This is a genomic window from Rothia sp. HMSC062H08 (genome assembly GCF_001810775.1).
In the GTDB taxonomy this organism is placed as follows: Bacteria; Actinomycetota; Actinomycetes; order Actinomycetales; family Micrococcaceae; genus Rothia.
The window spans coordinates 1-52,085 of sequence record NZ_KV802657.1; the positions used below are offsets into that span (position 1 = coordinate 1).

Here is a 52,085-nt window from a genome sequence, read left to right on the forward strand (position 1 = left end):
GGTGTCGGTGGAGGACTTTGAGAAGTATCGTGAGCAGAAAGCGTCTTCTGGTATTACCGGTTGGGTCAAGAGGACGGCAACAAATGTTGCTAGTGGCGCAGTAACTTTGTGGAATCAAGGTAAGAAGTTGTATCAGGCTGCTACTAACTCTGCAAAGGACCTATGGAACAAAGCAACCACAATTGTTAAGATCGGTTGGGACAAGACTAAGAAGTGGGTCGGGGAAAACTGGGAGTACGTGGTTGGCGGTGCGATGGTCATTGCTGGCGCTGTGATTGGTGCTGTTGGTGCTGGTACTGGTCCCCTTGGTGGTGCTTTACTTGGTGGCGTGTCCGGTGCGCTAATGGGTGCCGGTATGTCGGTAATTGAACAGAAAGCTTCCGGCGGAAAGGTTGATTGGTCAAAAGCTGGTAAGGAAGCTCTGAAGGGAGCTGTCACTGGTGCTGTAACTGGTTTGGTAACCGGCGGTTTGAGCAACTTGAAAAATCTGGCAAACGGAGTCACGAAGATCTCAAATGTGGCTACTAAATATCCAAAGTTAGCAAAGATAGAGCAGGCTACTTCTGCTATGGTTTCGAAGGTAACTGCTCCGGTTACCCCGTATGCGCGTGGGTTCGGAGAAATGATGAATAAGAGCAAGCTCGTCGATGATGTAGCGAAGGAAACCATCACTGGTGGAATTAACAATGTGGCGTCATATTATATGGACGATACCGTTAAGGATAAGAATCCTATGACTGCTCTGGGAATGTTTGCTACCGGCTCTATGGCTTCTATGGCAGGTGCTAAGCTTGGCTGGTCTGCAAAATCTCGTCTTGGCGTTAAGGGCTATGAGACAAAAGTTGACCCCTCTGTTGTCTCCAAACCGTTGCAGAAGGTACAGGAAAATGCACAAAAGACCACCCGTGAGAAGCTAAATAATGGGTTGCGAAAGACGGGTGGAATCATTCGTGATTCTGCAATTGACGCCACTATTGGAGCCCTAAAGACAGATTTTCAGTATGTTACTGAATCAGTTATTAAGGGAGAGCAGCTTTCAGGTGTCACTCTTGAAAATAAGATGGAGACTGGATTTGTTAAAGACTTTGCCAAATCCACAGTAAAGGGTGCAGTAAAGATGGAACCCGAGAAAGCAGCAGCTTATCGCGCGCCTTTAACCAATGCATCACGACGTGCCGCCGAGTCAACACTTCAGGGTGCTTCTAAGGCAAGGGATAAAATCTCAGATGGTCTTGATCGCTATGCCGAATTTTACGAAAAAGTAAAAGATTTGAACAATATAGATGTTGGACGATGGGATAGACTAAAATGACAAATAATCTTAATATTTAAACTCTATAATCCAGAGTGAGGCAGTTAATGGAAATTAATTACAAGCGCCGCCAGAGAATAGCACTCATTATTTCGTTCATCATTCTTTGGTACATGTTCTTTGTTTTCCCTAAATACTCACGTGATGACAGTGACGGTATCACCGCCACCTGCACCGTAACTAAGGCATATACAAAAGAGATTGGCGGAACAGTAAGCGGCATGAATGATATTAGACCCAAAGGTGTTTTTGAGACAGAAGAATGCGGCACTCTCACGATGATTGTGCCGCCGGAAGGTCGCAAGATTCCCGAGTACGTTGAGACCGTCAAACCTGGCAAAAAATACCTATTCCACGTCGCAAACTCATCTCTTAAAAAGGAACGAGATTTTGATACGACCCGCTTTGAAGAAATCAAAGAATAACAACCTCATAAATTAAAAACAAAGCCCCCGCGGCCTAGAGTCATCCTCTCAGCCGCGGGGGCTTCATCGTATCAGCGTGTCCTCACGCGGCGAGCGCTACGAAGCGCGGCGGCGGGAACGCAGCACCATCACAGTGCCCGCACCAAGCACCAGTGCGCCACCCACAGCCACAGACACCGCACCAAAACCAGTACGTGCCAGGCCGCCCTGCTGGGAGCTAGCACCGCCAGAAGAAGCAGACACACCGGACTGACCCAAAGAGCCGCCACCGGTACCGCCACCGGAAATACCACCCGGGTACACGCCGCCAGCAGAACCATCAGCCGAACCGTCAGAGGAGCCCTGCGCGTTCACATCACCGGCAGCACCAGAAGCGCCAGCCTGACCGGACTGACCACCCTGCGCGGCACCAGACTGCGCGGAGCCGGGCTGGTTGGCACCAGCGGTACCGCCCGGGGTTGCCGAATCCACACGGCGCACACCGCTAAAGTCGTCCGCAGCCGCGTTCGGGTCCTTCGGCACGGCAGTCTCAAACGAGCACGCATCCGACGCCTTCTTACCCACAGCAACCGCAAGCTGCTGCACCGGGCTGTTCACCTCAGTACCATCAGCCAGAGTCGCAGAATAGTGCACGTCAAACATGTACTGGCCGGGCTCAGAGAACACCCAGTTCGCGTGTGCGTGCGTCGCGTAATCAATGTCGATCGTGGTCTTGCCGGTCGTCGAATCCAGCAGCACATCCGCACCGTTCAGCGACTCGGTGAACATGCCGAAGCGCGCACCCTCAGGCATGACCTTCGGCACCACGTGCAGGCGCACCGGGCCGCGCAGCTGCGAGTAGTCAATGTCCTGCGTGTTGTAGCCGGGCCAGGGCAGGCCGCTCTGCTGGGTCTGCGGCAGGCCGTAGAAGGCGGTGCCGACCGGGCCCATGAAGTTCAGCTTCTCATCAGCCATACGTTCGGTGCGTACACGGCGGGCGTTCTCGCTGACCGTCCACACGACCGAATCGAGCGGGCGCACGGTCGAATCAGCGTCAATGATGCCGCTGTCGTCACGCAGACCCACGGACAGCTGGCGGTCCTTCAGGGTCGCCTGAATGTCCAGGTGACCGTGCGAAATCTTGGTGCGGCCGTCAATCTGGCCGGGCACGCACTGGTTACCCGGGGTTCCGGGGGTGGACGGCTGCGCAGACGGTGCCGGGCTAGTCGGAGCAGGGGCGCTCGGGGTCGGGTTCGCGGGCGCCGGAGTCGTCGGAGCCGGAGTGGAGGGCGCCGGAGCAGGTACGCTCGGTTCTGCGGAGGCGGTCGGCACCGCAGGCACGGTCGGAACCTCGCTGGGGGACACCGACGGAACGGTGCTGGGCTCAGCGGAAGGAGCCTCGGAAGGAGCCTCGCTCGGCTCAGCGCTAGGAGCTTCAGTCGGCTCGACGGTGGGCTCAGCACTCGGCGACGGATCCACCGGAGCAGGCTTCGGCGCATCGCTAATGGGTGCGCTATCGGGAGCCAACGCACCGTGCGCAGTGTACTTCGTGCCCGGCTCGTAGTTCGCCGCAACCTCAGTGGTGGAGGCGGAAGCGTTCATATCCGGGTGGGTCAGCATCTTCACGCGCAGAGCCGTGCCCTTGTAGAACGACTCGTCACGGAAGGTAAAGCGCGCCACGCCATCCTCAACGGAGCCTTCCAGGTCGAGGTACGGGTACACCGGGTCATCCTGGGCGTAGAAGCCGCCGCGCATGAAGCCGCGCACCTTCGGGTCCTTGAAGCGGACCTCAACGGTGCTGAAGCCGTTACCGTTCGGGGTGACGGTCACGTCGTAGTCCATGCTGGTCGGCGTGTACTGCTCGGTGCTGAGCACGGTGTTCGCCTGATCCGGGATCTCTTCGGGCCAGGAGCCGTTACCGTCGTCGCTGTACACGCTCTCAGCCTTACCGGGCTCGTAAGTGAGCTTGTGCGAGATCCAGCGGGACGCCTCCGCGCTGTTCTCGTCGGAGGTGTCCGGGGTGAAGACCGCCTGCAGCTGGGAGCCCTCGCTACCGAGCATTTCAGACCAGGTGGCGGTACCGTTCACGACCGGCAGGTCAGTCAGGAAGTAGCCGTTGTTGTACAGGGTCAGGGTGCCCTTGAGGTTCTTATTCGCGGCGGTGAAGGTGATGTCGCTGAGCTTGTCGTCAGCGTCCTTGTTCTTAGCCGGGTCGGCGTCCAGGCGGTGCGGTGCTACGGACAGCACGTACTTTGCGGCGTCCAGGTCACCGACGGGTGCCGCATTGTAGCGGTCGACCGTGGGCACGGCGGTGGGGGTACCGTCACCGAGCACAGGCTGCATGCCGCCCACCTGCCAGACCAGCTTCGACGGCTTGGAGCTGATGATGCGGCCGTCGGTGGAGCGCGCCACGGTGCGGTAGGTGACCACGTAGCGGCCGGGGCGGGTGAAGGTCGTGGTGTTGTGCGTGTGGCTACCCTTATCGAGCAGCCAGGAGTGCCAACCGTTCGAGCTGCTGGAGAGCATGCGGTACACGTCAGCGGGGGCATCATCCGGGTTGTAGCGGAAGAGCTCCATGCGGCCGGGACCCTCAACGGAGAGAATGTCAGTGGCGAACACACCATCACGGAAACGCTCAGTGGGGACCTTCGTGGATGCGCCCAGGCCAGCCCAGATGGGGTCCTGGTTGCCGTAGGTCAGGTGCGGTGCCATGTAGAGGGTCTGGCCGGGTTCGCCGAGGAACGCCAGGGAGGGCGAGTCGCCCAGGGTCATGGTGTACTGCGACTTGCCGTCCCTGGTGCTGTAGCCCTTGCCGACCCAGTTGACGGTCTTGTCCAGTTCGTAGGTGTCTGCGCCGGTCTTGTAGGGGTTCGCCTCGTTCATGAGGACGAAGGTGCCGTTCTGCTCGTCCCAGTATGCCTTGGGGGCGTCAACGTGGCCCTTGGTGGTGACGATTTTGCCGTCGTCGGGGCCTGCTGCGGCGGGCAGGGAGGGGGCAGCGCCGGCGAGCGCGAGCAGTGCTGCGGCGGAAAGGAATGCGGCTGCGCGGCGGAGGGCGGGCTTGCCGCCGGGGATGAAGAGTGCGGGGGTGTGTGTGGTGACCCGTCGTTGGGTCTGCTTCTGAGAGCTCATGACAACCTTTCTCATTTTTCTATTTCCTAGGGTAGCTCTTTTGCAAATAATTGTCATTTAGAACCTAAGTGAGTATAGTGATTCTCAGAAACACGTGTGCGCCGAGGCGCGCCCAAAAACGCACACCACGTACATCCACAAAGAGAAAAACACGGCAGAGCGCACCCCGGACGCAGGGGAGAAACCGGCAACAGGCCGCCGGACCCAGCATCGGGCAAACCCCGAAAACACCGGGTAGCGCGCCAGCCAACGAGCAGTCATCCAAGGAGCCACCATGCAAGGACGCACCAAACCCCTGAGCCTACTCAGCGCAACCACCCTCGGATGCACCCTCGCACTCGGGGCACCCCTCGCCCTCCCCCAGGTCGGCACCTTCACCGCCGCACAGGCACAGGAAAACCAGACCGGCACCCAGGCAGGTACCGAGTCGCGCGCCTACGTCAACTACGAAGGTGACTACGTCATCGCGGGCGTACACACCGAAATGCTCAACGCATTCCTCGACGGCAACCAGTTCACCCTCGCCACCCTCGCAGACACCGCCCCCGGCCAGCAGGGACGATTCAACCCCGCCCGCACCGTCTTCCACCTGCCCGACGTCGAGGATGCACACACCAAGGTCGTAGCAGGCTACGACTACATTGCCCCCGAAGGCAAGGACATCTTCTACATTCCCTCCACCCGCACCCGCGGCCTGCTCTACCCCGGCCTCGGTGCGGAAGGAATCCGCCCCGGCGCACTCAAGGACAACACCATCAACCTTGAACTCGTGCGCAGCAGCGTACCCGAAGGCGGCCGCGCCGAAGTCTTCACCGAATCCGGTCGCGACAACCCGCGTGTCTTCAGCACCAACGACCAGCTCGCACCGCACACCATCACCTCTGGCGGCCACGAGCACCTCAGCTGGGCATTCACCCGCGCCGGCATCTACCAGCTGACGTTCCGCGCCACCGCAACCCTTGCCGACGGCACCCCGGTCAGCTCCGAGGCGACCTACACCATCGCCGTGGGCACTAACGCTGAGGACGGCTTCAAGCTCCTGAACGGGCAGAACGCCGCAAAGGAAGCGACCAAGGAAGCCACGAGCGAGGCAACCACTACCCCCGAGGCGACCTCCACCGCTACCGAGAGCGCCACCAGCAGCCCCAGCGCATCTACCTCCGCAAGTGCTGAGGCGAGCGCTTCTGCTGAGGCGAGCGCATCCACCGGTATTCGCCGCGTGGATGGATCCGTGAACGGTCAGAACGCCGCGCAGGTGACCGACCCGAACGGCGCAAAGGCGGCGGCGAATGGTGAGCAGGCATCCCAGAGTGGATCCGGTGTAACCGCCATCAGCGGCACCGACAACACCAATAACGGCTCTGACAAGGGTAAAAACAAGGACGGCGGCAATAACGGCAGCTCCCGTAGCGTGAAGGGCTCCAACGCCCAGAACGTCACCGCACCCGGCAACGGCGGCGGCATTACCGGCAACGGTGTGCTGTCCTCCGGTCTGCCCGGTAGCCTGAACCAGCAGTGCATCGCCACCGAGGTTCCCGCGGAAGATGCCAAGGACTCTAAGGACGCTCAGAAGGACAACAAGCAGAGCAATCAGGCAGCCCAGGCACCGACCAGCATCCCCACCCTCGCCGTGGTCAATACCGCTGAGCACAGCGGCCGTGAAGAAGTCACCCACGGCCACTTCGACGTGGGCCCGATCCTCAACGGCGGCAACCTCACCAGCAGTGTGAAGGACGACCGTACCAGCCCCGCCCGCCACGTCTCCCCCGGCGCCCTCGAGTTCGTACTCAATGACGCCGCGAAGATTAACCTGCCCGCAGGCATGGAGAACATCGCCCCGGCGGGTACCCCCGTGCACATGATCGGTGCAACCCAGCAGCAGGGCGTGCCCTGGCTCGGCTGGAGCACTCAGGACCCCGAACTGCTCAAGCAGCTCGACGGCCCCGTCACCATGAGCCTCAACGGTTTTGAGGGCCCCGGCACCATGTCCACCTTCCTCTCCGGCAACTTCGGTTCCGCCGGTCAGAAGGTCTTCGATTCGCGGAGCGGCGGCTCCTTCCAGGTGCCTGCAAACACCCACCAGCACAGCAACTGGGTGTTCACCGCCGAGGGTCGCTACACCGTGACCATCGGCTGGACTGCACGCCTGAAGAACGGTCAGCAGGTCAGCAGCGAATCGGTTCTGCACTTCACCGTCGGCAACCCCGATAACGCCCCGGCAAGCAACAACGCGCAGGGTGCGGCAGACACCAAGCAGGACGGTGGCAACGCTAACAGCGCTAACGGCGCCAACAACGGCGGCGAGAAGAGCACCGCAAAGAACCCCGTCAACGGCACCGTCGACGAAGCCACCGGCATCGTCACCAAGCCCGACGGATCCAAGGTGCGCATCGTCGGTAAGACCGCCTCCGGTGAGGATTGTGCCCTGACCAGCCAGGAACTCGCCAACGCACAGAAGGCAGCTGCGGCGGGTAAGCTGCCGAACACCGGTGTGGTCATCGACCCGTTCATGGTCAGCACCTCCATTCTGGCGCTGGCACTCGGTGCCATGATTCTGCGTTCGGCACGCCGAAAGGGCCGCAGCGGTGACACCGCATAGCGGGCATACCGGCGCGCACACCTATAGTCGGCGTACCGCCCTCACCCTCGCCTCCCGTATTGCGGTGGGTGCGGGGGTGGGGGCTGGTGCCTTCGCATTGAGCGGATGCGCCAGCACCGTGAACGCTTCCTCCGACCGGATGCGCGTGGTTGCCACGACCCCGATCCTGGCGGACTTGGCGCAGCAGATTGCAGGAGAGCGCGCCAGCGTGCACTCCCTGGTGCCTGCCGGTGCCGACCCGCACTCGTATGAGCCGAGCCTGCGCGATATCCGCGATGTCGCCTACGCCCGCTGCGCTCTGACGAACGGTCTGCTGCTGGAGCAGCGTAAGCTCAGCAAAATGGTTGAGGCGAACCTGCCCGCAGGCGTTGTGTCCGTGGCAGTTGCGGAGAAGATTGAGCAGTACGGCGGCAAGCTGGAAGCCATTGTTGAGGATGCCTCCCTGGACTCCATCTGGCTGGGTTTGCGTGTTGAAGAGGGCGGGCAGAACGAGTCCGCCCCCGCCGATTCTTCGGATGCGGGCATGCGCTTTGAGGTGCACAGCGTGCGGGCACGAACCTCTACCGATTCGTCGAATGCGCAGTTGGCGGCGTTCATTACGCAGACCTTCGGCGCGGTGGAGATGCTGTGCGATTCGCATGCGCGCGGCGTGAACCTCACCCGTGAGGGGGACACCGCAATCCGTACCGGCGATATGGGTTCGCTGGAGCTTCCGTTGCAGGCGCATACGCACCTGTCGTGGGCGTTTAGTGATGCCGGCGAGTACGCCATCGAGCTGAGCGCCACCGCGGTCAATGCGCCGGAGTCGGTGCGTTCTTCGCGCGGCACCCTGTACTGCGCGGTCGGTCGTGACCCGCAGGAGCTGGTGGACCGTCTGGCGAAGGAACAGAACATTTCTGCCGCCGAGATCAAGGTTCTTTCTGCAGGTCACGCCGATATTACGGCACGTACCGGCGACGGCAGGCTCGTGCTTCGCGCGGATTCCTCCCAGGGTGCCGTAGAGTACGAACTGAACCGCACCGTGGTCGCGGTCCCCTCCCGCACCCTGCAGGAGGTGCCCGCCGGCGGTAGCTACCGTTTCCTGCGTTCGGGTGCTTCGGAGCATCGCGGTCAGGTGTATCTGCTGGCGCAGGCCGTTCTGGGCAAGCACGTGCACGGCGAAATCGACCCGCACATTTGGCATTCGGTGCCGAACGCGAAGGCGAGCGTGCAGGTCATTCGTGACGCGCTCATCTCCGCCGACCCGGAGGGTGCGAGCGAGTACGCGACCCGCACCGAGCAGGTCATGAAGGAGCTTGACGCCCTGGACGCTCAGCTGCGTCAGGTGTACGGGGGTCTGCCGGAGTCGGCACGCAACCTGGTCACCACGCACGACGGCTACCGCTACCTGGCGAGCACCTACGGGTTGCACATTGCCGGTTTTGTGAGTGCCAGCGCCAGCGGCGAGCCGAGCATTCAGCAGCGTCAGCGCCTGCGTCGCACGGTCGAGGATTTGAAGGTTCCAGCGATTTATCTGGACAAGTCCACGGCGATGCGTTCGCCAGTTCTGACGGAGTTGGCTCGGGAGGCTCAGGTGCGTACCGGGGTGCTCTATTCGGACACCCTGGATGCGCAGGCTCCTCACTACGCGCAGATGATGTTGGCGAATGCTCACACGATTGCGCTGTGCTCGGGGGCTAGTTCTGGCAGCGATTCTTCGGGTGCTAGCTGCTCGGAGGCAAGCACCTCGTAACCCGGTTTTAAGCTCCCCACAAGCTTATATAGTCGTATCAGCATATAGATAATCTTTCACACACCGTTTCGGTCATGATCCAAGGAAGTCCTCATGATGAACTCAACCACCACCTCCCGCTCCTCACGTAGCCGCGCCCTGCCCGCCCTGGCTCTGGGCGCCAGCCTCATGCTCGCACCCCTGGGCGTGGCACACGCGGAGACCACCCCGGCAACCGCTGAGGCAACCACCGAGAGCGCCTCGGCTCAGCCGAGCGACAGCAACCTCAGCCGCGGCGAGCGCGCCCTCACCCAGACCCTGTCTGCGGAGCAACCGGTCGCATCCGGCCGCACCGAAATTTCTGCCGGTCACGTGGATATGGGTCCTCGTTTCAACAACGGCAAGTTTGAGCTCATGCTCCACGACGACCACGGCGAAACCCCCGTCTGGCGCAGCCTGGACGAGGTCATCTACCGCGGTAGCGACCAGGCGATCCTTGAGGTGCCGAACGACCCGCGCTACTCCTTCGTGGGTGCGCCCGCCGGCTCTAAGGTGTACGTGATTCCGCAGACCGAAACTAAGGGCGTGATTTGGCCGGGTTGGAACACTCAGGATCCGCAGCTGGTGTCCAAGCTGAACCGCGGCGTGAACCTGACCCTGGAGCAGGTGAGTGGCCCCGGCACGTTCAGCCTGTACCTGGAGAACGGCAACTTCTCGGCACCGCAGGTGCTGTGGTCCTCGACCAAGAGCGAGCCGCAGAAGCTGTGGGTTGAGAAGAACACTCACACCCACGCGAACTGGGTGTTCACCGCCCCCGGCGAGTACCTGCTGAAGGTTACCGCGAGCGCTGAGCTGTCTGACGGTTCGACCGTGTCCGATACCCGCTACCTGAAGTTTGCGGTGGGTGATTCTGCGAGCGCTGATGCCCTGTACGCGATGGAGGCGCAGGCTCGCGGTTCTGCATCCTCCGGCACTTCGTCTAACTCTGCTTCCCAGTCTGCCGGTACTCAGGCATCCGGCACTCAGGCTTCCGGTTCTTCGTCTGCCGCCGCGGCGAGCGACCAGAGCAGTTACAAGGCAGAGTTCACTATCCCCTGGGGTGCTATTGCCGCAGGCGTGGCAGCTGTGATCGCCGTAGGCGCGTTCCTTTCGTTCCGTCGCCGTTCCTCCGCGCAGCGTGAGGCACTGGATGAAGTGCGCGGTGACCGTTCGTGAGCGCGTCGGTAACAGCGGGTACTGAACCCGTTCTAGAGATTTCGAACCTGTACGCGGGTTACGCGCGCCGTTCCATCCTCAAGGATCTGTCCCTGACCCTGGAGCGCGGCGAGTTTGCGGGTTTGATTGGCGCTAATGGTGCCGGTAAGACCACGCTGCTGCGCACCATTTTGGGTCTGATTCGCCCGGCATCCGGGCAGGTTCGGGTGTTGGGTGAGTCGCCGCGTGTGGCGCGTGCGCATATTGGTTATGTGCCGCAGAAGCACCAGTTCCAGTGGGATTTTCCGCTGACCGTCAAGGACACGGTGATGACCGGTCGCGTGCGTGAGATTGGGTTCTTCCGCCGCCCGGCGAAGAAGGATTGGGTGCAGGTTTTTTCGGCGATGGAACGCACCGATGTTCTGCACCTGCAGGACGCTTCCATTGCGGAGCTTTCGGGTGGCCAGCGTCAGCGAGTGCTACTTGCACGCGCCCTGGCGGCGAACCCCTCCCTGCTACTGCTGGATGAGCCGTTTACGGGCGTGGATGCCCCCACCCAGACCACGCTGACCCGCCTGTACCGCGAACTGGCGGATGAGGGCATCACGATTCTGATGTCTACGCACGACATGCTGGCGGCGCGCGAGTCCTGCTCACGCCTGTGCGGTGTGCGCGGCAATATTCACCTGGACGGTCCGGCGGACTCCTTTAGCCTGGAGCAGCTGCATACGTGGTTGCACGGTCACGATATTGAGGAGGCGCAGGGCCACGCCCGCACGGGCTTCACCTGTGCCGGTGGTGCGTTGGATGAGTACGGCCACGAGCTGCCTGATTCCTGCGCTTCTGACTCTTCTCTCTCCCCCGCCCATACTGCTTCTACCGGGGGTGCCCGTTGATTACTCCTATCGATTTTCTTGCCGACCTGTTCAACCCGTCTCTGGCGTTCCTTCCGCGCGCCCTGGCGGCGGTGCTGCTCGCGTCGGTGGTTACCGGTGTGGTGGGCTGCCACGTGATGATGCGCGGCATGGTCTTCATTGGCGATGCGGTGGCACACTCAGTGTTCCCGGGTCTTGCGGTGGCGTTCGTGTTGGGCGGCAACCTGATGGTGGGTGGCCTGACGGCGGGCGTGGTGACGGCTATTCTGGTGGCTATTTTTAGCCAGAATCAGCGGCTGCGCGAGGATTCGGTCATCGGCATTTTCTTTGCCGCGTCCTTTGCGTTGGGTATTGTGATTATTTCTTTGGCGCCGGGCTATTCGGGGTCGGTGCAGGATTTCTTGTTCGGCTCGATTGTGGGTGTCTCGAATGAGGACATTACCAACGCCGCGATTATGGGTGCCGTTATCCTGCTGGTACTGTGGCTGTTCCACCGCCAGATTGTGACGGTCAGCCTGGACCGCGAGAGTGCCCGCGCAATGGGCCTGCCGGTGCTTGCCCTGGATATTGTGCTGTACGTTCTGGTGACCATTTCTGTGGTGCTGGGCCTGCAGACGCTCGGTAATGTGCTGGTGTTGGCGCTTCTGGTGATTCCGGCGTCGGCTGCCCGCCTGGCGTGCCGCCGTCTGGGGTCGATGATGGTGTTCTCGCCGGTGTTTGGCGGTATCTGCTCGATTGTTGGCCTGTACCTGTCGTGGGCGTTTAACTTGCCGACCGGTGGCACGATTGTGCTGTCGATGGTGGCGGCTTTTGTGCTGGTGTGGGCGGTGACGGCGGTTCGTTCGCGAGCGCGTGCCCAGCTGAAGAGCTAAATCCAGTTGAAGAGCTAGGCACAGCTCAACCCAACTTTTCTCGATTAAACGCACGAGGCGCATCCCTATTTTCAGGGGTGCGCCTCGTGCGTTTTTTACAGGTCTTAAATACCCAAAGTGAATCATGTTCATGTTTAAAGAACCAAAAGATACACTCCGCGTAATAAAAGCGCATAATTCAACACGTCGGGTTTAATGAAAATACAACCTATCAAATATTTCTTATGGGTTGATACATGTAGTGATAAAGCAGTCACTGCACCCTCATTAGAGCTTCAAAGAAGGAGTCATCATGAAGGCATATGTATACCACGGCCCCGACCAGAAGGGCGCCTGGGAGGAAGTCCCGAACCCCACCATTCTTGAGCCCACGGACGTTATCGCCCGTGTCGACACCACCACCATTTGCGGTACTGACCTGCACATCCTGAAGGGCGACTGCCCCGAGGTGGACCACGGACGCATCCTGGGCCACGAGGCTGTCGGTACCATTACCGAGGTTGGCTCCGCGGTGACTGACCTGAAGGTCGGCGACCGCATCATCATCCCCGCCGTGACCAGCTGCGGTAAGTGCTCCTACTGTAAGGCGAACCAGCCTTCGCACTGCCAGACCGTTGGTGGTGTCGGCTGGATTTTCGGTTACATGATTGACGGCACCCAGGCAGAGTACGTGCGTGTTCCCTACGCAGAGACCTCGGTCCACCTGGTTCCGGAGGGTCTGACCGATGAGGACGTCCTCTTCCTCACCGACGCACTGCCCACCGGCTTCGAGATCGGTATTCTGAACGGCAACACCAAGCCCGGCGACACCGTCGCTGTCGTGGGTGCAGGCCCCGTGGGTCTGGGTGCAATCATGACCGCTAACCTCTGCGGTGCCGGCCGCGTCATCACCGTCGACTTCGACGAGAACCGCATGAACAAGGCACTGGAGCTGGGTGCAACCGATAAGGTCAACGCGGGAGACCCGGACTTCATCGAGAAGATTAAGGCTCTCTCCCCCGACGGCCTGGGCGTGGACGTGGCAATTGAGGCTGTGGGCGTTCCGCAGACCTTCGAGACCTGCACCAAGATTGTTCGCCCCTACGGCAACATCGCTAACGCTGGCGTGCACGGCAAGCCCGTTGAGCTGCCCCTGAACACCATGTGGATTTCTAACGTTCGCATCAACATGGGCCTGGTCAACTGCAATACCGTCGGCAACCTGCTGAACATGGTCCGCTCCGGTCGCCTGAACGCTAAGGCAATGGCAACCCACCGCTTCACTTTCGACCAGTTCGAGGAGGCATACGACCTGTTCAGCCACGCTGCCGAGCACAACGTGGTGAAGGTTGTTATCTCCCGTAACCCCGAGGTTGCGGCATAGACAGCGGTAAGCTCATATACCGCTCATACTGAAACCCCAAACTTTCGTTAGGGATTTCAGTGGGATGTATTCATGACACTGCGAACATCCCCACGATTCGCCTCCGGGTGGGAGAGGGTAGGTCCCACCCGGAGCGCGAATCGCCCTCCCCTACCCCGAGATGTAGTTATTTTCTGAAGAGACAAGATTGTCTGAAGATACAGGATTTTCTGAAGATTCAAGAGATACGCCAGCTCGGGGTTTTCTGTTCCCTCAACCCATTCTTTGGGCAACCCGTTCTTTGGCGGGCTCAACCTGTTCTTTTGTGGGTTGAGGGGCGGTTCCTCACGCGTGATGCCTCCTCTGCCGGGCGCTCTGCCGACCCGCTCTTGCGGGTTCTTCTGCCAGGCAACCTCTACTGGTGGAGGGGCGCATCATTTGGCTCTTCTTGGTCGGGCGGTACCTCCGATTCTGCTCCTCCTTGAAGGGAAAGGAAAAGGGTCGCACGCTTACGATTCAATGGCGATTCGTAGGCTGCGACCCTTTTCTCATGCCCGGATTCCGGCACTGCGGGGATTTTCTGTGCTCCGGGGTTTTTCTGTGTTCCGGGCGGCTATTTAGTTTTTAGGCTTCTCAGTACTGGGTTTCTCACCGGCGTTCTTTTCACCGGCGCTCTCATGGTCGACGGCATCTTCTGGGATGCGGGTGAACGCCTCCGTGGGGTCGTCTGCCCCAGCTGCGGCAGAAGAGTCGGTAGCACCTCCGGTGACGGGTTCGGTGGGTGCATCAGCCGGATCCTCGGCAGGCGCGCCAACGGGCACCTCCGCAACGATGGGCTCCTCCGAGGCGGGTGCCTCCGGAGCCTTCTGCGCATCCTCCTGCTGATCCTGAGCCGGAGTCTCTACGGGCTGCCCAGAAACACCCTGCTCAGTAGCTACCGGCTCACCGTGCGCAGAATCCTTCTGTGCATCCTTCTGCTCATCCTTGTGCGCGTCCTTATGTTCGAGCGTGTAGATGATGCGAGGTTCCAGACGCTCAAAACCGATCTTGGAACGCACCCAGTTCACCGCCCGGTCAATGCGGTCCTCACCCTCGGTAGTTTCAACAACCCGGTAGTTACGCGGTAGCATCACGCTATCACTGAGCACACGCGGGTACTCGTCAATCTCCTGAATACCCGCCATGTACATATTTTCGCGGAACTGCTGGGCGAACTCCTGCTGACCCAAGAACAGCTGGTCGGCGTAGGTTTTAGCCGACAGGCGCTCGCTGTAGGCATGCTTCGAATCGCGGGTGCCCTTCTTAGAGCCGTAAATATCCCAGAAGTAGAAGTACACGTTGTTCGCGATAATCGCGTAGATAATGCGGTTCTGCAGGTACACGAGGGCACCGACGGCGACCGCACCAACAATCAGGAGCACCACGGCGAGCGGGGAGAGTGCAAAGTCAGACAGATTGCCGCGGTGGTTCGTGAACAGGCCAATCAGGTAGGCGATGGTGACCACGATGATGGGCACGCCGATGAAAATCACGGCCAGCGGAACCCAAATGTACAGCAGAGCACGTAGAATCAGGCGGTAGTAGCTAATCGAGTCGCCAATGGGGATGGGCGTGGGCTTCACGGAGGAGTGCGCACGCTTCATGAGCAGGCTGAACACGCGGTTGCTGTCGATGCCGACTTTACGCAGCTTCGATTCGAGGGAGGCACGTTTGAGGAAGACCCGGTAGTTTTCGAGGACGACGCGCTGGTCGGAGGTGAGGCTCTCCGGGTCAGGTAGCGCGCTGATATCCATGCCAGCTTCGGTCAGTAGCTTGCTCCACAGCTCTAGGCGTGCCAGTTCGGAGGGTTTTGCCGCCGCCTGCGCCTGGTAGTTCTTGTAGGAAATGAAGATGGTGCTGGCACCAATCAGCAGTGTAATGAAGGGTGCTATCCAGTCTTTGAGTCCCATGGTGGCGTTCCTCCTTGAGTTGTGTGGAGCCGCTGGTTCCTCGGTCTTGTCAGCGCGTCTTTTCAGGACGTCTTTTTGGGGCGTCCTTTGCGGGCGCGAGCCCGCTGTTTTTACCGTACCACCGGCACCTGTGCTGAACCTTTAAATGCGCAGGTGGAAGGGTTTCAAAAAAGCCCCGCCTCCCGATGTTGCGGTAGCGTCAGGAGGCGGGGCTTATGTGTTCCGAATTAGTGCGCTCGCTGGGTTAGCGCGCAGAGTTAGTGCGCGGAATTAGTGGTCAGCGGGCTTCATTTCGCGCGGTGCCTTGCGGATCATGAAGTAGCTAATGACGGCCATAACACCCATGAGCACGGCGCTGAATGCGGAGCTCAGCACCACGCCGGAGTCGAAGGCAGCGAATGCGGAGGAGAGCAGCTGGTTCGCCTGCTCGCCACCCACCTGGCTTGCGACCGTCACGGCACCGCCGAGGGTTTCGTGGGCGTGGTCGGCGAGAGTCTCATCCAGGCCGTCGGGTACAACCACATTTGCGCGGTAGACGGCGGTGAGCATGCCACCAATGATGACGGTGCCGAGCACCGTACCTGTCTCGTAGGAGGTCTCCGAGATCGCGGATGCCGCACCAGCCTTACGCGGCGGCACGCTGGAGAGCATCAGGTCGTTCGAAATGGTCTGCGCAATACCGATGCCGGTACCGAGCACAATGAAGATCAGGATAATCACCAAGTCGTTGTGCGCACCCAGGAAGGCGAGCACCGCGAACGCGGCAGCGTGGAGCGCCAGACCGAAAGACACCACCTGCGCCGGGTGGAAGTGCACCGCCACGCGCGCAATCACCAGACCGGCGATAATGATCGCCAGGGTACCGGGAATCAGCAGCATACCGGCGTACATGGGCGGCAGACCGGAGACCAACTGCAGGTGCTGGGAGGCGAAGTAGATGAAGCCAACGTCCACCATCATGGAGATGAGGTTTGCGGTAATCGCGCCGGTGAACACGGTGTTGCGGAAGAGGCGCACATCCAGCATGGGCTGAATATCGTTCTTCTCGCGGTTGAGCTGACGCAGCACGAACAGGACAATGAAGCACAGGCCGGCAAGGATGGTGCTGATAGCCACCGCATCGAACCCGGTTTCGGAGGTGTGAGTCAGACCGAAGGTAATGCCGGTCATGCCGGTCATAATCAGCAGGATGCTCAGCGGATCCACCGGGCTGGGGTTCGGGTCCTTCGACTCGGGAACCATAATCGGGGCGAGAATCAGCAGAGGAATCAGAATCGGCACAGCGAGCAGGAACACCGAACCCCAGTCGAAGTGCTCCAGCAGGAAACCACCCACAATCGGGCCCAGCGCCGCACCCGCCGAGAAGCCCGAAGCCCACACGGCAATAGCGATGCGGCGCTCGGTCGCATCCACAAAGATATTGCGAATAATCGACAGGGTTGCCGGCATGAGCATGGCGCCAAAAATGCCAAGCAGGGCGCGGGCAACCACGAGCATCAGCGCGGAGGGCGCGAATGCCGCGAGCGCAGAGATTGCCGCGAAGCCGGTCGAGCCGATGAGCAGCAGCTTGCGGCGACCGATGCGGTCACCGATAGCGCCCATGGGCACGAGCAGGGCGGAGAGCACCAGGGAGTAGGAGTCAACGATCCACAGCTGCTCCGCGGAGGAGGGGCTCAGCGCCTTAGCGATTGCGGGCACCGCGAAGGCAAGCACTGTGTTGTCGATGGAGACCAGGAGCACCGGGAGCATGAGCACACCGAGTGCCGCCCAGCGCTTGGTCTTCTGGTCGGGGGCGTGAATGGGCAGAGCCGTGGTGTGCGGATTGTGATTCGTCATGGGTTGTTTTCGTGCGTCTATAAGGTGTCGGCTGATGCGGCGGACGCGGCGGCATCAGCTCGGCCTGTCTTTTGGGCTAGGTCTTTTAGTGAGGTTTTAGGGGTCCGGACGGGGCCATAAACGAAGATTAACTATACCAACTGGACGGTATAGTTTCAAGCGGTTAGACTGGTACACATGACCACCCCCAACCACCGAAAACAACGCGCCACCAACCCCCGCGAACACATCCTCGACACCTACGTCGACCTGCTGATTCGCTCGGGAGAACGCGCCGCAACCCTCGACGCCGTCGCCACCGCCGCCAAGGTTTCCAAGGGCGGGCTACTCTACCACTTCGCCTCCAAGAAGGCGCTACTTGAGGCGCTCGCAGAACGCACCCTCACCCTGGCTGAAGAGGACTTCGCGGCAATGGAGCAGGCACCCGAGGGGGCAAGCGCCTACTACATCAATTCCTCCACGCCAGATAACTCCCCCTTCGACCGCGCCCTCATTGCTCTCAGCCGCCTGGCACAGAGCAATAACGAGCTTGCCCAGCAGACCATGAGCCGCGTACAGGATGGCTGGCATGCGCTCGTCCTCGCCGAGCTGGGTGATGAGCAGATTGCCCGCACCGTGCTGCTTCTGGGTGACGGCATGTACTACAACGCAGCATTTGGAGGCGACTCCGCCAGCCCGCAGAGGGCAGCCGCCATCGCGGCAGACCGTGCGGCGCTGGAACGCGCCCTGCAGGTACTCAAGGCGGCGACTCGTTAAACCACAAAAGCCACTCGACACAGCGGTTAAAGCCACAAGCTAAAACCGCTGCCTCAAACCCTGTTCTTCAGCGCCAGCGAGCACCCGGGGCTTAAACTGGAAGGGTACGTATCTACTCTTCAACCAAGGAGTTCTGATGATTTTCATTGCTGTAAAGTTCCCCGTCAAGCCCGAATACGCTGACCAGTGGATCGAGAAGACCCGCGCTTTCACCGAGGCAACCCGCGCCGAGGAAGGCAATAAGTTCTTCGAGTGGTCCCGCAGTGTTGAGAACCCGAACGAGTTCGTTCTGCTCGAGGCTTTCAACGACGACGCAGCTGGCCCGCACGTGAACTCTGACCACTTCCAGCAGGCCATGAAGGACATGCGCCCCATGCTGACCGCAACCCCGAAGATTATTTCTCGCCTGATCGACGGCGACGACTGGGAAGCAATGGGCGAGCTGCAGATCGACTAATCTGCACCCCTGATATGCACCTAAAACTGCATAGTTAGATGTTGCATAAGTAGACGCTGGAGCGCCTCTCCTGTCTGTCCTATTGGACAGACAGGAGAGGCGCTTTGGTGTGTCCGGTACCTGAACTTTTCCCCTTGACACGACGCGGATGGTACCGGTTTTCGGGTCAGCGGGTGCCTTGCGTGCATTTTTACCCTATTAACCCCTTAAAATGGGTAGAGTATGCACACCTATCGATACCCATTCGCACAGGAGGCTTGAATGAGCATCGCATCCCAGCCTCTTCCCGGCGCAGTCGCCGCTGAAGAGCACAACGACGTGGACCACACCTCTGTATCTCTCGCTGTCTCAACCGTGATTCTAGCTTTGCGTCCCAAGGAAAACGAGACCCACCCGACCCTGTGGCTGCCGCTGGTTCGCCGCCTCCGCGAGCCCTATAAGGGCCAGTGGGCGCTTCCAGGCGGCCCGCTCAACCCGAACCTCTCCCTCGAAGAGGCAGCGGCTTCAACCCTGAAGCGTGCAACCAACCTGCAGCCCGGCTACCTGGAGCAGCTCTACGCATTCGGTGACGTTCTGCGCACCCCCGAGGCGCGCGCCGCCCGCGTTGTGGGCGAGCCCGACCCGGCACCCGACACTGATCACGAGCGCGTGGTTTCTGTGGTGTACTGGGCATCGATTCCCGCCACCGAGGTTGCGAACACTCGCGTGCACGAGAACATCCGCTGGTTCCCGGTGGATGAACTGCCCGAGCTGGCATTCGACCACAACGAAATCATTGAGTACGCGCTCTACCGTCTGCAGAACAAGGTCGAGTACTCGCGTATTGCGCACTCTTTCTTGGGCGAGGAGTTCACCCTGGCGCAGCTGCGTGAGGTGTACGAGGCGATTCTGGGTCGCACCCTGGATCCGGCGAACTTCCGCCGCCAGATTGCGGCATCGAAGTCGATTATTGACACCGGCCGCCGCGTGGAGGGCACCCGTCACCGCCCGCCGCGCCTGTACCGTTACAACGACGCTCAGGCGTACGCGGATGCGGGCCCGCTGGGCATGTACCGCGAGCGCCACGAGGCGTAATAGCCTTTCGCGCGTTGTACGCGCGCAGATTTAATGCCTAAAAGGAGGGGCGGCACCGTGCGGTGTCGCCCCTCTTTTTGCGTTCTCTAGGGGGTATCGGCACTTGTCAGGCGGTTTTTCGGGAGGGTGTTTGACTCAGCACCCACACAGTTTCTATGCTTGAGCCATCAGCTCTCTATCCGCGCTACCCCACCGTGGGGGGGTAGCCTAAGGGACTGAACATATCGATTGACCGAAGCCACCCAAGGCACGACCGGGGTGCCCTTCGGAATCTAGGAGGCATCAAAGAAATGACCCACCGAGCATAAGCCCGGACCTCACAGAATTTTTCGCGCGCTCACGTAGCAGCTCTACGGACACGTTTCCTACGTGTTCCAATCAGTGCGCACGCACCCGGGCACAGGTACATCCACCGTTACGCTCGGGTTTTTTCATGCCTTCACGCCTTCATGTGCGCTGGCAGGAATCCGAGCACCTACTCGAAGGAACTCGGCCCATGTCACGTCACATTACACTCGACCATATTTCGTACGCACATCCGGGTGAGCCCCCGCTTTTCACCGACCTTTCCGCGGTATTTTCTGCGCCACTCACCGGGCTTATCGGCGATAACGGCGCCGGAAAAACTACCCTCTTCAGACTTATTCTTGGCGACATAAACCCTAGTCAAGGGATAATCAGCACCCCACCGCGCATAGCGTACCTACCGCAAGATTTAGGGTTGAGTGGGCATCAGCATCTTGCTGATATTTTTGGAATTACAAAAATACTGCAGGCGCTTGATGCACTGGAATCGGGCGACTATTCCCCCTGCCTTTACGACACCATAGGCGACGCCTGGGATATTGAAGAACGTACCCTCGCAGCCCTTGCCGAACATGGTTTTGGTCCTGCCCTCACTACGACCGATACACAGGCCCGTCGCAACCTTCTGATGCGTCCTCTTAGCACCTTTTCAGGTGGTCAGACGGTCACAGCCGCACTCACCGCGCTTCTATATTCAAACCCCGAGTTCATTCTGCTGGATGAGCCCACAAATAATCTGGATTCTTCGGCGAAGAATCGGCTTTATACGGCTCTTGAAACCCTCACCTGCCCGGCACTCATCATTAGCCACGACCGCGATCTGCTGGAGCACGTGAACGTGATTGCCGAGCTTCACGCCGACCGCCAGGGGCTGGCGCATCTGCGCCTCTTCGAGGGTAACTACAGCACATACCGGCAGGCGCTGGAGACCGAGCAGCAGGCGGCTCAGCGTCGCGTGACCGAGGCGAAGAATGAGGCGCGTAAGGCTGTGCGTGAGCGCACCGAGAACCAGATTAAGCTCGATCGCAACGCCCGCCGAGGCCGCGAATTTGAACGGTCAAAGCGGAAACCTGGCATGGCTATGGGCCTGGATAAAAACAGTTCAGAGCGCTCTGCCGGGAAACTTCACACAGCCCACGAAAGCATGGTGGCGGATGCACGTGCAGCAGTTGGAGAAGCCCAAGAGAACCTGCGCGTGCAGGAGCGTATCTATCTGGAACTTGTTCAGGATGCACTCCCATTGGGGCGGAAAGTACTGGAATTACATCGGGTGAAGAACGACTCTTGCGCATCTACACTGCAGAGCGCCGACCTTAAGAATGCATACACCCAAAACACCGTTTCACGTGAAACACAACCATATAAAGTTGATTATCTGCTTCAAATCCAAGATTTTCCCGAGGTTCTTATCCTGACCGGACCCGAACACCTGCGCATCACGGGAGCAAACGGCAGTGGCAAGACTGTGCTTCTCAATGCGATAGCGCACGCAAATGACCCTGATTACCGTTCCCCAGTGCCGCCTGCATACCGAGTGCTCTACCGCCTGGACAACACCGCATACCTGCCGCAGCGCATCATCCTCGACCCGGAGCTCACCCTCCTGCAGAGCGTGCAGCGGGCTAACCCCGGGGTGAGCGAACAGCATCTTCGGGATCAGCTGGCGCGACTGCTTTTCCGTCGCGAAAGCGTACATCAGCGCATTGGGGATTTATCCGGAGGTGAGCGCTTCCGTGCCGCGGTGGCACAGGTACTTCTGGCAGATCCGGTGCCGCAGCTACTCATATTGGATGAGCCGACGAATAACCTCGACATTTCCTCGGTGGATTGGCTGGTGCAGGCGCTCGAAGCCTACACCGGCGCGCTCATCGTGGTGAGCCATGATGAGGACTTCTGCCGCCGCATCCGCATTGACCGCACACTCAACCTTTCAACAAAAACTCTCGGGAAGGAACCATTCAGGGAATCAGCACGCTGAATCTTCTCCTACATAGGAAGGTGTTTGACTCAGCGCCCAGTTAGTTCCTATGCTGGAGTCCTCAGCTCTCTTCCGACGCCGCCCCATCGTGGGGGTAGTTACGGAGCTGAACGTATCGTTTGACCGAAGCCACCCAAGGCGCGACCGGGGCGGTATTCGGAATCTAGGAGGCATCAAAGAAATGACCCACCGAGCATAAGCCCGGACCTCACAGAATTTTTCGCGCGCTCACGTAGCAGCTCTACGGACACGTTTCCTACGTGTTCCAATCAGTGCGCACGCACCCGGGCACAGGTACATCCACCGTTACGCTCGGGTTTTTTCGCGCTCTTTTTGGGGCGATCCTCTTACCGCCACGCGCTCAGCATAGGCACCCCCAAACCGCCGGCACACTACTGCAACGCACCACCGTCGGAGTTTGAGAGCACCCGAGCATCCATACCTCAAGGAGCTCGTATGACACACGTACTTCAGCCGCAGGCGACCTTTCCCCGTTCCGCTTCTTCCCGCGATGCCCGCTCGCACGCCACTTCCCACGCGGCGGCGCACATTAGTATCGCTCATCTGCACTTTGCGCACCCGAGCCAGCCTCCGCTTTTTGCGAACCTTTCGGCGGTATTTTCGGCGTCTCTAACCGGCCTTATTGGCGATAATGGTTGCGGAAAAACAACCCTCATGAGGTTGATTTTGGGTGATTTGACCCCGGATTCCGGTTCTTTGGCGGCGCCGGAACACATGGCGTATCTACCTCAAGATTTGGGCCTGGACCGGGAGCAGACCCTCGCCGAGCTCTGCGGAATCTCCGAGATTCTGCGGGCGCTACAGGCGGTGGAATCCGGCGAGTACTCCCCCGAACTCTATGAGACCATCGGGGATAACTGGGACGTTGAGGAGCGCACCCTGGCGGCTCTTGCGACCTACGGTTTCACCCCGGCGGCCCTGGTTAACCGTGACGACCCGCAGGCGGTTCGCGCACTCTTTGCCCGCAGCATGCGCAGTTTCTCCGGTGGTGAGGCGGTCATTGCCGCGCTTGCCTCGCTGATGATTTCTGACCCCGAGTTCATTCTGCTCGATGAGCCGACGAACAACCTTGATTCCGCGGCGAAGGCTCAGCTCTTCGCCGCACTGGAGGCGCTGCCCTGCCCGGCGCTCATTATCAGCCACGACCGCGACCTACTGGAGCGCGTGAACGTGATTGCCGAGCTTCACGCCGACCGCCAGGGGCTGGCTCACCTGCGCCTCTTCGAGGGTAACTACAGCACCTACCGGCAGGCGCTGGACACCGAACAGCAGGCGGCTCAGCGTCGCGTGAGCGAGGCGAAGAACCGGGTGCGTTCGGCGCATCGTGAGTGGGTGCAGGCACAGGAGATTATCTCGAAGAACATGGCGCAGGTCTGGAAGGACGACCAGCCGGACACGATTCTTGATCTAGCGAAAGATGCCTCCCGGCAGGCGGCGGCGAAGCTTCGCGGCCTGCGCGTCGGCAAGCAGGAGCAGGCTCAGGAGGAATACCAGAACGCCCAGGATGAGGTGCGCGTGCAGGAGAAAATCTATGCCGAGCTGAGCCAGCAGCCCCTACCCGCGGGGCGCAAGGTACTGGAGCTGCACAGGGTTGATTCTCGTGGGACTAACCCTCAGCAGGTTTCACGTGAAACATTTACCACTCAGCAACCCACTAAGGTTGATTCTCTGCATTTTTCACCCGTTGAGGCAGATGGCGAGAGCCGGCAGGGAACCCCTGTGGAGCACCCCGAACACCTGATTCTCAGCGGCCCCGAGCATCTGCGCATCACCGGTGCGAACGGCAGCGGCAAGACCACCCTCCTTGAGGCAATTGCCCACGCAAAAGACCCGGAGTACCGCTCCCCCGTGCAGCCCGCCTACCGGGTCGACTATTGCCTCGAGGGGGCGTACATTCCGCAGCGCATCACCCTCGACCCGCAGCTCACCCTCTTGCAGAGCGTGCAGCGTGCTAACCCCGGGGTGAGCGAGCAGCATCTGCGCGACCAGTTGGCGCGCCTGCTTTTCCGCCGCGAGAGCGTGCACCATAAGACCGGTGACCTCTCCGGCGGTGAGCGGTTCCGCGCCGCGGTGGCGCAGGTGCTTCTGGCAGATCCGGTGCCGCAACTGCTCATGCTGGATGAGCCGACGAACAACCTCGATATTTCTTCGGTGGATTGGTTGGTGCAGGCGCTCGAAGCCTATACGGGTGCGCTCATCGTGGTGAGCCATGATGAGGATTTTTGCCGCCGCATCCGCATTGACCGCACGCTGGCGCTCTAGAGTTCCGCACCCAACCCCGCGGGGCTAATAGCCGCACCATAAAACGAACGGGTGCCCGGCACCTCCGAATATGGAGGCGCCGGGCACCCGTTTCAGTTACCTCACCGCGGCCACTTCACCGCGCTGACGAAAATCTAGATTAGAGGACCAGGCCCTTGGTCTGGGACACTGCGCGCTCGAAGCGAGCCTGAACGTCAGCCCAGTTCACAATGTTCCAGAATGCCTTGACGTACTCGCCCTTGACGTTCTGGTAGTCCAGGTAGAATGCGTGCTCCCACATGTCCAGCTGCAGAACGGGGATCAGCGCAACGGAGATGTTGCCCTGCTGGTCGTAAAGCTGCTCGATGATGAGGCGCTTGCCAACGGTGTCCCATGCGAGGATTGCCCAGCCGGAGCCCTGAATGGTCAGTGCAACATTGGTGAAGTGCTCACGGAACTTGTCGAAGGAGCCGAAGAACTCGTCGATTGCCGCTGCCAGCTCGCCGGTGGGCTTGTCGCCGCCCTCGGGGGACAGGTTGTTCCAGAAGATGGAGTGGTTGGTGTGGCCACCCAGGTTGAACGCCAGGTCCTTGGAGAGCTTGGAGACGTTGCCGTATGCACCGTTCTCGCGTGCCTCTTCAAGCTGCTCGAGAGCTGCGTTAGCGCCTGCAACGTATGCTGCGTGGTGCTTGTCGTGGTGCAGCTCCATGATCTTTGCGGAGATGTGGGGCTCGAGCGCCGCGTAGTCGTAGGGGAGCTCGGGGAGGGTGTACTTTTCAGCCATGATGATGCCTTTCATTAGAAAACTTGGCTTGTATTAAAGATTACCAGCGTAGCGTTTACTTTACTTTTCATGAGTTGGGGAGCGTCACATTTATGTAAGACCTCGCTCGAGCCTGTGGATTTTAGGCGGAGACTTTTCCCCACAGCTGTGGAAAACCGTGTGTATCAACAGGCTATTTAAGGCTTACACCCCTTTCTGCCGCGAAATACCGGGGTATGCACTCATGTGAATAACAGTACTGTAAGTTCTCCACACTGTGGATAACTGCTGTGGATAACATCCTATTTTGGGGATGCGCGGGGGATAAACTGCAGAATTTTCGCCCTCATCCGGGGCGTTTTTCCTTCTACTAGCCAAAATATTGAGTGCCAACAGAGCCGCCGAGCGATCTTACGCGCCTCCTTACGCCGGAGGCGGTGGATTAAGTGCACAGGGTTATCCACAGCTGTGGAAATTTTCGGGTTCCGCGGATTTAAAGATAAAAAGGTCTTCTGTTTAAGAACTTACCCTCGGTTTTAATGGTCGTGAAAGCCTGTAATTACAAGAATTTTTCTGTAGCACTCTTAAATTAAACCTGGGGAGGACCTCGATTCTGCTCTGCCAAATCACATGCGTGTAAGTTCTCCACACTGTGGATAACCCCTGTGGATAACACTCCTGGCACGATACGGCACGACAATACCGCAGGTACGCAGTGTAGCCAGGCGGCGTAGCCACACTTGTATAGCTACATAACAGCACAGGTGTTTGCGCCTCCTCGTATGCTCCTCCCCCGGCTCGTACAGCGCTCTTGCTGATGCCGATATGAGGGTAAAGAAAAAGAGCACCCGACCATTGGATGCTCTTAGAGTGAGTTGATAGAAATTTGAGTTAAAAAGATACGGTACGGAATGCAGCCCAACCACGAACTGCACCCGCACCGCACATCCGTCGGTAGAAATACGAGTTACTCGTACACCGACGACAATCACCGATAAATAGAGAGTCGAACCTATCGAAGCGAGCTTCCGGTCTCGCCTCGGAGGCTTCCTTCGACCCCGTTATGTAATTAGTGTACACGGTTTCATTACGGTTGCAAAGCCAAAACCGAGATTTTTTTAAAATTTTTGTTACCGTTTCGTTATTTTTCGACCTCGGAACACTCTTTGCCGGCCCGAGAATTTTCTTCCACCACCCAAAAAACCCTGATATTCCGCGGAAGTTGGCATTATGCACGGAGGTGCTTCTTGGTATGGTCTCGTCTATACTTGTACCAGAAATCTTTTTAAATATGTCGCATATCACTTGCTTACCCTGGGTATTTGCAGTCACCGCGTGCAAAAAGATACCCCTAGCACCCCTCAAAAAATTAGCACCAAAGTGTCAACCATTACTTGACCGTACCAATTTTGAGTCACCTAGTCAGACCTTTCGCTACAATGGGTGCCAACACGCCACTTCTCTCTTTATTTAAGAGAGCTCCATATCCGATAAAAGAGGAACCAATCTCGTGTCCATACCAACCACGTCTGCGCAGCAGCCGGAGAATGCCTCGCACAGCGAATCCACCCAGTGGCTCTCCCCGCAAGAGAGAGAAGGCTGGCTCTTTATCAGCTCCATCATCTTCAGCCTCACCCGCAAGCTAGAGAATCAGCTACAGACCGAGGCTGGCATTAGCTTTGTTGAATACATGGTGCTCGCAATGCTCTCCGAGTCCAAGGATCATTCCCTGACCATGACCGAGCTGGCAATCACTACGAACACTCTTCCCGCACGCCTCTCACGAGTCGTAGCGCGTTTGGAGAAGGATGGATACGTCCGCCGTTCCCTCAGTGCTGAAGACCGCCGTGTGAGCATCTGCCACCTGCTCCCCGCAGGCGAGCAGAAGATCCAGGAAGTCGCACCCAGCCATGTTGGCGAAGTACGCCGCCAAATTTTCGATCACCTCACCCCCGAGCAGGTTGAGCAGCTTGCCGAGATCGGTAAGGCTGTTCTGGGTGATACTCCTTCAAACGTCATCTCGATTGATGCACTGCAGCGTGGGGAATACCCCGCACACTAACCTCCTCCACCCCACAGAGGGATGAGAGTTGAGAGAACCAGAGATAAGGCACATTCCCACCGGGAACGTGCCTTATCTCTTTAAAGGCGCGCGCAGAACAACCTTTACGGAGGTGGTTGGGGGCGCATCGGGGTTCTGACCACATCAATTTCGCCGCATTTTCGAGAGATTTTTAAGATTTTTTTGCGCCCTCTAGCCCCGTGCGCAGGCACCCAACATGGTGTCTCTATGTTTACCTTGAGCTGTAGGGGTTGTGGTTTTTAAACCCGCTGTCTATCCCTGTTAAACCGCGAAATCTCAAGGAAACACACCCAATACCACACAATCCAAAGAAAATATTCAGGCTATCCACACTAAGGGTTGTGGTGACAATATGTCAGGGGTACCTTATCTGATTCACCGATTAGCCTTTTCTCTCTGTACATGGCGCACCCCACCCCTTACGATAAATATCAACAGGTTGCACCGCGCCATCCCGGCACCCAAAAGCAACCACCAGATAAGGAGAAACCATATGTCTAAGTCTTTCTACGACCTTCTGAACGAGCAGATCGGCCACGAGTTCGCTGCATCCCACCAGTACCTGTCCATGGCTATCTGGCTCGACGGTGAGGACCTTCCCCAGCTGGCTAAGTTCTTCTACCAGCAGTCCCTCGAAGAGCGCGAGCACGCACTCATGATGGTTCAGTACAAGCTGGACCGCGGCCACAAGGTCGAGATCCCCGCTGTTCCCGCTGTCAAGAACGACTTCGAGAACGTTCAGGAAATCGTTGACATGTCCCTGGCACAGGAGAAGGCTGTCACCGGTCAGATCGAGGCCCTGTTCTCCGCAGCACGCGCTGAGAACTACGCACTGGGCGAGCAGTTCATCCTCTGGTTCCTGAAGGAACAGGTTGAGGAAGTTGCAACCATGGAGACCCTGGTGACCATCGTGAAGCGCGCAAACGGCAACCTCTTCGACCTGGAGAACTACGTTGCACGCGAGCTGGCACACGACCACGGCCAGGAGTCCGGCGCACCCGCAATCGCTGGTTCCTAATCTTGCGTTCAGGCGGCTAGACACCTAGTCGACCACGCAGAATATCTGCAAAATATTAAACGTTCCGCCCTCCCCACACGCCGTGGGGAGGGCGGAACGTTTATGTATATACGCCATGAAAGCACACCGCGGTGCACCGCCCATGAGCTAAAAGCCGCCAGAAGCTACTCGAATACTCATACAGTGCAGAGTAAACTTAAAAGCCTTAGATGCCGCATAATATCGCGGCAGAAAGAGGAGAGAATGACTCACACCAATCCAGATACCCTCAGCCGCGGCTCATATAGCAACTCACGCCGCGTAGCCGACATTCTGCGTGCAGAATCAGTCGGCGGTACCGTACTTCTGATTGCGACGGTGCTGGCAGTAGTACTCGCCAACACCCCCGCATCCACCTTCTATTTTGGTCTGCGAGACACCGTTGTTGGCCCGGTCATCCCCGGCTTCAACCACCTGCAGATGAGCATCGGAACCTGGGCAGCAGACGGTCTGCTCGTCGTTTTCTTCTTCCTCACCGGCCTGGAGCTGAAGAAGGAATTCGTGATTGGTGACCTCAAGTCGCCCTCCACCGCTATTGTGCCGATTGCGGCCGCCTTCGGTGGCGTGGCAGTGCCCGCGATTATCTACACGGCGCTGAACTTCACCAGCCCCACCGCTCTGCACGGCTGGGCAATCCCCACCGCAACCGATATTGCGTTTGCGGTGTCTGTTCTCGCTGCCGTGGGTACTTTCCTCCCCTCGGCGATGCGTGTCTTCCTGCTGACTCTGGCTGTGGTCGATGACCTGATTGCAATCTGCATTATCGCGATCTTCTACACCAATAACTTCCACGGCGAGTACCTGCTCTTCGCGCTCATTCCCCTCGCTCTTTTCGCGTTCATTGCCTACCGCGGTGAGACCATGCTGCACCTGAAGCCGCTGGCTGCCTGGCTGCTGCTTCTGCCCCTGGGTATTATCACCTGGGCACTCTTCCTCGAGTCCGGTATTCACGCGACCATTTCTGGTGTGGTTCTCGGCTTCCTGGTGCCCGTGAAGATGTCCGCTCGCTCTGAGGCGGCGCAGGCTGAACACGGTCTTGCAGAGGTGCTGGAGCACCGATTCCGTCCCCTCTCTACCGGCATCTGCGTGCCGATTTTCGCATTCTTCAGCGCGGGTGTGGCTGTGGGCGGTTTTGAAGGCCTCGGACGCGCCCTCACCGACTCGGTGGCGGTCGGCATTATGGTCGCACTGGTTGCCGGTAAAACCATCGGTATTTTCGGCACCACCTGGCTCGTGACTCGCTTCAAGAACGCTAACCTCGATCCGGACATCGCATGGATTGACGTGATCGGTCTGGCTGCAACCGGCGGTATCGGCTTCACCGTGTCCCTGCTGGTCGCTGAGCTGTCCTTCCCGCACGGCTCTCCGCACACCGAAGACGCAAAGATTGCGATTCTCGTTGGCTCTGTTCTGGCTGCCATTGTGGGCGCGGCTATCCTGTCTCGCCGTAACAAGCACTACCGTGCCCTGGCTGAGAAGGAAAGCGTGGACGCTGACGACAACGGCATCCCCGACGTCTTCGAGGGCACCTACCGTGACCCGAAGGCTGAAGCCTAGCCAGAACCTCTAAGGTCTACTACCTTCTCTACACCCCGATTCCTCGCTGATAATGATGTCTCACCGCACTACCTCACGTCGCCGTACAGCACGAGCAAGACAGGCGCCTGCGCCTCCCTCAAGGTATGCAGAGATATCAGCACGCGTGGTGATCGGGGTGTATTCTTTTGCCGCGCTACTGACCACGTTCGCGTGGATTATCTCTCCTCTGCGGCACGGTCGCGGCTTCACTTGGTGGGAAGTCACCGCTGACCTGCTGAATATTCCCTCCACGCACACGCTACCCAGCGCCATTACGATGATTGTGCTTGTGTCCGGGCTGATTGTGCGCAAGCGTGCCGCTCTCATTGCCGCCATCGTTTTTCAGGTGCTTGGCGCGCTGATTGCGACCCATAGCGCCTTCACGCTGGTGTTCCCCGCGGGGATTATGCCGAAGGACCGTATTTTCTCCTCGACGGTCGATACGCTCTCCATCGTGTTTGCGTGTGCGCTGGTGCCTTTCCTTTTCTCGATTCGTTCGGCGTTCCCGGCACGCATTGGTCGCCTCTCGTGGGCGGGTGCGGCGGCTACGGCTGTTGGCGGCATCCTGCTGACTACTCTGGTGCTCTGGTACCTCTGCCACATCGGCGTGTGGGAGCCGTTGCGTTCGGTGACCCCGTGGGAGTTGCTGATGCACGGCATGGGTATTGAGCGTACCCATCCTGGCGTGTGGTCTGCTGATGTGGTGGCTTTCTTGGCGTCTTTTGGTTACGGTGCCTCGCTGGTTGCGGCGCTGTATCTGTTGGCTCGCGGTTATCGTGCCCCGGACGCCTGGACCGGTGAGAAGGAGCTGAAGATTCGCGCTCTGCTGCAGCAGTATGGCGCCAATGATTCACTCTCCTATTTTTCGACGCGCCGCGATAAGCAGGTGATTTTCTCTCCGGATCAGAGGGCGGCGATTACGTACCGTTCGGTGGGTTCGGTGTGCTTGGCGTCGAGTGACCCGGTGGGTGACCCCGATTCGTGGGATGCCGCGATCGAGCAGTGGATGCTACAGGCACGTAGTTACGGTTGGGTTCCTGCGGCGCTGAGCGTGAGTGAGGCGGGTGCGCGCGCCTATAACCGGGCGGGTCTGTCGATTATTCAGATGGGTGAGGAGGCGGTCCTTGAGGCGGATCGTTTCACGCTCAATGACACGTCGATGTTGCCGGTGCGTCAGGCGGTTCAGCGTGTGCGCCGCGGCGGGTATACAGTGCAGATCCGCCGTTTTTCAGAGTTGAACGAGCAGCAGCGTCAGCAGGTTGCGGAGAATATTTCTGCGTGGCGTCATGGGCGTGTGGAGCGCGGTTTTTCGATGGCTCTGAATCGTGTGAATGATCCGGCGGATTCTTCCTCTCTGCTGGTTTCTACGCATGATGAGGCTGGTCAGATGGTGGCCCTACTGTCCTTCGTCCCCTGGGGTCCTATCGGCCTATCGCTGGACGTTATGCGCCGCTCCCCTGATGCACCTAATGGTGTGGTGGAGTTTATGGTGGCCTCGCTCATGGAGCAGGCGGCGGCGCTGGGTGTACGTCGGGTGTCGCTGAATTTTGCGATGTTTGGCCATATTTTTGAGGCTGCGGATCAGGTGGGTGCGTCGGCGTGGAACCGTTTCGCATCCCGTTCTTTGGGTGTGCTGGATCGTTTTCTGCAGTTGCGCCGCCTGTATCGTTTCAATCTGAAGTTTGCCCCGCTGTGGGTTCCTCGTTATGTGGCGACGGAGCCGACGTTGGCGATGGTGAATGTTGTGTTTGCTGCGGGCATGGCGGAGGGTTTCTTGCCAAATCTGTCGGCGCGCCGTTTGCAGGATCAGGAGCAGCATCTTTCTGCAGGTGAGTTGGAGGCTCTTCACCAGATGCAGCTCGCTACTGTGGAAGAGCTTCCTGAGGTGTCGCGTAGCGATCAGACTCAGCATCGTCTGCGCCATCTGGAAGCACTGCGTGCGGCGGGTATGGAGCCGTATTCGCTGGGCGGTGAAAAGGCTGGTACTGCTGCCTCTGTGCTGGGTGTCAAGGATGCTCTGCGTATATTCTCTTCTGAAAATATTCCAGATTCGGAATTCATGGTTTCGGGGCGTGTTCGCGCGCTTCGCAACCACGGTGGAGTTCTCTTTGTGACTCTTATTGAAGGTGACAAAACCCTGCAGGTCATCATGGAACGCAGCCTGGTGGGCGAGCGCCCGCTGAGCCTTGCCTCCCGCAACCTGGACACCGGTGACATCATCACCGTGCAGGGCACCTACGGGGTGAGCCGCACCGGCACTCTATCGCTGATTGCTTCCTCCTGGAGCATGGCGTCGAAGAGCCTTCACCCCATCCCCTTCGACTCTTTTACTGATCCGGAGGCGCGCCTGCGTCGCCGTTCCACGGACCTATTGGTGCATCCGGATCAGATGCAGAATCTGCGTCTGCGCACCGCGGTCATTAAGGCGTTGCGTGCCCGCCTAGATGCGGAGGGTTTCCTTGAGGTGGAGACCCCGATTCTGCATACGGTGCACGGTGGCGCGAGCGCGCGTCCGTTCCGCACGTATATCAACGCCTATGGTGAGGATTTGACGTTGCGTATTGCGCCGGAGCTGTATTTGAAGCGTCTGGTGGTCGGCGGCAGCGGTCCGGTGTATGAGCTGGGTCGTGATTTCCGTAATGAGGGTGCTGATGCGACCCATAACCCGGAGTTTACGGTGCTTGAGGCGTACCGTCCGTATGCGGATTATGTGCAGATGCGGCAGTTGACGGAGCGTCTGATTAAGGATGCTGCCCAGGCGGTGTTTGGTTCGGTGTCTTTGCCGCTGGGGCATAAGGCTTCGAGTGAGCGCACGGTGTCTGATGTGTCGGGTCCGTGGCGTGTGGTGTCGGTGTGTGATGCCCTGTCGGAGGCGCTGGGTCGCCGTGTGGATGTGCAGACGGATTTTGAGGAGCTGCTGGCTTTGGCGCAGCAGCACGGTGTGCGTGTTCATGAGGGTATGGGTCCGGGTGCCATCGTTGAGGAGCTGTATGGTGAGCTGGTTGAGGCACATACGGTGGAGCCGACGTTCTATACGGATTTCCCTGCCGAGACGAGTCCGCTTGCGGCGCCGCATCGTAGTGTTCCGGGTTTGGCGGAGCGTTGGGATTTGGTGATTAACGGCATGGAGATGGGCTGTGCTTATTCTGAGTTGGCTGATCCGCTGGTGCAGCGTGAGCGCCTGACGGAGCAGTCGTTGAAGGCGGCTTCGGGTGACCTGGAGGCGATGGAGGTGGATGAGGATTTCCTTTACGCCTTGGAGACGGGTATGCCGCCGACGGGTGGTTTGGGTCTGGGTGTGGACCGTTTGGTGATGCTGTTGGCTCAGACGCAGATTCGTGGGGTGTTGTCGTTCCCGTTTGTGAAGCCTGAGCGTTCATAGCCCGGCCGACACCCCCGTTTATTCGCTAAGCCCGGTGCGAGGTTTTGTACCTTGTGCCGGGCTTTTTGTGCCCGCCCCACTAGTATTGGTGGAACCCTCACGGAGCCTATATTTACTCTGTCCGTATATTAAGTATTCGTTACATTTTGCGTTTGACCCCTTTTTAAGTTGCTCCGTGAGGGTTGCGCGTCCCACAATGGGGTGACTAATCATGCGGAGCGTATATTGGCTCCGCTGCGCGGCGTGAGTCCGCACCACCCAGCAATGTAGCCCACACGTTATCCGTCTTCCGGGTTTGAGCGTGCGGGCTTTTTGCTTTCAAGATTGGAGTGCCGAGTGGATTTTCTTCTGAATATCATCGGGGACATTAATACGCATACTGCGGGGCTGACTTCCACCGTGGATGCCGTGCAGAACTGGATGTGGAGTAATTTCCTCTACTACGCTCTGATTGCTGCTGGTCTGTACATTACGATTCGTACCCGCGGCGTACAGTGGCGCTCCATTAAGGAAATGGTTCGTGTCCTGGGTGACCCGGTTGCTCGTGAGGCTGACGGTAAGAAGAGTATTTCTTCGTTCCGTGCGTTTACTGTTTCGGCTGCTTCTCGTGTGGGTACCGGTACTGTTGCGGGTGTTGCTTTGGCTATTGCTATGGGCGGCCCGGGTGCTGTGTTCTGGATGTGGGTTATTGCTGCTGTTGGTGCAGCTTCTGCTTTCGCGGAGTCCCTTCTGGGTCAGCTGTATAAGGAGCGCGGTAAGGATTCCTATATTGGTGGTCCGGCGTACTACATGAAGCGCGGTCTGAATGCTCGTTGGATGGGTTATATCTTCGTGGCGTTCATTGTGATCACTTACGCGTTTGTGTTTGTGGCGGTTCAGACGAATGCTGTGGTGGATGCTGCGGCGAACTCGTTCAATATTGACGTTTCGGGTACTAACTCGATGGGCTTCCGCATCACTATTGGTCTGATTATGGTGGCGCTGACTGCGGCTATTATTTTCGGTGGTATTCGCGCGATTTCTTCGGTGACTGAGTGGCTGGTGCCGATTATGGCGGTGCTGTATCTGCTGCTGGGTCTGCTGGTTGTTCTGCTGAACATCACTGAGGTCCCGAACATGCTGCTGATGATTTTCCAAGGTGCTTTCGGCATTAAGGAGTTCGTGACCGGCGGTACCATGGGCGCCGTGATTTGGGGTATGAAGCGTGGCCTGCTGACTAACGAGGCGGGTATGGGTACTGCTCCGAACGCTGGCGCGACCGCTACTATTTCTCACCCGGCTAAGCAGGGTTACGTGCAGACTCTGGGTGTTTACTTTGACACCATGATGGCGTGTACTGTGACTGCGTTTATTGTTCTGCTGTCGAACCCGACCTATGGTGATCGTTCTCGTGGTGCGTCGCTGACTCAGTCGGCGCTGGCTATGCAGCTGGGCGATTGGGCGGTTCACTTCTTGACCATCGCTATTTTCATGTTTGCGTTCTCGACCGTGATTGGTAACTACTACTACGGCGAGTCGAACATGCGTTTCGTGACTGAGCGTAAGCTGCCGATGACTATTTTCCGGGTGCTGGTTCTGGCGTTCGTGTTCTTCGGCGCGATTTCTTCGCTGGATCTGGTGTGGACTACCGCGGATATGCTGAATGCCGGCATGGTGATTGTGAACTTGACGGCTGTGCTGCTGCTGACCCCGAAGGTGGTTGCGGTCTTGAAGAATTACGAGGCTCAGCGTAAGGCTGGTTTGGAGCCGATTTTCAAGGCTTCGGATATGCCGGAGATTAAGAATCTGGCGGCGTGGGATGGCACCGATGCGGTGACTACCCGTGAGTTCTGGGCTGAGTATGATGCGAAGGTTGCTGAGCGTCGTGCCGCTAAGAAGGCTAAGAAGGCTAGCCGCTAGTTTGTGAGCTACACGCAGGTTTCTGCGTAAGGCTTTGCGGAGGGTCCGTCCTGCTGTGTGCGGGGCGGACCCTTTTACACGCCCGAGGGGCGTGCGGATGGCGTGCCTGCCAGCGCACGTTCTGGGCGCATCCTGATGCATATCCCGGGGCATATTCGGGGTCTGTATCCTTAGGAAGGATATTAGGAGGGTTTATGGATTGGCATGCCGTACTGGAGCTGGTGGTCACGGTTGTTTTTCTGGCGGGTATTGCGTTGGCGCTGCTGTGCCTGGTGACGATTCATCGGAACCCGCATTTTTCGGAGGTACAGAAGTTGAAGTGGCTTCTGCTGGTGCTGTGTCTGCCGTATGTGGGTCCGGTGACGTGGTTGTTGCGTGCGCGTCTGGAACGCATTGATCGGGAGCGTACTGAGCAGGAACGCGGAGCGCAGGCTTCTGCGGCTGCTTCCGATACTGCAACTTCCGAGGAGGGTGGCTGGTAACGGCTCGGAGGCTCCCTCTGAACCCTCCACCACCCTAAAGTAACGAAGGTCACACTCTCTCAATTGGACAGTACCGTATGCAGTCCGTATAGTTTTATGTGTTGCCTGCGGTGATACACCGTAAGACACATGCGCGAGTGGCGGAATAGGCAGACGCGCACGGTTCAGGTCCGTGTGCCCGTGAGGGCGTGGGGGTTCAACTCCCCCCTCGCGCACCAACGATCCCCGGTTCGAAAGAACCGGGGATTTTTTCATATCCATAACCATTTCCCCGCTAAATGACGGGGTTCCAGAGCGATGACGAGTGCATCACCTAAAATAGAATCGGGTGTGTTCATTCACAGGACACACAGCTAACGCACAGACACGCTCGTTAAACTGAGCCTTTCGGATAAAGACCGTTTACGCGGTCTGTTGCTCGGAATGGTCGTTGAGAAGGAGGCGGCATGAAGTTTTTCGACAAGCTGGGCAAGCTGGAGCAAGGCATCGGTCGCACTGTCGGCCTTTCCAAGGGCTTCGGCACCTTTGCGAAGGCGGATGTCGCTAACCGCGTCCGCATCATGATGGATGACGAGTCCTACGTGGACGGCAGCGGTCGCACCATGGCTCCTAATGTCTACACTCTGCGTTTCGCGCCGGTCGATTTCCCGCGCGTGCGCGAGTGGGGCAACCCGTTCGCTGTTGAGCTGTGCGATTTGGCGATTTCGCACGCCCGCGCGCAGGGTTACACCCTCATTGGCGCGGTTCGCGTGACCTTCAATGTTCTTGATTCTCTCTCTGAGGGCGAGTTTGAGGTTGTTGCGACTTTCGAGCCGTTCTCTGTGCCGGAGGCTCCGGCGTCCCCGTCTTTGCGTGGTGCTACTAACTATGCGCCGGTGCGTCCGCCGCGTGAGTCTTCTTTGCCGACCCGCATTACGAAGCCGGCTGCTCAGCCGGCGCAGCCCGCACCGAGCCCTGCGCCTCAGCAGGTTCCTGCGGCGCGCCCGAGCATGCCTGTAGCACCCCCGGCAACGGCAGCTCCCCGTTTCTTCTTGGAGATTGAGGGTCGCATGCACCCGGTGAACCACCTGCCGTTTGTGCTGGGCCGCGGTTCTGATGCTGATTTTCGTCTGGACGATAAGGGTGTTTCTCGCCGTCACCTGCAGCTTTCGATGCAGGGTGGTGCGGTGGTCGCCACCGATATGGGTTCTACCAACGGCACGTTGATTAATGGTGCGCCTCTGCGTGCGCCGGTGGTGCTGGCGAACGGTTCGCTGCTTCGCATGGGTAATACCCGCATCATCTTCCATAGTTCGACCGGAGGTGTCCGTTAATGGCGTCCGAACTGACTGTTACTATCCTTCGTTACGCTTTTCTGGCGCTCATCTGGTTCTTTGTTTTCCTGGTGGTTTCGGCTGCTCGCCGTGACCTTGGTTTGGGTAAGAACTATCGTGCGGCGCCGGTTGATGCAGTTCCGGAGGCTACCCATATTGTGCCTCCGCCGACTCGCCCTTCGCAGCTTGTGATTACTGCCGGTGCGCAGGCTGGCGCCATGATGCAGCTGGGCGACCAGCCGATTACTATTGGCCGCGCTAATGACATTGAGGTGTCTCTGCAGGATGATTACGCCTCGGGTCGCCATGCGCGCCTGTTCCCTCAGGGTTCCCGTTGGTTCCTGGAGGATTTGAATTCTACTAATGGTACGTTCGTCAATGGCGAGCGTCTGACTCGTGCGACCCCGATTGAGCCCGGTGATGATTTCCGCGTTGGCGGTACCACCATGCAGTTGAGGGGCTAGTGTATGAAGATCGCTTTTCGTTTTGAGGCCCGCTCTGATACGGGTCTGAAACGCTCGAAGAATGATGACTCCGGCTACGGTGGTCGTTTCCTTGCTGTCGTTGCTGATGGCATGGGCGGTCACGTGGGCGGCGATGTTGCGTCGGCTACGACGGTTTTGAATTTGACTCCGCTTGACCACCCTGACTTTGAGGATGGTACCGGTAGCGTTTATCTGGCTGATGAGATTCAGAGCGCGAACCTGATTATTAATGAGCTGGCTGCTAATGACCCTCAGCTGGCGGGTATGGGTACGACCTGTACTGCCCTGCTGATTGATGGTGATTGCATTGAGTTCGCCCATATTGGTGATTCGCGTGCGTATCGTCTGCGTCCGGGTGCTGATGGCGAGTTTGAGCAGATTTCTACTGACCATACGTTTGTGCAGCGTCTGCTCAATGAGGGTCGTATTACCCCGCAGGAGGCGGAGAACCACCCGCATAAGAACGTGATTATGCGCGTTCTGGGTGATGTTGACGCGTCTCCTGAGCTGGAGTTGAAGACTCTGGACGCTGTTCCTGGCGAGCGCTGGGTGCTCTCTTCGGACGGTTTGGATGCTGTGGTGTCCCTGGCGGAGATTGAGCAGGTGATGCGTTCTACCGATGACCTGTCTGAGATTGCTGACACTCTGGTTGCAATGACCTTGGAGCGTGGCGCTCCGGACAATGTCACGGTTGTGTCTCTGCAGGTGATTGACCGTGAGGTTCTGCCGGTGGATGAGCCGGTGGGTCCTTCGAGCCTGCCTGAGTCTGCCCTACCTGATTCGATTGTGGCGGAGCAGGAGGTCAGCACGAACACTCAGAAGCTTCCCGAGGTTGCTGCCACGGCTGAAGCTGCTGAGGCTTTTTTGGGTGCGCACCATGATGAGGACTCTGAGGAGCATCATCGTCGGTCGTTGCGCCGTTTCCGTCGTGCTCGTGACTTCTCTGGCACCCTGTTGCACAGCGGTTCTGGGGCGGTTCGTCACCATATCGGTACGTACGATAACGCCGTGGATGCGGCTCTTACGAACGCTGCGATTTTGCGTAGCGAGTTGGGTTCCCGCCCGCATCAGCTGGTTGGTGCCGCTTCGGTGGCTACTGAGACCGGCATGATTCCGGCGGTGACTTCTCGTACCCTGGAGCATCGTGCGACGGTGGCTCAGCGTGTGCCGTTGAAGGTTGAGTCTGATGAGGCGGCCCTGCCGGCTGAGCTGGAGGAGCTGATTGCTGAGGACACTGAGGAGCGTTCGCGTCCGAGGTCGTGGCCGATTCGCCTGTTTATTACTCTGCTGGTTGCGGCTGTTTTGACGTTGGCTGCGTGGACCGGTCTGCGTTATGTAGAGCGTAGCTACTATGTGGGTGAGAGTGACGGCACGGTTGCGGTGTACAACGGTATTCCGCATGCGTTGGGCCCGATTCGCCTTTCTTACGTGGTGGAGAATACCGATATTCCTACGAGTGAGCTGAGCGATCATACGCGTTCTTTGTTGCGTAATGCGATTACGGCGAAGGACCTGGATGATGCGCACCAGATTGTGTCTCGTTTGAAGACTCAAGCGGATCAGACGCGTGAGAAGGCTGAGCAGGCTGCAGCGTCTGCCTCGGCTTCCGCTTCCGCTTCCCCGAGCTCTGCGGCACCCAGTGAGGCTCCGAGCTCTGAAGCACCGGGCTCTGATTCGGCATCCCCGGCTCCTGAGCAGGCTTCTTCGGAGGCTCCTGCTGCGGTAGGCGGTGAGAATAATGGCTAAGTTCTCGTTCCGTCGTGAGTCGGATGCGCCTCGTGCACGCCGTTTCACGGAGCTTTTCCTGCTGGTTTTGGCGGTGGGTATCAGCTCGTTCGGCATGTATCTGATTGATCCGGAGCATGCTTTTGATACGTCGAAGAGCCAGTGGTTGCCGTGCACGGTGGTGCTGGGTGCCGGTGCTCTTCTGATTCACCTAGTCATGCAGTTCCGCGCACGTTATGCTGATCCGTTTATTCTGCCGCTGGTGGTGGCGCTGAACGGTATTGGTTTGACCATGATTTATCGTCTGGACCCGCAGATTGCGGCGCCGGTGGGTGATGGTCAGCTGATGTGGACCGGCGTGTCTATGGTGCTGTGCGCGATTATCGTGTTCGTGCTCAGGGATTACCGTCTGCTACGTAAGGTCACGTACACCTCGCTGGTGTTGTCGATGATTCTGCTCATCATGCCGCTGGTTCCGGGTCTGGGTATGGAGCTTAATGGTGCTCGTATTTGGATTCATATCGGTAACCGCACGTTCCAGCCGGGTGAGGTCGCGAAGATTACTTTGGCGATTTTCTTCGCCGGCTATTTGGCGACGCACCGTGACCTGATTCTGGTGGCTGGCCGCCGTATTGGTCCGATTAATCTGCCGCGTCTGCGTGATTTGGCGCCGGTGTTCTTGGCGTGGATTGTGAGCCTGGGTGTTCTGGTGTTCCAGAAGGACCTTGGTTCGGCAATCATGTTCTTTGGTCTGTTCATGGCGATGCTGTACCTGTCGACCGGTCGTATTTCGTGGCTGGTGGTTGCGGGTATCGGTATGGCTGTGGGTGGCTATTTCGCGTACCACTATGTCTCGCACGTGCACGCCCGTATTTATGCGTGGGTGCATGCTTTTGCTCCGGAGATTTACCAGGCGTCTCCTGGCGGTTCGGGTCAGATTCTGCAGGGCGTTTTCGGCCTGGCTTATGGCGGTCTTTTTGGCCGCGGTTGGGGTCAGGGCCGCGCGAACCTCGTCCCGTACGCTAACTCGGACATGATTATTTCCTCGTTGGGTGAGGAGCTGGGCCTGGTTGGTCTGGGCGCGATCCTGATGATGTTCATGCTCCTGGTTTCGCGCGGTTACCGTGCGGCGTTGGGTACTCGTGATGGTTTCGGTAAGCTGCTGGCTGCTGGCCTGTCTACGGTCATGGTTCTGCAGCTGTTCGTGGTGATTGGTGGCGTGACTCGCTTGATTCCGCTGACTGGTCTGACGACTCCTTTCATGTCTGCCGGTGGCTCCTCGTTGGTGGCTAACTGGATTATTGTGGCGCTGTGGCTGTCGATTTCTCATAGTGCCCGCGCACCTCACCTGGTGGCTGGTTATGATGCTCCGCAGGGTATTGACCATGCGGACACTAGCTACGAGCCGGAGGGTGCTACTAGCGTTCTGGCGCGTATTACGGCTAAGGATTCTGGAGGTGAGAAGAATGGATAGGGCTATTCGCCGCATGTGGATGTCTGCCGCGTGCGTGTTTGTCCTGCTGATGGGTACCCTCAGCTATATTCAGTTCTTCGATTCGAAGACGCTGATGAATAATCAGTGGAATTCTCGAGCGCTCTACGACAATTACGGTTCGGCACGTGGTTCGATTGTGGTTGATGGTACGGAGATTGCTTCGTCGGTGAAGTCTGATGATGAGTACAACTACCAGCGTGTGTATAACCACCCGCTTAAGTATGCGGCTCTGACCGGTTATTTCTCCACGATTTATGGCGCGACCGGTTTGGAAGCTGCTATGGATAAGGAGCTTGCCGGCACGAGCGATAGCCAGTTCTACGACCGTGTGGCGCAGCTGTTCAGTGGTTCTTCTGCGCAGGGCGCTAGCGTGGAGCTGACGATTAATTCGAAGCTTCAGGATATTGCCTATAACGCGTTGCAGGGCCGTAAGGGTGCTGTGGTGGCGTTGAACCCGAAGACTGGTGAGATTCTGGCGATGGCTTCTTCGCCGTCCTATGATCCGAATCTTCTGTCGTCTCATACGAGCTCTTCGGTGTTGGCAAATTACCAGGCTCTGACTTCTGATGAGGACAGCCCCCTGTTTAACCGTGCGATTGCGGGTAACACCTATTCGCCGGGTTCGACCTTCAAGATTATTGATGCGGTGGCGGCGCTGGAGTCCGGCAAGTACAACGCATCTTCGGTCATTGCGAACCCCGCGCAGTTGCCGCTGCCGGGCACGAACATCAGCCTGCCGAACTATACGGGCGGTCAGTGTTCGACCCGCACTCAGGTGACGATTGAGTGGGCTTTGGCTCAGTCCTGTAATACGCCGTTTGCGCAGATTGCGATGGATTTGGGTCAGGAGCGTATCGCGAAGACCGCTGAGAATTTTGGTTACGGCCAGGATTTGAAGATTCCTTTGACGGTTTCTAAGTCGTCTTTCCCGTCGAATCTGACGCAGAGCCAGCTGGCCCAGTCGGCGATTGGTCAGTACGACGTGAAGACCACTCCGCTGCAGGTGGCGATGACTTCTGCAGCGATTGCAAATGGCGGCGTGCAGATGAAGCCGAACCTGATTCGTTCGGTGAAGACCAGCAACCTGAGCACTTTGCAGGAGTTCTCTCCTGAGAAGCTGCGTACGTCCACTAGCCCTGAAATTGCTAACCAGGTGAAGCAGTGGATGGTGAATGCGGTTGATAATGGTATTGCACGTAATGCTGGTGTCTCCGGTGTGAAGGTGGCGGGTAAGACCGGTACCGCGGAGACCACGGCAGGTTTGAATAATTCTTGGTTTACCGGTTTCGCGCCGGCTGATGATCCTCAGATTGCGATTGCTGTGGTCTACGAGGATATTGACGTGGCTACCGGTGCCCAGTTGGCAACCAGTACTAGTAAGCAACTCTTTGAGGCGGTGTTGAACAAGTGAGGCCTGCGGCTGATATCACTTTGGGCGGGCGCTACACCCTAACCGAACGTATCGCGATTGGCGGTATGGGCGAGGTGTGGAAAGCTCGCGACAAGGTGCTTGGGCGCATCGTTGCGGTCAAGATCCTCAAGGAGGAGTACACCGGTGACCCGGGCTTCTTGGAGCGTTTCCGCGCTGAGGCCCGTAATACGGCGCTGTTGAACCACCCCGGCGTAGCGAATGTTTTTGACTACGGTGAGGAGGACAACTCCGCGTACCTGGTCATGGAACTGGTGCCGGGTAATCCGCTTTCGAGCATCATCGAGCATGAGACTACCCTGCCGCCGGACCGTATTCTGAACTTCATTGCTCAGACCGCTCGCGCGTTGGCTGCGGCTCATTCGCAGGGTCTGGTGCATCGTGACGTGAAGCCGGGTAACCTCATCATCACTCCGGATGACCGTGTGAAGGTGACCGATTTCGGTATTGCTCGTCTGGCTAACCAGGTGCCGTTGACGGCTACCGGCCAGGTGATGGGTACCGCCCAGTACCTGGCGCCGGAGCAGGCAACCGGTCAGGCGGCTACCGCGTCTTCGGATATGTACTCATTGGGCATTATTGGTTATGAGTGCCTGGTGGGTCGTCGTCCGTTTACAGGTGAGTCGCAGATTGCGATTGCGTTGGCTCAGGTGAATGACCCGCCGCCGCCGCTTCCGGAGACCATCCCGGCTCCTGCTCGTGCGCTGATTATGTGTCTGCTGGCGAAGGACCCGGCTCAGCGTCCTAAGGATGCGACCGCTCTGGCGTCTGCGGTGGATGCGATTCGTCGCCGCGATCTGAAGGCAGCGGTGAAGGCTGTTCCTCCGCTGGCGCAGTTCTTGGCTGAGGAGAATGCTGACGACGGTACTGTCGCTATGACTGCTATGGATGTGGCGGCGGAGCCGATTAGCGCTTCTGCTACTCCGCGTTTTGGTTCTGGTGGTCGTTTCTCGCCGGAGCCGACGACGGCGCCTATTCCTCGTACGGGTGCGCAGACCATGCGTCCAGCTTCGGGTCGTGTGAAGGCTGCTGTTGCCCCTCCGGCTAAGCGTGGATCGAACGTGTGGATGTGGGTTGCTCTGCTTCTGGCAATCGTGCTGATTGCTGGCGGTATTTGGACGGTCCTCTCCTCCAATAGTGGTGGCGGTTCGACTGATCCGGTTCCGAGCGCTTCTTCGTCTGTTGTTCCGACGAACACGGGTACCGTTTCGACGGTGGAGCCGACTGAGTCTGCTTCTGCCCGTGCTGCAAAGCAGAAGGTGACCATCAACGCGATTAACTATGAGGGTCGTGAACTGCAGGATGCGGTGAACGAGCTGAAGAACCTTGGCTTGTCCCCCAAGACTGAGGGTGTTGAGTCTACTCAGCCGGAGAACACGGTGATTTCGGTTTCTCCGACGGGTACTTTGGAGCAGGGTAATAGCGTGACTGTTCGCTATTCCACCGGTCCGAAGTCGGTGACTTTGCCGTCGAACCTTGAGGGTAAGAACGTTGATGAGGCGTCGAAGGCTGTTGCCGCTCTGGGTGTGAATGTTTCTCTGCATTATGAGAATTCGGACACGGCGGCCCCCGGTACGGTGCTTCGTACTACCCCCTCATCTGGCACCAAGGTCACGGTTGGTAGTAATGTAGACATGTATGTGGCCTCTTCCAGTTCGGGTAGGGGTTCGAGTGCGAGCGCTTCTGCTGCACCGTCTGCGTCGGCTTCTGCTTCCGCTTCTGCGTCGGCGCGTTAGCCCCTACATTTTGATTTAGTTTTAGTCTTAGTGATCCAGGAGAACTTATGGACCTGTCGGTTCCCGACACGGTTGATAACCGTTACAAGGTACTCGAGGTAATCGGTACCGGTGCGATGGCAACCGTTTATGCTGCTGAGGATACTCGCCTCGGCCGCAAGGTTGCGCTTAAGATTCTGCGCCCGGAGCAGGCCCAGGACGATACGTTCCGCGCACGCTTTAAGCGTGAGGCGGAGGCTGTGGCGTCTCTGAACAATCCTGCGATTGTTGCTGTCTATGACACCGGTTCGTATAACCCTTCGCAGGATGGTGGGGAGTCTGCTTCTTCGGAAGAGGGCACCGCTATTCCTTATATCGTGATGGAGTACGTGGAGGGTCATACTCTGCGTTCCATTCTGTCCCGTGGCGGTCATCTGCCGGTCCGTGATGCTTTGGGTTATTCCGAGCAGCTGCTGGGTGCTTTGCAGTACAGCCACTCGATGGGCATCATTCACCGCGATATTAAGCCGGCGAATATTATGGTGCTGGAGCGTACCAGCGAGGATATCGCTAAGGGTCAGCCGGGCCAGATCAAGGTCATGGATTTCGGTATTTCCCGTGCCATTGAGGAAGCTGGCGAGGCGCTGACCAAGGCTAATGTGGTGATGGGTAGCGCACGCTACATGTCCCCTGAGCAAGTGAGCGGCAAGGAAGTTGACGCCCGTAGCGACCTGTACTCTGCTGCTTGCGTAATTTACGAGATGATTGCTGGTCGTTCTCCGTTTGACGCTGAGTCGAATGTTGATCTGGCGGCTAAGCATCTTTCGGATGCCCCTGAGCCTCCGAGCAAGTTCACCCCGCTTGAGGTTCCTGCTGGTCTGGATGCTGTGATTCTGAAGGGTCTGGCGAAGAACCCGGATGAGCGTTATCAGAGTGCTGCTGAGTTCGCTCAGGCTCTGGCGTCGGTTGTTCGCCCGGGTGAAGAGACCGTGGTTCAGGATGCAGCGATGACTACTGCTTTTGTTCCTTCGGCGACTACTGCTTCCCTGGGTGAGGATTACGCCCCGTACACCACCTCGATTACTGAGGCTTCGGTGGAAGACGGCGGCCTCAACGGCTTCTTCGAGTATGAAGACGATGAGGAACTGTATGACGAGGAGGAGTACGCAGAGTACGATGAGTCTTCGCCGCGTAAGCGTGCGTGGGTTCGTTTCCTTGTGGGTACTCTGATTGTGGCTCTGCTGGTTTTCAGTGTCGGCTCGGTTCTGTACTACCAGAACAAGCTCAATGAGGTTCCGCAGGTTCAGGTTCCGGCTGTGGTGAATGTTTCCCGCGATGATGCCGATAACCAGCTGCGTAACCGAGGCTTCGTGGTGGAGTACCGTCAGGGCTACTCGGACAACATCAAGAAGGGCGACGTTATCAACGTTGAGCCGGGTGTCGGTTCTACGGTTAATAAGGGCTCGACCGTGGTTGTGACTGTTTCGAGCGGTCCGGAGAAGGTCAAGTTGCCGGATAACCTGCAGGGTCAGAGTGAGGCGTATGTCCGTAACGCTCTGAAGGACCTGGGTCTGGTGGATGGCCGCGTCTCCACTGTGGAGAGCGCTTCCGTTCCTGCCGGTATGGTTGTGGAGCTGTCCCCGGAGAAGGGCTCGACCGACGATAAGGGCGCTCAGACCGTTGAGGCTGGTAGCACCGTGAACATTGTCCTGTCCTCCGGTAAGGTAAAGGTCCCCTCGCTGGTGGGTCTGACCAAGGATCAGGCGATTGCTGCTCTGACCGCTCAGGATGTTCTGCTGAACACCAACATTGAGACTGTTCAGACTAACGAGCGTCCTGCGGGCACTGTGCTTTCGCAGAGCTCTGCGGCGGGTACTCTGGTGGCTCAGAACAGCACTGTGACGATCCGTGTGGCTGCTACTCCGACTCAGACGACCGCTCCGACTACTGCGGCTACTCAGCCTGCGGCGGCGACCGGTAACCAGAACGCTACCACTGGTAACCAGAACCAGCAGCGTTCTACCGCTACGGCTACTCCGGCACCGGCTGCGTCCGCTACTGCGGGTACCCGTACGATTCAGGGTACTAACGCGAATACCAATGCGAACAACGCTAATAATGCAAACGCTAACGCCCGCTAAGGGGTTCTAGCGGTTAGCAAAAGGGGCGGCGCTCCACACCGTTGGGTGTGGGGTGCCGCCCCTTTTCGCGTATCTGGGCTTGTTCGTGTATCTGGGTTTGCTCGTAGCTAGGGGTCCAGATATAGCTATCGCCTCCAGTTTCCCTGTAGCGTGTCTGCTACGGGGCTTCTGGAGGCGATATAAGCCGTTGAGGGCTTCTTAGGCTAGAAGTACTAGGCCATGAGGGGCGAGAGGCTCTTAGCGCGCTCTGCGGCTCCCTGCAGGCCGGTTTCTTCGAGCCAGTTGCCGAGCATGAGGTATCCGCTTTCGGTCAGGACCGATTCGGGGTGGAACTGCACGCCGTGCATGGGGGCCTCGCGGTGGCGCAGGCCCATGATGATGCCGTTGTCGGTGGTGGAGGTGGTTTCCAGGACCTCGGGCATGGTTTCGGGTACAACCGCCAGGGAGTGGTAGCGGGTCGCGGTGAAGGGGCAGGGCACGTCCTTGAACACGGAGACGTTCTCGTGCACGAGGCGGGAGGTCTTGCCGTGCATCAGCTCGGGGGCGTGGGTGACGGTGCCGCCGAATGCCTCCGCGATGGCCTGGTGGCCGAGGCAGACACCCAGTAGCGGCTTCTTCGCTTCGGCTGCCCAGCGGATGGTGTCAATGATGACGCCTGCCTCTGCGGGGGCACCGGGGCCGGGAGAGACAAGCACGCCATCGTGTTCTTCGGCGAGCTTGATGACTTCGGCGAGCTCGTATTCGTCGTTACGGATGACGGTGGTTTCAGCGCCGAGCTGCTGGATGTAGCCGACGAGGGTGAAGACGAAGCTGTCGTAGTTGTCGATAACAAGGATGCGGGTCATGGCACGTCCTTAGCGCTAATGGTTGATGGTGACGTTCAGGTTGAAGGGGCCGTACTCTGCGAAGTGGGGGAAGACGAATTCCATGAGCAGGTAGACTACGGCGAGTATCAGCACGATGGCGATGATGATGCGAACCCACAGGGGTCCGGGAAGGTGGCGGAAAATCCATGCGTACATCTGCTTTTCCTCTCAGATTTAGGATCCTGCAACGGAGGCGGCAATTTCTGCGGGTGCTCCGGCTGCGGCGGGCTGCCAGGATTCGAGGCGGGCGTGGACAATGTATCGTTCGGTGTCGCCGTAGCGCGGGTGGCAGGTGGTGAGCGTCAGGAGGCGCTCGGTGGGTGCTACGCCGGGCTGTCCGGGGACGGGTTCGATGACTTCTACCTGGTCGGGTTGCACGATTTCGTGGCTGTAGACGGTGTAGGTGTAGTAGCCGTCTTTGGTACGCACGTAGATGTGGTCGCCTTCGGTGAGCAGGTCGATGTCGTTGAGGACTTTACCGCGGGTTTGGCGGTGGCCTGCGAGGGAGAAGTTGCCGACCTGTCCGGGCATGGCGCTTCCTTCGTAGTGGCCGAGTCCGAGGGAGTCGAGCACGTCGGAGCTGGTTCCCTGGGTGGCGGGGCGCTGGTAGTCGGATCCGAACTTGGGGATGTAGACGATGCCGAAGACTTCACCGTGGCCGGGTTCGCTCAGACCGGCGGGAGGGGTGTTGGGGTCCCAGTCGGGGAGGGGTTCGGCGGGGTTGGAGTCGAATTCCTGGACGAGGGTGCTGACGGCTTGGGATTGGGTGCGGTCGGCGTCGATGTTGGTCCACCAGAGCTGCCATGCGACGAAGAGCAACAGCAGGAGGCCCACGGTGATAAGGAGTTCGCCTGTAATCTGGATGATCCAGTGCAGCACGGTGCGGGGGCGGCGCTCTGCGGTGGGTGCCGTTCCTTGGCTCATGCGTTCTCCTTTGTCCTTTGGGTTGTGTATGTTCTTGGGCGCCGGGTGGCGTTCCTTATCTTTCAACGCACGGAGAAGGTGAAATCATCCCGTAAGTCTGCAAAGATAGGTGTGAACATATATTTTTAGGTTACCCATACAACAATAAGCGGAGGAAGTATGTCGACCAACTCGGCTAAGGCATCGTCCAAGAAGAAGTCTCAGAAGTCTGCTAAGTCTGAGGTGGAGGATGCAAGCGAGCTGCGTCTGCGTGAGATTGCTCGTGAGATGGAGAGCGGCACGCAGCTGAAGGAGCAGACTCCGTTGTGGTACCGAGTGATTATGTTCTCGCTGCTGGCGGTGGGCATTCTGTGGATTATTGTTTTCTACATTACGCAGGGCCTGTTCCCGATTCCTGATTTGGGTATGTGGAATGTGAGTGTTGGTGTGGGCGCCATGATGGTGAGCATGCTGATGATGACTCGTTGGCGCTAGAGTTTTAGGCGTTATGACTTAGGCGTTAGAGCTTATAGAGAGGCGGCCGTCCCGTGTGGGGCGGCCGCCTCTGTATGTGTGGTGGGGTGTTATAGGGTTTTATTACCCGGTTCTTATATTCTTATATAAGAATATAGTCTAGTCAGACATATATTTTTAACAATTTGGTTAATTTCAGAATCTTGAATCAATGAACCCTTTAGTAGATTAGGTCGCCTCGTGCCGCTTCGTGGACGCGGCGGGTTACGGGCTCCATAACGGGCGAGTTGATGTTCCAGCGCTGCCAGTAGAGGGGGAATTCTACCGGGGTTGCGGCGAGCTTCACGAGGTGCCCGCTTTCGAGCTCTTCGGCGCATTGCGCCTCAGGAATGAGACCCCAGGCAATACCGGAGCTGACGGCTCGCGCATAGTCCGGAGATGAGGGAATGTAGATGGTGGGGCTTTGGGTGAAGGTTTCTTCAGCCTCTAGACCTACCTCTTTTTCGATGAGGGCTCGCGCCACATCCTGCACAAAGTCTTTACGGTCATATTCGACGACGGGGGCACGATTGAGCTCTTCGCGACTCATGGTCTTGGGCCAGCCGGGCAGGTACCGCTGCACGAAGTCGGGGGTGGCAACGCACCAGTAGCGTGCCACACCGAGGGTTTCGACGGAGCAGCCGGGGATTTTTTCGGGTTTGGAGGTGATGACTGCCATGACTTCTCCGGATCGGAGCATAGCGGAGGAGTGGAATTCGCCTTCTCGTCGCAGGTCACAGAAGATGCTGTCTTCGCGGCTGAGGATTCCTACGGCGTCGAGGAACCAGGTAGCGAGTGAGTCGGCGTTGACGGCAACGGAGACGCTCTGGAAGCCGCCGGCGCCCATGAGTTCGCGTTCCATTTCTTGCTGCAGGAATTCGCTTTGTCGGGCGATGCGCAGTACGCTTTGTCCGGCGTCGGTGGGGGTGACGGGGTTGCTTCGGCGTACCAGGACTTTTCCGGCAATCTGTTCCATGGCTTTGATGCGCTGGGAGATGGCGGAGGGGCTCACTCGCAGGATATCTGCTGCCGCGTCGAAGGTGCCGTATTCAATGACGGTGGCGAAGGTGGTGAGCTGGTCGGTACTGAAACGTGTCATAAGAATATCTTACGCAGTGTGAAAATATTTAGATAGATTTAGGGTCCTTTTTCCCGTATTCTCGTCTCTGGCACTTCACACTTCAGCTAACGCAGGCTTTATCCCTGCGTCGCGAGCTTTTGCCTGGCAAGCTGGTAGTAAGAGAGCCGCTACCCACCACTGCGTACGCGGGTTCATACCCCGTTTGATCAACAGAGAAAGTTTCACGATGTCCGCATCCCTCTCCCTGCTGTTTCTGGGTGCTACCACCACGATTTCTTTGGTGGCGGCTATTGGCGCCCAGGGAACTTTTGTGCTGCGTCAGGGTATTTTGGGTCGGCATATTACCCCGATTATTATTTTCTGCATTCTGTCGGATGCTCTGATGATTGGTTTGGGCGTTGTGGGTCTGGGTGCCCTGTTGGATGCGGCGCCGTGGTTTATTGAGGTGTTCCGCTACGTGGGTGCGGCGTTTTTGGCGTGGTTCGGCTACGAGTCGGCGAAGCGTGTTTTCATCCCGCATGCGGTTGTCGTTGAGGAGGGTACCGAGGATGCGCAGTCTTTGAAGGCGGCCCTGCTGACCACGGCGGCGGTCACCTACCTCAACCCGCTGGCATGGTTGGACACAACGATTTTCCTCGGTTCTCTGGCTAATACGCAGGGCGATCCCGGCCGCTGGTGGTATTACCTGGGATGCTGCTGCGGTAGCGTGCTGTGGTTCCTCATGATTGGCTACGGCTCACGAATTTTACGTCCGCTCTTTGCCCGCCCGGAGGCCTGGCGTGTACTTGATGCGGCGGTGGCCCTACTCATGGTGTATCTGGTATTCAACCTGCTGACAGTGAACCTGTCGACCCACTAGCTTCTACCCCTACCTAACCTCTTTACGCCTTGTCAGGCTTTTTTTGCACTCTCTCCTCCTCGCTGAGGGGTATGAGTACTTCGTTCTTGGGCATGGTAAGCAGGCCCAGGTAGATATCGCGAATGATCAGGATGTGTTTGATTCGCTCAATCATGGGCTTGAGGAAGCTTCGGGCGTATTTTTCGTCGCTACTGGTGGTTGCAACGAAGTTGAGCCCGGAGAACACGGCAACGATCATGGACACCTTGATGACGACGGCGTTGATGTTGGTGTCTACGCCGAGGATTTTGAGGTGTTCGGGTTTGATGCTCATCCAGGATTCGATGGTGGTGTCGCTAATGGCGATGGACGAGAAGCCCATGAAGAATCCGAAGACGAGCAGCATGAAGAGGGTCGCCTGAATGATCTGCCCGATCATGGGGATGATGATGAGGTTGCTCCAGGGCGCGATTTTGAGGGGTCGGTGTTCAAGGATTTTCTGCTCTTCGACCCAGTCTTGGGCGGTGTTCCATATTCCACCTTCGAGGGCTGCGGCATGCTCGTAGTCGCTCTCGCTAAACCTTGCGATGTCGTCGCCTCTGTTGCGTCCTAGAAGGCGTGCTGTGCGCTCTAGGGAGGTCGTGACGACCACGAACACGGCGAGGAGCCCCATGAGCCCCAGAACAGCCCAGGTGCGCGGGAAGCTGAGCCCGTTGGCGAGCTTCCAGAGGTCTGCATTCACGAAGATGAAGAGCACGGACACCATGAGTACGGGTAGTACTTTCGCGATCATGGGCGGCAGGGAGGCGAGCTGGTGGATGGCGTGCTTGAGGGACCAGCCGAGTACGGTATCTACGCCCAAGAAGATGGCGAGGTAGATTCCGATAACAATCAGGGGGAAGACCTGTCCGCCGTCATAGACGAAGTCTATGCCTTCAAGGGTGCTTGCTTCGAAGACGCCGGTGGTGAAGAGCATTCCGGCAAAAAGTAGGGTAAGAATACCCGTGGTGATTTGAACCCACTGCGGGGTACGGACCATCAGCATGTGAGCAAGAGCGATGAACGCACCGGAGATAATCGGCATAACGAGGAAAATCCCGCCGAGTACGAGCACTGGGAGTACTTCGTTGCTGAGGGCGCTATCGCTTGTGAGAGCTTTGATGTAGTTCGGTAGGGAACCCTTCACGTCCTCTACGACGAAGAGGAGAATGTCGCGCAGGAAGATATAGCAGATATGCATGATGCCAGCCCACAGGATCCACGGCACGGAGCGTGGGAACGCATCGAGAGCACGTTGACGGGCAGGAATAATGAGGGGCACGCCCTGTTTACGGAACCAGATATTGCTCTGCTTTAGCATGTCAGCCCTGGTGTAATGGTGAGGTTGCGCCTCTTCTGCTGTGGCTTTAGTACGCAGCCGCGCCCAGATGGGGCGTGCGTCCTTCTGCTGCGGGGTGTTCTGGTCCTGTGTGCTCATGACATACCACTCTACAGGGGTTGAGAACCTCTTTTATCCGAAGGCCCCTATAGCTCTTCTCGCTGGAGTTCAGTTCCAATGAAACGACTGTAGGCACCCATAAGTAGGGCTGCTGCTGCTTCCTGTTCAGCGTAGATGCCCAGTTCCTCGTCTTCACGACCAGTGTAGGTGCCGCTACTGATTTCGAGCAGGGATAACGGTCCTTCTGCGGTCTCCGGTGCCAGGGCATCCAGGATGAAGCTCAGGCTTTCTTCTGATTCTTCAGCTACTCCCAGGAGGCGTCCCAAGTGTGTACCCGGGTAGGGTGCGATGGTGAGGACGTCTTCGTTCTCGCATTGGATAATGCGTGCGACAGGAATGATATCCCCGGCTGCGGTCTCTTCGAGCAGTAGCTCAGTGGAGAGGTCGATATGGCTTTCCTCGCTCTGTAGGAGCTGCCTGGGCCACCAGAGGTGAATGTATTCGGTCAGTGCCGCCCAGGTTTCGTGAGGCTCCAGTGTGCTCTCTACGTAGAGGGCTGCCGTTCGTTCTTCACCGTTGTGTTGGTGCTGCTGATCGACGGGCTCTGGTGCGTGGGAAAACATGGGGTAGTGCATGGTTCTACTCTATCCCAGTGTGTCTGTGAAGAGCATTCTTCCTTGTAGTCAGAGCCATAGACAAGGGTCTGAGGGTACAAAAAAAGGGGGCAGACCCATGCGGGTCTGCCCCCTTTCTAACTTTAGCTGTTAAAGCAAAAGAGCCCGCGCAAGCGGGCTCTTTTTATTGCCTATTGGATTGTTATCCAAAAACCATACAGTGAAC

Annotated in this window: 37 protein-coding genes, 1 tRNA gene and 1 pseudogene; 29 read left to right on the forward strand and 10 right to left on the reverse strand. The window is 58.3% G+C overall.

Features of this window, described 5'->3' with window-relative positions:
* Together HMPREF2765_RS09260 and HMPREF2765_RS02375 are read left to right on the forward strand one after the other, a co-directional pair.
* A pseudogene (locus tag HMPREF2765_RS09260) lies at window positions 1-1,312 on the forward strand (hypothetical protein); the annotation flags it as partial.
* A gap of 47 nt (window positions 1,313-1,359) precedes the next feature.
* Window positions 1,360-1,737, forward strand: coding sequence for a hypothetical protein (locus tag HMPREF2765_RS02375; RefSeq protein ID WP_049352846.1), 378 nt, complete (start codon window positions 1,360-1,362; stop codon window positions 1,735-1,737).
* A 96-nt stretch (window positions 1,738-1,833) separates the two neighbouring features.
* Here HMPREF2765_RS02375 and HMPREF2765_RS02380 read toward each other — a convergent pair whose 3' ends face one another.
* Window positions 1,834-4,848, reverse strand: a complete 3,015-nt coding sequence (locus tag HMPREF2765_RS02380) for a choice-of-anchor M domain-containing protein (protein WP_070604186.1) — start codon at window positions 4,846-4,848, stop codon at window positions 1,834-1,836.
* 274 nt (window positions 4,849-5,122) lie between these two features.
* On the opposite strand from HMPREF2765_RS02380, the gene HMPREF2765_RS02385 reads away from it, so the two are divergent.
* The 6 genes from HMPREF2765_RS02385 (at window position 5,123) to HMPREF2765_RS02410 (ending at window position 13,462) form a co-directional block, all read left to right on the forward strand.
* Window positions 5,123-7,447, forward strand: a complete 2,325-nt coding sequence (locus HMPREF2765_RS02385) for a TIGR03773 family transporter-associated surface protein (RefSeq protein ID WP_070604187.1) — start codon at window positions 5,123-5,125, stop codon at window positions 7,445-7,447.
* On the forward strand, window positions 7,434-9,179 hold the full coding sequence (locus tag HMPREF2765_RS02390) for an anchored repeat ABC transporter, substrate-binding protein (protein ID WP_070604188.1): 1,746 nt from the start codon (window positions 7,434-7,436) through the stop codon (window positions 9,177-9,179). Before HMPREF2765_RS02385 ends, HMPREF2765_RS02390 begins: the two co-directional genes overlap by 14 nt.
* 93 nt (window positions 9,180-9,272) lie before the next feature.
* A complete protein-coding gene (locus HMPREF2765_RS02395) occupies window positions 9,273-10,373 on the forward strand; it encodes a choice-of-anchor M domain-containing protein (RefSeq protein ID WP_070604189.1) in 1,101 nt (366 codons plus the stop codon).
* On the forward strand, window positions 10,370-11,248 hold the full coding sequence (locus tag HMPREF2765_RS02400; RefSeq protein ID WP_049352851.1) for a metal ABC transporter ATP-binding protein: 879 nt from the start codon (window positions 10,370-10,372) through the stop codon (window positions 11,246-11,248). The genes HMPREF2765_RS02395 and HMPREF2765_RS02400 overlap by 4 nt, the downstream gene beginning before the upstream one ends.
* A complete protein-coding gene (locus tag HMPREF2765_RS02405) occupies window positions 11,245-12,099 on the forward strand; it encodes an anchored repeat-type ABC transporter permease subunit (protein WP_049352852.1) in 855 nt (284 codons plus the stop codon). Before HMPREF2765_RS02400 ends, HMPREF2765_RS02405 begins: the two co-directional genes overlap by 4 nt.
* Window positions 12,100-12,391: 292 nt before the next feature.
* Window positions 12,392-13,462 (forward strand): alcohol dehydrogenase catalytic domain-containing protein, encoded by a 1,071-nt coding sequence (locus HMPREF2765_RS02410; protein WP_049352853.1) that lies wholly within the window; start codon window positions 12,392-12,394, stop codon window positions 13,460-13,462.
* A gap of 596 nt (window positions 13,463-14,058) precedes the next feature.
* Here HMPREF2765_RS02410 and HMPREF2765_RS02415 read toward each other — a convergent pair.
* Entirely contained in the window at window positions 14,059-15,390 is a 1,332-nt protein-coding gene (locus HMPREF2765_RS02415; protein ID WP_049352854.1) for an ICP22 family protein, read from the reverse strand.
* Window positions 15,391-15,660: 270 nt separating this feature from the next.
* The gene (locus HMPREF2765_RS02420) at window positions 15,661-17,226 is read right to left on the reverse strand and encodes an MFS transporter (protein ID WP_049338178.1); all 1,566 of its coding nucleotides are present in this window, start codon (window positions 17,224-17,226) and stop codon (window positions 15,661-15,663) included.
* 177 nt (window positions 17,227-17,403) lie between these two features.
* Between HMPREF2765_RS02420 and HMPREF2765_RS02425 the strand changes: the two genes are divergently transcribed.
* The 5 genes from HMPREF2765_RS02425 (at window position 17,404) to HMPREF2765_RS02445 (ending at window position 24,080) form a co-directional block, all read left to right on the forward strand.
* Window positions 17,404-17,982, forward strand: coding sequence for a TetR/AcrR family transcriptional regulator (locus HMPREF2765_RS02425; RefSeq protein ID WP_070604190.1), 579 nt, complete (start codon window positions 17,404-17,406; stop codon window positions 17,980-17,982).
* A 136-nt stretch (window positions 17,983-18,118) separates the two neighbouring features.
* Entirely contained in the window at window positions 18,119-18,439 is a 321-nt protein-coding gene (locus HMPREF2765_RS02430; RefSeq protein ID WP_070604191.1) for a putative quinol monooxygenase, read from the forward strand.
* A gap of 261 nt (window positions 18,440-18,700) precedes the next feature.
* The gene (locus tag HMPREF2765_RS02435; protein ID WP_070604192.1) at window positions 18,701-19,513 is read left to right on the forward strand and encodes an NUDIX hydrolase; all 813 of its coding nucleotides are present in this window, start codon (window positions 18,701-18,703) and stop codon (window positions 19,511-19,513) included.
* A gap of 496 nt (window positions 19,514-20,009) precedes the next feature.
* Window positions 20,010-21,797, forward strand: coding sequence for an ATP-binding cassette domain-containing protein (locus HMPREF2765_RS02440; protein ID WP_070604193.1), 1,788 nt, complete (start codon window positions 20,010-20,012; stop codon window positions 21,795-21,797).
* A gap of 456 nt (window positions 21,798-22,253) precedes the next feature.
* Window positions 22,254-24,080, forward strand: coding sequence for an ATP-binding cassette domain-containing protein (locus HMPREF2765_RS02445; RefSeq protein ID WP_070604194.1), 1,827 nt, complete (start codon window positions 22,254-22,256; stop codon window positions 24,078-24,080).
* A gap of 139 nt (window positions 24,081-24,219) precedes the next feature.
* Here HMPREF2765_RS02445 and HMPREF2765_RS02450 read toward each other — a convergent pair whose 3' ends face one another.
* A complete protein-coding gene (locus HMPREF2765_RS02450) occupies window positions 24,220-24,843 on the reverse strand; it encodes a superoxide dismutase (RefSeq protein ID WP_005507370.1) in 624 nt (207 codons plus the stop codon).
* A 1,489-nt stretch (window positions 24,844-26,332) separates the two neighbouring features.
* On the opposite strand from HMPREF2765_RS02450, the gene HMPREF2765_RS02455 reads away from it, so the two are divergent.
* From HMPREF2765_RS02455 to pknB, 14 genes are all read left to right on the forward strand, one after another.
* Window positions 26,333-26,884 (forward strand): MarR family winged helix-turn-helix transcriptional regulator, encoded by a 552-nt coding sequence (locus HMPREF2765_RS02455; protein WP_080975570.1) that lies wholly within the window; start codon window positions 26,333-26,335, stop codon window positions 26,882-26,884.
* A 514-nt stretch (window positions 26,885-27,398) separates the two neighbouring features.
* Window positions 27,399-27,923, forward strand: a complete 525-nt coding sequence (locus HMPREF2765_RS02460) for a ferritin (RefSeq protein ID WP_049341967.1) — start codon at window positions 27,399-27,401, stop codon at window positions 27,921-27,923.
* A 243-nt stretch (window positions 27,924-28,166) separates the two neighbouring features.
* The gene (gene nhaA, locus HMPREF2765_RS02465; protein ID WP_049341966.1) at window positions 28,167-29,519 is read left to right on the forward strand and encodes a Na+/H+ antiporter NhaA; all 1,353 of its coding nucleotides are present in this window, start codon (window positions 28,167-28,169) and stop codon (window positions 29,517-29,519) included.
* Window positions 29,520-29,571: 52 nt separating this feature from the next.
* Entirely contained in the window at window positions 29,572-32,922 is a 3,351-nt protein-coding gene (lysX, locus tag HMPREF2765_RS02470) for a bifunctional lysylphosphatidylglycerol synthetase/lysine--tRNA ligase LysX (RefSeq protein ID WP_083303607.1), read from the forward strand.
* 336 nt (window positions 32,923-33,258) lie between these two features.
* Entirely contained in the window at window positions 33,259-34,821 is a 1,563-nt protein-coding gene (locus tag HMPREF2765_RS02475; protein ID WP_049352860.1) for an alanine/glycine:cation symporter family protein, read from the forward strand.
* Between the two features lie 194 nt (window positions 34,822-35,015).
* Window positions 35,016-35,303 carry a PLDc N-terminal domain-containing protein gene (locus tag HMPREF2765_RS02480; protein ID WP_044150893.1) on the forward strand — a complete coding sequence of 96 codons (288 nt, stop codon included), beginning with the start codon at window positions 35,016-35,018 and terminating at the stop codon, window positions 35,301-35,303.
* Between the two features lie 131 nt (window positions 35,304-35,434).
* Window positions 35,435-35,521: transfer RNA gene (locus tag HMPREF2765_RS02485), tRNA-Leu, on the forward strand.
* A 228-nt stretch (window positions 35,522-35,749) separates the two neighbouring features.
* On the forward strand, window positions 35,750-36,616 hold the full coding sequence (locus HMPREF2765_RS02490; RefSeq protein ID WP_049352861.1) for an FhaA domain-containing protein: 867 nt from the start codon (window positions 35,750-35,752) through the stop codon (window positions 36,614-36,616).
* A complete protein-coding gene (locus HMPREF2765_RS02495) occupies window positions 36,616-37,080 on the forward strand; it encodes an FHA domain-containing protein FhaB/FipA (protein ID WP_049341961.1) in 465 nt (154 codons plus the stop codon). The genes HMPREF2765_RS02490 and HMPREF2765_RS02495 overlap by 1 nt, the downstream gene beginning before the upstream one ends.
* 3 nt (window positions 37,081-37,083) lie before the next feature.
* Complete coding sequence (locus HMPREF2765_RS02500; RefSeq protein WP_070604196.1) at window positions 37,084-38,847, forward strand: PP2C family protein-serine/threonine phosphatase; 1,764 nt, start codon at window positions 37,084-37,086, stop codon at window positions 38,845-38,847.
* Complete coding sequence (locus tag HMPREF2765_RS02505) at window positions 38,840-40,300, forward strand: FtsW/RodA/SpoVE family cell cycle protein (RefSeq protein ID WP_070604197.1); 1,461 nt, start codon at window positions 38,840-38,842, stop codon at window positions 40,298-40,300. The genes HMPREF2765_RS02500 and HMPREF2765_RS02505 overlap by 8 nt, the downstream gene beginning before the upstream one ends.
* Window positions 40,293-41,732: a peptidoglycan D,D-transpeptidase FtsI family protein gene (locus HMPREF2765_RS02510; RefSeq protein WP_049345751.1), complete on the forward strand. Its 1,440-nt coding sequence runs from the start codon at window positions 40,293-40,295 to the stop codon at window positions 41,730-41,732. The genes HMPREF2765_RS02505 and HMPREF2765_RS02510 overlap by 8 nt, the downstream gene beginning before the upstream one ends.
* Window positions 41,729-43,486 (forward strand): protein kinase domain-containing protein, encoded by a 1,758-nt coding sequence (locus HMPREF2765_RS02515; RefSeq protein WP_070505496.1) that lies wholly within the window; start codon window positions 41,729-41,731, stop codon window positions 43,484-43,486. Before HMPREF2765_RS02510 ends, HMPREF2765_RS02515 begins: the two co-directional genes overlap by 4 nt.
* A gap of 47 nt (window positions 43,487-43,533) precedes the next feature.
* Window positions 43,534-45,606, forward strand: a complete 2,073-nt coding sequence (gene pknB / locus HMPREF2765_RS02520) for a Stk1 family PASTA domain-containing Ser/Thr kinase (RefSeq protein ID WP_049355347.1) — start codon at window positions 43,534-43,536, stop codon at window positions 45,604-45,606.
* A 212-nt stretch (window positions 45,607-45,818) separates the two neighbouring features.
* On the opposite strand, the gene HMPREF2765_RS02525 is transcribed toward pknB, so the two are convergent.
* The 3 genes from HMPREF2765_RS02525 to HMPREF2765_RS02530 are packed head-to-tail and all read right to left on the reverse strand — an operon-like array spanning window position 45,819 to window position 47,396.
* Window positions 45,819-46,451: an aminodeoxychorismate/anthranilate synthase component II gene (locus HMPREF2765_RS02525; protein WP_012904364.1), complete on the reverse strand. Its 633-nt coding sequence runs from the start codon at window positions 46,449-46,451 to the stop codon at window positions 45,819-45,821.
* Window positions 46,452-46,466: 15 nt separating this feature from the next.
* Window positions 46,467-46,628 (reverse strand): hypothetical protein, encoded by a 162-nt coding sequence (locus HMPREF2765_RS09265; protein WP_005507386.1) that lies wholly within the window; start codon window positions 46,626-46,628, stop codon window positions 46,467-46,469.
* An 18-nt stretch (window positions 46,629-46,646) separates the two neighbouring features.
* A complete protein-coding gene (locus HMPREF2765_RS02530) occupies window positions 46,647-47,396 on the reverse strand; it encodes a class E sortase (protein ID WP_049352863.1) in 750 nt (249 codons plus the stop codon).
* A 159-nt stretch (window positions 47,397-47,555) separates the two neighbouring features.
* Here HMPREF2765_RS02530 and HMPREF2765_RS02535 point away from each other — a divergent pair, with 159 nt between their 5' ends.
* The gene (locus tag HMPREF2765_RS02535; protein WP_005507388.1) at window positions 47,556-47,870 is read left to right on the forward strand and encodes a cell division protein CrgA; all 315 of its coding nucleotides are present in this window, start codon (window positions 47,556-47,558) and stop codon (window positions 47,868-47,870) included.
* 199 nt (window positions 47,871-48,069) lie between these two features.
* Here the strand turns inward: HMPREF2765_RS02535 and HMPREF2765_RS02540 are convergent, their stop codons facing one another.
* Window positions 48,070-48,987, reverse strand: a complete 918-nt coding sequence (locus tag HMPREF2765_RS02540; RefSeq protein ID WP_070604198.1) for a LysR family transcriptional regulator ArgP — start codon at window positions 48,985-48,987, stop codon at window positions 48,070-48,072.
* A gap of 208 nt (window positions 48,988-49,195) precedes the next feature.
* On the opposite strand from HMPREF2765_RS02540, the gene HMPREF2765_RS02545 reads away from it, so the two are divergent.
* Complete coding sequence (locus HMPREF2765_RS02545; protein WP_044150899.1) at window positions 49,196-49,828, forward strand: LysE/ArgO family amino acid transporter; 633 nt, start codon at window positions 49,196-49,198, stop codon at window positions 49,826-49,828.
* Between the two features lie 22 nt (window positions 49,829-49,850).
* Here HMPREF2765_RS02545 and HMPREF2765_RS02550 read toward each other — a convergent pair whose 3' ends face one another.
* Window positions 49,851-51,284 carry a hypothetical protein gene (locus tag HMPREF2765_RS02550; RefSeq protein ID WP_049350260.1) on the reverse strand — a complete coding sequence of 478 codons (1,434 nt, stop codon included), beginning with the start codon at window positions 51,282-51,284 and terminating at the stop codon, window positions 49,851-49,853.
* Between the two features lie 47 nt (window positions 51,285-51,331).
* On the reverse strand, window positions 51,332-51,868 hold the full coding sequence (locus tag HMPREF2765_RS02555; RefSeq protein WP_231840270.1) for a GTPase: 537 nt from the start codon (window positions 51,866-51,868) through the stop codon (window positions 51,332-51,334).
* Between the last annotated feature and the right edge of the window lie 217 nt (window positions 51,869-52,085).

What these genes read in the sequence shown, in the direction of transcription:
- HMPREF2765_RS02480 (WP_044150893.1), top strand. Translation starts at nt 35,016, where the DNA reads ATGGATTGGCATGCCGTACTGGAGCTGGTGGTCACGGTTGTTTTTCTG.
- HMPREF2765_RS02530 (WP_049352863.1), bottom strand. Translation starts at nt 47,396, where the DNA reads ATGAGCCAAGGAACGGCACCCACCGCAGAGCGCCGCCCCCGCACCGTG.
- HMPREF2765_RS02420 (WP_049338178.1), bottom strand. Translation starts at nt 17,226, where the DNA reads ATGACGAATCACAATCCGCACACCACGGCTCTGCCCATTCACGCCCCC.
- HMPREF2765_RS02495 (WP_049341961.1), top strand. Translation starts at nt 36,616, where the DNA reads ATGGCGTCCGAACTGACTGTTACTATCCTTCGTTACGCTTTTCTGGCG.
- HMPREF2765_RS02525 (WP_012904364.1), bottom strand. Translation starts at nt 46,451, where the DNA reads ATGACCCGCATCCTTGTTATCGACAACTACGACAGCTTCGTCTTCACC.
- HMPREF2765_RS02440 (WP_070604193.1), top strand. Translation starts at nt 20,010, where the DNA reads ATGTCACGTCACATTACACTCGACCATATTTCGTACGCACATCCGGGT.
- HMPREF2765_RS02385 (WP_070604187.1), top strand. Translation starts at nt 5,123, where the DNA reads ATGCAAGGACGCACCAAACCCCTGAGCCTACTCAGCGCAACCACCCTC.
- nhaA (WP_049341966.1), top strand. Translation starts at nt 28,167, where the DNA reads ATGACTCACACCAATCCAGATACCCTCAGCCGCGGCTCATATAGCAAC.
- HMPREF2765_RS02395 (WP_070604189.1), top strand. Translation starts at nt 9,273, where the DNA reads ATGATGAACTCAACCACCACCTCCCGCTCCTCACGTAGCCGCGCCCTG.
- HMPREF2765_RS02555 (WP_231840270.1), bottom strand. Translation starts at nt 51,868, where the DNA reads ATGTTTTCCCACGCACCAGAGCCCGTCGATCAGCAGCACCAACACAAC.
- HMPREF2765_RS02540 (WP_070604198.1), bottom strand. Translation starts at nt 48,987, where the DNA reads ATGACACGTTTCAGTACCGACCAGCTCACCACCTTCGCCACCGTCATT.
- HMPREF2765_RS02445 (WP_070604194.1), top strand. Translation starts at nt 22,254, where the DNA reads ATGACACACGTACTTCAGCCGCAGGCGACCTTTCCCCGTTCCGCTTCT.
- HMPREF2765_RS02490 (WP_049352861.1), top strand. Translation starts at nt 35,750, where the DNA reads ATGAAGTTTTTCGACAAGCTGGGCAAGCTGGAGCAAGGCATCGGTCGC.
- HMPREF2765_RS02425 (WP_070604190.1), top strand. Translation starts at nt 17,404, where the DNA reads ATGACCACCCCCAACCACCGAAAACAACGCGCCACCAACCCCCGCGAA.
- HMPREF2765_RS09265 (WP_005507386.1), bottom strand. Translation starts at nt 46,628, where the DNA reads ATGTACGCATGGATTTTCCGCCACCTTCCCGGACCCCTGTGGGTTCGC.
- lysX (WP_083303607.1), top strand. Translation starts at nt 29,572, where the DNA reads ATGATGTCTCACCGCACTACCTCACGTCGCCGTACAGCACGAGCAAGA.
- pknB (WP_049355347.1), top strand. Translation starts at nt 43,534, where the DNA reads ATGGACCTGTCGGTTCCCGACACGGTTGATAACCGTTACAAGGTACTC.
- HMPREF2765_RS02380 (WP_070604186.1), bottom strand. Translation starts at nt 4,848, where the DNA reads ATGAGCTCTCAGAAGCAGACCCAACGACGGGTCACCACACACACCCCC.
- HMPREF2765_RS02450 (WP_005507370.1), bottom strand. Translation starts at nt 24,843, where the DNA reads ATGGCTGAAAAGTACACCCTCCCCGAGCTCCCCTACGACTACGCGGCG.
- HMPREF2765_RS02410 (WP_049352853.1), top strand. Translation starts at nt 12,392, where the DNA reads ATGAAGGCATATGTATACCACGGCCCCGACCAGAAGGGCGCCTGGGAG.
- HMPREF2765_RS02435 (WP_070604192.1), top strand. Translation starts at nt 18,701, where the DNA reads ATGAGCATCGCATCCCAGCCTCTTCCCGGCGCAGTCGCCGCTGAAGAG.
- HMPREF2765_RS02415 (WP_049352854.1), bottom strand. Translation starts at nt 15,390, where the DNA reads ATGGGACTCAAAGACTGGATAGCACCCTTCATTACACTGCTGATTGGT.
- HMPREF2765_RS02510 (WP_049345751.1), top strand. Translation starts at nt 40,293, where the DNA reads ATGGATAGGGCTATTCGCCGCATGTGGATGTCTGCCGCGTGCGTGTTT.
- HMPREF2765_RS02375 (WP_049352846.1), top strand. Translation starts at nt 1,360, where the DNA reads ATGGAAATTAATTACAAGCGCCGCCAGAGAATAGCACTCATTATTTCG.
- HMPREF2765_RS02545 (WP_044150899.1), top strand. Translation starts at nt 49,196, where the DNA reads ATGTCCGCATCCCTCTCCCTGCTGTTTCTGGGTGCTACCACCACGATT.
- HMPREF2765_RS02535 (WP_005507388.1), top strand. Translation starts at nt 47,556, where the DNA reads ATGTCGACCAACTCGGCTAAGGCATCGTCCAAGAAGAAGTCTCAGAAG.
- HMPREF2765_RS02500 (WP_070604196.1), top strand. Translation starts at nt 37,084, where the DNA reads ATGAAGATCGCTTTTCGTTTTGAGGCCCGCTCTGATACGGGTCTGAAA.
- HMPREF2765_RS02430 (WP_070604191.1), top strand. Translation starts at nt 18,119, where the DNA reads ATGATTTTCATTGCTGTAAAGTTCCCCGTCAAGCCCGAATACGCTGAC.
- HMPREF2765_RS02460 (WP_049341967.1), top strand. Translation starts at nt 27,399, where the DNA reads ATGTCTAAGTCTTTCTACGACCTTCTGAACGAGCAGATCGGCCACGAG.
- HMPREF2765_RS02505 (WP_070604197.1), top strand. Translation starts at nt 38,840, where the DNA reads ATGGCTAAGTTCTCGTTCCGTCGTGAGTCGGATGCGCCTCGTGCACGC.
- HMPREF2765_RS02550 (WP_049350260.1), bottom strand. Translation starts at nt 51,284, where the DNA reads ATGAGCACACAGGACCAGAACACCCCGCAGCAGAAGGACGCACGCCCC.